The organism is Pseudomonas sp. SIMBA_041 (assembly GCF_046535095.1).
Classification (GTDB): Bacteria; Pseudomonadota; Gammaproteobacteria; order Pseudomonadales; family Pseudomonadaceae; genus Aquipseudomonas; species Aquipseudomonas mucoides.
Genome location: NZ_JAWRXJ010000008.1, coordinates 286,696 through 343,497, shown reverse-complemented (window position 1 = coordinate 343,497; position 56,802 = coordinate 286,696). Strand labels below are relative to the sequence as shown.

Here is a 56,802-nt window from a genome sequence, read left to right as displayed (position 1 = left end):
TGCGGTCAATGCGATACCGGCCAACAGCATCGTCGCGACGTTGGTCTGGCCGTTGCGCCGGCCCAGTCGATACACCAGCGCAGTCACCCCGAGCCCACCGAGAAACGCACACACCGATAACAGATAAGGCCCGAAGGACTCAGGCAAACCGCCAAACGCCGAGCCGCCAACAATGGCGATGGCGGCACCCAATGCCGCGCCGCTGGACACCCCCACCAACCCCGGATCGGCCAGCGGGTTGCGAAACAGGCCCTGCATTGCCACACCGGAGAGCGCCAGCACGCCCCCCACCGCCAACCCCAGCAAGGTTCGCGGCAGGCGAATTTGCCCGACGATCAATTCGGCTTGCTCCAGCCCATCCGGAGCAATCGGCAATCCGGCCAGGCGCAATGCAGCGTGCAAGGTGTCGAGCAACGGCAGACTGACCGGCCCCAGCGCCAGCGACAGCCAGATCGCCAGCACACACAGAAGGCTCAGGCCAATGAACAACGTACGAGGCTTAACCAAGACGGTCATTGGCTGGCCGTGCCAGGAAAGAAACCGTCAGACAGCTTTTTGAGGCTGTCCGGCAACCGTGGCCCCAGCCCGCCCACCAGCAACGTCGGATCCAGTTCCATGACCCGTCCGTCCTTCGCCGCACGCGTCGAGGACAGCATCGGGTTTTCCTTGAACAACGCGGCACGCGCCGCATCACCCGTCAGCGCCCGGTCGGAAAACACCAGCACCTCGGGGTCGAGGCTGATCAGCGACTCGACAGAAAACGGTTTGTAGCCGGTATGCGTGGCCAGGTTGTGGCCGCCGGCCTGGCGCAGCAACCAATCGGCGGCGGTGTCCTTGCCCGCGATGAGCGGTTTGCCGCCCGCATGCCCGAGTAGCAACAGCACACCCGGTGATGGTTGCGTTAGCTGCGCCTTGGTCACGCGGATTTTTTGCTGATCGAGTTGCTCCTGATAACGCTGGTACGCCTGAACAGCCTGCTCTTCAGCCCCCAGTAACTTGCCCAAATGCTGCAAATTGCCCTGCAATGTCGGCAAATCCGGCTGCGCCGAGAACAACTCGACCTGCACCCCCGCGTTACGAATCTGCGAGAGCACGGGCGGCGGACCCATTTCTTCGGTGCCGATGAGGATCTGCGGGCGTAAGCTCAAGATACCTTCCGCCGACAATTGCCGCTGGTAGCCAATGCTGGGCAGCGCCTTGAGGCTTTCAGGGTGCTGACTGGTGGTGTCGACGCCGACCAGTTTCGATTCGCCGCCCAGCACGCTTACCCACTCGGACAACGCGCCGCCGGCACTGACCCAACGTTGCGGTAACTCGGCCGCTGCAGCGTGGTGACTGACAAGGAGTCCGACACAGAGCACAGCAACGCGGGTACTCAGGCGCATAAACAGCTTCCTTCATAGTTTTCCCAGGCATCGAGATGACAGGCCAAGTATCCTTGGCCACTGGCACCTGCACCCGACGGGCAAGACGGCCATTTGATAATTGTTTGCATTTGAACGTCAAGCTCGGACTTATCCGGTCACGAGACGCTGGACTAGAGGATAGACATGAAGTTTCTTTGTACAGGCGCCGAATTGGCTGACGCCAGCAGTCGCGGTTTCGACATCGACGGGCAGAAGCTCTTCGCCGTACGCCGGGGCGGCCAGGTCTACGTCTACATCAATCGTTGCCCGCACCGTGGCGTCGGCCTGGAATGGACGCCAGACAGCTTTCTCGACCCCAGCAACAGCCTGATCCAGTGCGCCACCCACGGCGCACTGTTTCTGATCGAAGACGGCGAATGCGTTTCGGGCCCCTGCGCCGGTCAATCACTGACCGCCGTGCCCTGCCGCGAAGATGCGCAAGGCCTCTGGGTCAGACTTTAACTGTCGAGCAGCACGTCCAGACGTCGGTCGACGACCATCTCTTCATGGCTCAAACGCACGCCATAAGCCAGCACCTCGACCCCGCACGTCACCGCCTCACGCAAGGCTGCCGCGTAGGCCGAATCGATTTCTGCTGCAGGACGCACCGCGTCGATGCCGGTCAGGTTGACGCAATACAACTGCACCGCACGAATCCCGTCCCGGGCCAGGTGCGCCAATTCGCGCAAATGCTTGGCCCCGCGCAGGGTCACTGCGTCCGGAAACGCCGCTACCGACGACCCGTCGAAACCCAGGGTGACGCTTTTGACCTCTATATAAGCCGGGCCGCCGGGGTATTCGAGACGAAAATCGATGCGGCTGCTTTCCTGTCCGTAGGCGACTTCACGCTTCAGTTCAGTAAACCCGTTCAGCTCACTGATGACACCGGCACGCAGCGCCTCTTCGATCAACCCGTTGGCGCGGGCGGTGTTCACGCAAAACAAGCGCCCTTGCGGGGTTTCACCGACTTCCCAGGTGCCGGGTAACTTGCGCTTGGGATCGTTTGAGCGGCTGAACCAGACTTGCCCGCCTTCGACCTGGCAATTGAGCATCGAGCCGGTATTGGGGCAATGAATGGTCAGCAACTCGCCGCTAACGGTTTCGATATCGGCGAGAAAACGCTTGTAACGACGGATCAGGCGACCTTCTTCGAGGGGAGGATGAAAACGCATCAGCCTTGCCAGCTCTTCAGCCCGCGAGCAATGCGCTCGACCGCTTCCTGCAAGCGCGGCAGGCTTTGGGTGTAGGCAAAACGCACGTGGTGCCCGGCCTGATAACGCCCGAAATCCAGCCCCGGGGTAATGGCCACGTGTTCGATTTCCAGGAAGTGCCGGCAGAACGCGAAGGCATCTCCGCCGAACTTGCTGATATCGGCGTACAAATAGAACGCGCCTTCCGGCTCCACGGCAATCCCGAAACCCAACTCGCGCAGGGCCGGCAGGAGGAAATCGCGACGACGACCAAATTCAGCGCGGCGCTCTTCCAGAATGCTGATGGTCGCCGGCTCAAAACAGGCCAGAGCGGCGTGCTGAGCCATGCTCGGCGCGCTGATGTAGAGATTTTGCGCAAGTTTTTCCAGCTCGCCGACGGCCGCTTCCGGCGCCACCAACCAGCCGAGGCGCCAACCGGTCATGCCGAAATACTTGGAGAAGCTATTGAGCACGAACGCACTGTCATCGACTTCCAGCACGCTGGCGGCGTCGGTGCCGTACGTCAGGCCGTGATAGATCTCGTCCACCACCAAGTGGCCGTGACGAACCTCGATCGCCGCAGACAGCCCCGCCAGTTCGTCGCGGGTCAGGATGGTCCCGGTCGGATTGGCCGGGGACGCCACCAACGCACCGACGCTGTCGTGGTCCCAATGCCGGGCGACCAGATCAGGGGTCAGTTGATAACGCACGTCCGGACCGACTGGAACCAGCTGCGCCGCGCCTTCCACCAGTCGCAGAAAATGCCGGTTGCACGGGTAGCCCGGATCCGCCAACAGCCAGTGCTTGCCCGGGTCCACCAGCAAGGCGCTGGCCAGCAACAAGGCGCCCGAACCGCCGGGGGTGATGAGGATTCGCTGGGGGTCAATGTTCAACCCGTAACGTTGCTGATAAAAATTGGAAATCGCCTCGCGCAACTCGGGAATGCCCCGCGCCGCGGTGTAACGGGTCTTCCCCGCCGTCAATGCGGCCTGGCCGGCCTGGATGATCGGCTCGGCGGTGGTGAAGTCCGGCTCGCCGATTTCCAGGTGGATCACGTCGTGGCCGGCGGCCTGCAATTCATTGGCCCGCGCCAGCAGCGCCATGACATGGAAAGGTTCGATCGCACGACTGCGAGCACTGTAGGACTGGGCCATTAGCCTTCCTTCGACGGGAAAAGAACCAATTCTACCCAAGCGCAGGAACGAGCGAGAACCTAAAGCGGTCAGACGCCTTAGAACCCTGACCATAAACGACTCAAACGAGTACCCCAGGTTTGACTAAAATCAATATTTGATCAGGCCTCCAACACCACCAGGCAAGGCTTTGCAATGATTTGCAAGCCCCGCGGGCCACTACCTCGACATCCGGGAGTAGCGCGCCCCGATTTGATCTGGTAAGTTCGCCCGCTTGCAGCCGCAGGGCCGGCAGGTGTCGGTGATGGAGCAATCCTGCGCAATGGATTACAAGAGTAGAGGCGGTCTATTTCATGTCCACCCAAGCAAAGCAGCAAACCACGACGATCAGCGGCTTCGAACCCTACAAAGAAGTCAAGGGCGAGGAGTACATGGGCAAGCCCATGCGCGCTCACTTCACCAAGATCCTGAACAAGTGGAAACAGGACTTGATGCAGGAAGTCGACCGTACGGTTGATCACATGAAAGACGAAGCGGCCAACTTCCCGGACCCGGCAGACCGTGCCAGCCAGGAAGAAGAGTTCAGCCTCGAACTGCGTGCCCGCGACCGCGAGCGCAAGCTGATCAAGAAGATCGACAAGACGCTTCAGCTGATCGAAGACGAAGAATATGGCTGGTGCGAGTCCTGCGGCGTCGAGATCGGCGTCAAACGACTGGAAGCCCGCCCTACCGCCGACATGTGCGTTGACTGCAAGACCCTGGCGGAAATCAAGGAAAAGCAAGTCGGCAAGTAATATCGACTTGAACGAAAAACGGAGCGTGCGAACGCTCCGTTTTTGTTTCTGATATTTGCCATGGAGAGAAACCTGTAGGAGCGAGCCTGCTCGCGAAAGCGGTGTGCCAGCCAACAATAATGTTGGCGCTGACGGCCCCTTCGCGAGCAGGCTCACTCCCAGGGACTCGCGCACGACCAGAGATGTAACATTCGTCCATGAACGCCACGACTTCCACTCCCTACATCGGGCGCTTCGCCCCCACGCCCAGTGGCCATTTGCATTTCGGTTCGCTGGTCGCTGCCCTGGCCTCGTACCTCGACGCTCGCTCGGTGGGGGGGCGCTGGCTGATGCGCATGGAAGACCTCGACCCGCCACGGGAAGAACCCGGCGCACAGGCAGCGATTCTCAAGGCACTGGAGAGCTACGGTTTCGAGTGGGACGGTGAAATGGTTCGTCAGAGCGACCGCCACGAGGCTTATGCCGAAGTGCTCAATCGCCTGTTCAGTCACGGCCTCGCTTACGCCTGCACCTGTTCGCGCAAACAACTGGAGCCGTATCACGGCATTTATCCGGGACTGTGCCGCAACGCCGGCTACGGCACCGAAGACGCGGCCATTCGCCTGCGCGTACCCGAGCTGGAATACCACTTCATCGACCGCGTCCAAGGCGAATACCGCCAGCATTTGGGCCGAGAGGTCGGCGATTTCGTCATTCGCCGCCGCGACGGGCTCTACGCCTATCAACTGGCCGTGGTGCTGGACGATGCCTGGCAAGGCATCACCGACATCGTGCGTGGTGCCGACCTGTTGGACTCGACACCGAGACAACTCTATCTGCAAGAGTTGCTCGGCCTGCGCCAACCGCGCTACCTGCACATCCCGCTGATCACCCAGCCCGATGGCAACAAGCTTGGCAAGTCCTACCGCTCGCCACCGTTGACCGAAGATCAGGCAACGCCTTTATTGCTACGGGCATTGCGCGCACTCGGGCAAAAACCCGGCACCGAACTGGCTTACGCCAGCCCACGGGAAGTGTTGAATTGGGGCATCGCGCACTGGGATGCGTCGCTTATCCCGCGCACACTGAACCTGCCCGAGGCGCAACTGCAGTGATCGCACTTGCAGTGGCGCGCCCATCCGTTACCATCGCCGCACGTTTTCGGGCACGCGCATAAAAAAGAGAGGCCGGGATGTACATCTATCGCTTGGTCCTGCTCCTGGTAGTGGGGATTTATCTGTTTTCCCCGGCCATCATGGATTGGTGGATCGACGCCACTGGCGCCTGGTATCGCCCTTATCTGCTCTGGCTGATTCTGATCGTCGTGACCTTCATCCTGCAGAGCCAAAAAGATGCCGATGAGCTTTAGCCTGACCCAGATGATCCTGATCAGCGCTGCCTACCTGGCGGTGCTGTTCGGCGTGGCCTGGGTTAGTGAACGGGGCATGATTCCCCGGGCGATCATTCGCCACCCGTTGACCTACACCCTGTCATTGGGCGTCTACGCCAGTGCCTGGGCGTTTTACGGCACGGTGGGCCTGGCCTATCAGTACGGCTACGGCTTCTTGTCCAGCTACCTCGGGGTCTCCGGCGCATTTTTGCTGGCGCCGGTGCTGCTGTACCCGATCCTGAAAATTACCCGGACCTATCAACTGTCGTCGCTGGCCGACCTGTTCGCGTTCCGGTTCCGCAGCACATGGGCCGGCGCACTGACCACGATTTTCATGCTGATCGGTGTATTGCCCCTGCTGGCCCTGCAGATTCAAGCGGTCGCCGACTCCATCGGCATCCTCACCCGCGAACCGGTGCAGCATCGGGTCGCCCTGAGCTTCTGTGCACTGATTACCCTGTTCACCATCTTCTTTGGCTCGCGCCACATCGCGACCCGCGAGAAACATGAAGGCCTGGTGTTCGCCATTGCCTTCGAGTCGGTGATCAAGCTGATCGCCATCGGCGGCGTCGGCCTGTATGCGTTGTACGGCGTGTTCGACGGCCCTCAGCAGCTGGAACTGTGGCTGCTGCAAAACCAGACCGCCCTCGCCGCTCTGCACACGCCACTGCAAGAAGGGCCGTGGCGCACGCTGCTGCTGGTGTTCTTCGCTTCGGCGATTGTGATGCCGCACATGTATCACATGACTTTCACCGAAAACCTCAACCCGCGCTCGCTGGTCAGTGCAAGCTGGGGCCTGCCCCTGTTCCTGCTGCTGATGAGCCTGGCAGTGCCGCTGATTCTCTGGGCCGGACTGAAACTCGGTGCCACCACCAATCCCGAATACTTCACGCTCGGCATCGGCATCGCCGCCAACAGCAAGGCCTTGGCACTTTTGGCGTACGTCGGCGGCCTGTCGGCAGCAAGCGGCCTGATCATCGTCACCACCCTGGCGCTGTCCGGGATGGCCCTGAACCACCTGGTGTTGCCGCTCTATCAGCCACCGGCCGAAGGCAACATCTACCGCTGGCTGAAGTGGACCCGCCGCGCCCTGATCGTCGCGATCATCATGGCCGGCTACGGTTTCTACCTGCTGCTGGGTGCAGAACAGGATCTGGCCAACCTCGGCATCGTCGCGTTTGTCGCCACGCTGCAGTTTCTGCCGGGTGTCCTGTCGGTGCTGTACTGGCCGACCGCCAACCGCCGCGGCTTCATTGCCGGTTTGCTCGCCGGGATTCTGGTGTGGCTGGTGACCATGCTGTTGCCGCTGGTAGGCAATCTTCAGGGTTTCTACATCCCGCTGCTGAACATGATCTACGTGCTGGACGACACCAGTTGGCACATGGCGGCGATTGCCTCGCTGGCCGCCAACGTACTGATGTTCACCCTGATCTCGCTGTTTACCAACGCCAGCCCGGAAGAAGCCAGCGCCGCCGAAGCCTGCGCCGTGGATAACGTGCGTCGCCCGCAGCGCCGAGAATTGCACGCCGCGTCCCCGCAGGAATTCGCCACGCAGCTGGCAAAACCCTTGGGCGCCAAAGCGGCGCAGAAAGAAGTCGAACAGGCGCTGCGTGATCTCTACCTGCCGTTCGACGAGCGCCGGCCTTACGCCTTGCGCCGCCTGCGTGACCGCATCGAAGCCAACCTGTCCGGCCTGATGGGCCCGAGCGTGGCGCAGGACATGGTCGAAACCTTCCTGCCCTATAAGGCCGGCGGCGAGAACTATGTCACTGAAGACATTCACTTCATCGAAAGTCGCCTTGAGGATTACCACTCGCGCCTGACCGGCCTGGCCGCCGAACTCGATGCCCTGCGCCGCTACCACCGCCAGACCTTGCAGGAGCTGCCGATGGGCGTCTGCTCACTGGCCAAGGATCAGGAAATCCTCATGTGGAACAAAGCCATGGAGGAGCTGACCGGAATTGCCGCGCAACGTGTGGTGGGTTCGCGCCTGAGCACCATTGCCGATCCATGGAAAGAACTGCTGCAAGGCTTCATCAATCTGCCGGACGAGCATTTGCACAAACAGCACCTGGCCCTCGACGGCCAGACACGCTGGTTGAACCTGCACAAAGCCGCAATCGATGAACCGCTCGCACCGGGTAACAGCGGCCTGGTGTTGCTGGTTGAAGACCTGACCGAAACCCAGATGCTCGAAGACAAACTGGTGCACTCCGAGCGTCTGGCCAGCATCGGACGACTCGCGGCGGGTGTGGCCCATGAAATCGGCAACCCGATCACCGGCATCGCCTGCCTGGCGCAGAACCTGCGCGAAGAACGCGAAGACGATGGCGAGTTGAAGGAAATCAGCGGGCAGATTCTCGAGCAGACCAAACGCGTGTCGCGCATCGTCCAGTCGCTGATGAGCTTCGCCCACGCCGGCAGCCACCAGCACAGCGATGAGCCCGTCTGTCTGGCCGAAGTGGCGCAGGATGCCATCGGTTTGCTGGCCCTGAACCGACGCAATTTCGAAGTGCAGTTCTATAATCTGTGCGACCCCGATCACTGGGTCGAAGGCGATCCGCAGCGACTCGCCCAAGTACTGATCAACCTGCTCTCAAACGCCCGCGACGCCTCGCCTCCAGGCAGCGCAGTGCGCGTGAAAAGCGAAGCCGGCGAACACACGGTCGACCTGATCGTGGAAGACGAAGGCAGCGGTATTCCGAAGAACATCATGGACCGATTGTTCGAACCTTTCTTCACCACCAAGGATCCTGGCGAAGGCACCGGTCTGGGCCTTGCACTGGTCTATTCCATCGTTGAAGAGCATTATGGACAAATCACCATCGACAGCCCGGCTGATGTACAAAGCCAACGCGGCACCCGTATCCGGGTGACCTTGCCGCGTCATGTCGAAGCGACGTCCGCTGTGAACTGAGACCGTCGAGAGTATCGAATCAATGCCGCACATTTTGATCGTCGAAGACGAAACAATTATCCGCTCCGCCTTGCGCCGCCTGCTGGAACGTAACCAGTACCAGGTCAGCGAAGCCGGTTCAGTGCAGGAAGCACAAGAACGCTTCACCATTCCCACGTTCGACCTGATCGTCAGTGACCTGCGTCTGCCAGGCGCTCCGGGCACCGAGTTGATCAAACTCGGCCAGGGCACGCCGGTGCTGATCATGACCAGCTACGCCAGCCTGCGTTCGGCGGTCGACTCGATGAAGATGGGCGCGGTGGACTACATCGCCAAGCCTTTCGATCACGATGAAATGCTCCAGGCTGTCGCCCGCATCCTGCGTGATCGGCAATCGTTGCCGGCCGGTGGCGAAATGCCTGCTGGCAAAGCCACCAACGGCGCGGCGAAAGCGGGCGTCGACAACAGCAACGGCGAAATCGGCATCATTGGTTCGTGCCCGCCGATGCAGGACCTTTACAGCAAAATCCGTAAAGTCGCGCCGACCGATTCCAACGTGTTGATCCAGGGCGAATCCGGCACCGGTAAAGAACTGGTGGCGCGTGCCCTGCACAACCTGTCCAAGCGCGCCAAGGCGCCGATGATTTCGGTGAACTGCGCGGCCATTCCGGAAAGCCTGATCGAGTCCGAGCTGTTCGGTCACGAAAAAGGTGCGTTCACCGGCGCCAGCGCCGGGCGAGCCGGTCTGGTGGAAGCAGCGGACGGTGGCACGCTGTTCCTCGACGAGATCGGCGAACTGCCTCTGGAAGCCCAGGCCCGTTTGCTGCGCGTGTTGCAGGAAGGCGAAATTCGCCGTGTGGGTTCGGTTCAATCGCAAAAGGTCGATGTACGTTTGATCGCCGCGACGCACCGGGACCTCAAGAGCCTGGCGAAAATCGGCCAGTTCCGTGAAGACTTGTATTACCGCCTTCACGTCATCGCCCTGAAACTGCCTGCCTTGCGCGAGCGTGGTGCGGACGTCAACGAAATCGCCAATGCCTTCCTGGCGCGACAGAGCGCGCGGGTCAACCGCACCGATCTGAAATTCGCCCCGGATGCCGAACAGGCGATTCGTCATTACTCTTGGCCCGGTAACGTTCGCGAGCTGGAAAACGCTGTCGAGCGCGCGGTGATCCTGTGCGAGAGCCCGGAAATTTCTGCCGAGCTGTTGGGTATCGACATCGAATTGAGTGGCCTGGAAGAGGACGAGTTCATCGGCCTGGCACCGCAACAGGGCAACAATGGCAGTAACACCAGCCATGAGCCGACCGAAGACTTGTCGCTGGAAGACTATTTCCAGCATTTCGTCCTCGAGCATCAGGACCATATGACCGAAACCGAGCTGGCGCGCAAACTCGGGGTCAGCCGCAAATGCCTGTGGGAGCGTCGTCAGCGCCTGGGCATCCCGCGGCGCAAGACCGGGGTCGCCAGCGAAAGCTGAATGTCACCTGTCCGAGGTGTGGGTAACACGTGACTTCGTGAAAAAACTGTTACCCCAGATTTTTCACGTAACAGAAGCCGGGGCTTACGGTAACGAAGCCCCGGCTTTTTTTGGCCTCCAAAAACCCCACGGACCGACCTAACCCCTTGTTTTACTGGGGTTCGCAAAAGTTGGCACGCACCCTGCTATATGTTTGGTACAAGAACAATAACAAGCAATGCATAACATAATAAAAATAAGACGAATCGACTCACGCACAATAAAAACAAGACGGCGAGAGGCGCAGCTAACTGATTCTTTTGGAGAGGCGTTGTATTTGGGGCTTGCCCCACGACCAGGCCGAGAATAATAAAAAACTGTCCTAAGACAGTGCCTGAACTGGTTGGATCGCAAGATCACTGCAGCACAGCGACCAAAGCAATCCGTTTGCTCTTGGCTCCCGATTGGGAGGGTCATGAAGGAAAAGCTTCATGACGAGGGCACTTAACAAAAACAAAAAGCCCGAAACCAATAATAAAAATAGAGCATGCAACTACTTCTTGGGGAGCTTCGGCTCCCCTTGTAGTTTCTACGATTCGAAAAACCTGCCCCAATCTGCTTTGTTTTTCGCTGGAAGCCTGCGGCTTACAGCTCATATCTGCTGTGTCCTACACCATCCCTCGACTAAATGCTAGAATCCCCGCCCATCATGCGGTCATTCTTCTGTTATGGCCGAACATTCCTTCAAACAGTGCATCCCATGCTGAAGAAGCTGTTCCAGTCATTCCGTTCTCCCAAGCGTCATACGCAACACATTCGCAGTACGCCTGAAGTGCTCAACAGCGGCCAACACTCGCTGCAAAAGGCCCAATTCAGCCGTTACGCGGTGAATATCGTCGAACGCCTGCAGAACGCCGGTTACCAGGCTTACCTGGTCGGCGGCTGCGTGCGTGACATGCTGCTCGGCATCACGCCGAAAGATTTCGACGTCGCCACCAGTGCCACACCTGAACAGGTGCGCGCCGAATTCCGCAATGCGCGGATCATCGGTCGCCGATTCAAACTGGTGCACATTCACTTCGGTCGCGAAATCATCGAAGTGGCGACCTTCCGCGCCAATCACCCGCAAAACGACGAGGAAGAAGACAGCAACCAGTCTTCCCGTAATGAAAGCGGGCGCATCCTGCGCGATAACGTCTACGGCACCCTGGAAGAAGACGCGCAACGCCGCGACTTCACCATCAACGCGCTGTATTACGATCCGGTCAGCGAGCGCATTCTCGATTACGCCAACGGCGTACACGACATCCGCAATCATCTGATCCGCCTGATTGGCGACCCGAAACAGCGCTACCAGGAAGACCCGGTACGGATGCTGCGGGCCGTGCGTTTTGCCGCCAAGCTGAATTTCGGTATCGAAAAACACAGCGCCTTGCCGATTCGCGAGCTGGCTCCGATGCTGCGCGAGATCCCGTCGGCCCGCCTGTTCGAAGAAGTGCTCAAGCTGTTCCTCTCCGGCCACGCCGCGGACACCTTCGAGATGCTGGTCGACCTGCAGCTGTTCGATCCGCTGTTCCCCGCCAGTGCCGAGGCGCTGGAATACAACCCGACGTACACCCACACCCTGATCAGCGATGCGCTGGTCAACACGGACCTGCGCATCAAGCAGAACAAACCGGTGACCCCGGCGTTCCTGTTTGCCGCCCTGTTGTGGCCTGCCCTGCCGGCTCGCGTCTTGCGCCTGCAAGAACGTGGCATGCCGCCGATTCCGGCCATGCAGGAAGCCGCTCACGAGCTGATTGCCGAACAGTGCCAACGCATCGCCATCCCGAAACGCTTCACCATGCCGATCCGCGAAATCTGGGACATGCAGGAGCGCCTGCCACGTCGTAGCGGCAAGCGCGCCGATCTGTTGCTGGAGAATCCGCGGTTCCGTGCCGGTTACGACTTCCTGCTGCTGCGCGAAAGCGCCGGTGAGCAGACCGATGGCCTGGGCGAATGGTGGACAGATTATCAGGACGCCAACGACAGCGAACGTCGCGACATGATCCGCGACCTCAGCGGCAAGGAAGACGGCACCGGTGCACCGCGCAAACGTCGCCGCAGCGGTGGCGCCAAGCGTAAACGCGCCGCCGGCGCACCGAGCGTCTCGGGCGAGTAATCCATGGAACGCATCTACATCGGCATGGGCAGCAATCTGGCTGACCCCGCCGAACAATTGCGCAGCGCCGTCGAAGCGCTGGCGCGGTTACCGCAAACCGAGCTGGTCGGGGTGTCCGCTTTCTATCAAAGCGACTCGCTGCTACCCGGCCAACCGCGCTACACCAACGCGGTCGCCGCCCTCGACAGCACACTCGCGCCGCTGGACCTGCTCGATGCGCTGCAAGCCATCGAGAATGGCCAGGGTCGCGAGCGCCTGGAACGTTGGGGGCCTCGTACGCTGGATCTGGACATCGTGCTGTTTGGCGATCGACTGATCGATGAGCCTCGGCTCAAAGTCCCTCACTATCATATGCAGGAACGGGCCTTCGTCCTGTATCCACTGGCCGAACTGGCGCCTGCGGATTTGCGCTTGGCCGATGGCCGCCACCTCAGCGAATTACTTGCAGCCTGCCCGCTCGTCGGCCTGGAACGCCTCCCCAAAAATTGACCCTATCCCCCTGTAGGCGTGAGCCTGCTCGCGATGGCGTCCTGACATTCACCCAAGATGTTGACTGTCAGGACGCCATCGCGAGCAGGCTCACGCCTACATTGGTTTTTGTGTTGAAGCCAAAATCCGTTGCTGAATCGCATCAGTTACCCCGGTAACACCCCTGTCGTAACAATGCGGTAACACATGCAATTGACTTCCCGAGTTCTCCTCACGACTATAGGCGTCCCGCTGCCGCCAACACGGCGTTGAAGGGCGCAATCCAGGCCGTAAAAGCACGACAACAGACCGTGCGCCTGTATTTAACGAAGAATCACGCGCGTTACTCGCAGTAGTTTCCACAGCGCCTGAATGAGGATCTTTTCATGCCAGCCATCACCCTGACCACTCTGCAAGGTCTGAAGCAAAAAGGTGAAAAAATCACCATGCTGACCTGCTATGACGCGACCTTCGCCCACGCCTGTAATGAGGCTGGCGTCGAAGTGCTGCTGGTGGGCGACTCCCTCGGCATGGTTTTGCAGGGCCACGACAGCACCCTGCCCGTGACGACTGCAGAGATGGCTTATCACGTCGCAGCCGTCAAACGCGGCAACACCGATGCGCTCATCCTCGCCGACCTGCCCTTCATGGCCTACGCCACCACCGAACAAGCCATGACCAACAGCGCGCTGTTGATGCAGGCCGGTGCGCACATGGTCAAGGTAGAAGGCGCATTGTGGCTGGCGGACTCGATTCGCCTGCTGGCCGAGCGCGGCATCCCGGTGTGCGCGCACCTGGGGCTGACGCCGCAATCGGTGAACATCCTGGGCGGATACAAAGTCCAGGGCCGTAACGAAAACCAGGCGCGACAGATGCGTGCCGATGCGATTTCGCTGGAGCAGGCCGGCGCCGCCATGCTGCTGTTGGAGTGCGTACCCAGCGAACTGGCTGAAGAAATCACCCAGGCCGTGAAGATTCCGGTCATTGGTATCGGCGCTGGCAATAGCACCGACGGCCAGGTGCTGGTCCTGCACGACATGCTGGGCTTGTCGATTACCGGTCGCGTGCCAAAATTCGTGAAGAACTTCATGACCGGCCAGCCCACCCTTCAAGCAGCCCTGAGTGCTTACGTAACTGAAGTCAAAGCGGCGACTTTTCCAGGCATCGAACACGGATTTTCTGCATGAACACCGTAAAAACCGTACGCGAACTGCGGGCCGCCGTGGCCCGTGCCCGCAGCGAAGGCAAGCGCATCGGCTTCGTGCCGACCATGGGCAACCTGCACAGCGGTCATGTTGCACTGATTACCAAAGCCTCCCAGCGGGTGGATTTTGTGGTCGCGAGCATTTTCGTCAACCCGCTGCAATTCGGCGCCGGCGAAGACCTCGACAAGTACCCGCGCACCCTCGCCGCCGACCAGGAGAAACTGCTCCAGGCCGGTTGTCACCTGCTGTTTGCGCCGACCGTTGAAGAAATGTACCCGGACGGCATGGCCGGCCAGACGCGTGTCAGCGTTCCGCTGCTGTCAGAAGGCCTGTGCGGCGCCAGCCGTCCGGGGCATTTCGAAGGTGTGGCGACGGTGGTCAGCAAGCTGTTCAACATGGTCCAGCCGGACCTGGCGATTTTCGGCCAAAAAGATTATCAGCAACTGGCTGTGATCAAGTCCCTGGTGCATGACTTGAACATGCCGATCCAGATCATTGGCGAACCGACCGTCCGCGCGGCCGATGGCCTGGCGCTGTCGTCGCGCAATGGCTTTCTCAGCGAAGAACAGCGTGCCGTGGCACCGGTGGTCTACCGCACCCTGAGTTCAATTGCCGACGCGATCAAACAGGGTGACCGGGATTTCCCGGCGCTGATCGACGCGCAAATCAAGCAGCTCGAAGCCGCGGGATTGCGCACCGACTACCTGGAGATTCGCCATGCGCTGACCTTGCGCCCGGCGACGCCGGAAGATCGTGACCTGGTGATTCTGGTGGCGGCGTTCCTGGGCACCACGCGGTTGATCGACAACCTGCACCTGAACCTCGACGCGCTCGCCTAAACACCAGCAAACCCTGTGGGAGCGAGCTTGCTCGCGATAGCGGTGGATCAGCCAACATCAATGTTGAATGTTGATCCGCTATCGCGAGCAAGCTCGCTCCCACAGGGGTTAAGCAGTGGTTAAACACACTGTATTGCTGCCTCCAAAGCCTTCGGGCAAACTGCCCGCCGTTCGATTCCGACCTGGGGAAACACTCATGCACGCCATCATGCTCAAGGCCAAGCTGCATCGCGCCGAAGTTACCCACGCTGTACTTGATTACGAAGGTTCCTGCGCCATCGACGGCGAATGGCTGGACTTGTCCGGCATCCGCGAATACGAGCAAATCCAGATCTATAACGTCGACAACGGCGAACGCTTCACCACCTACGCCATCCGTGGCGAAGAAGGCTCGCGCATGATCTCGGTCAACGGCGCCGCAGCTCACAAGGCCAAGGTCGGTGACCGCGTAATCATCTGCGCTTACGCTCATTACAGCGAAGCCGAGCTGCTCAACTTCAAGCCGCGCATGCTCTACATGGCACCAGGCAATGAACTGAGCCACACCAGCAATGCCATTCCGGTCCAGGTCGCCTGATCGAGCCGTAGCCCTGTCTTTTTTCCGTTTGTCGGCCGCTTCAAACTTTGATGTTAAAAAAGTACCGGAAACAGGTCAGACAAAGTCAAGACAGATCAAGGCGCGGGGTTTACTGTATTCGCCCTGCGCCATGAAATCGTGTCGACGCAGTTGACCGGACGCCGACCCGCAGCGCTCCGGGATTTTTAGTGTTCAAAAAGCCGTTCAAGTAAAAAGGAAACCCGCAGCGATGGCGTACTACCGCACTCCTCACGACGTGACCGCTCTGCCCGCCTGGCAGGCGTTGAATGATCACCGCCAAGCCATGCAGGATTTCAGCATGCGCGAAGCCTTTAATGCCGACCCGCAGCGCTTTACCCAATTCACCCTGAGCAGCTGCGGGCTGTTTCTCGATTACTCGAAAAACCTGATCAACGCCGAGACCCGCAACCTGCTGGTGGGCCTGGCCAATGAAGTCGACCTCAAGGGCGCGATCAAGTCGCTGTTCGAAGGCGAAATCGTCAACGCCTCCGAAGGTCGTCCGGCCCTGCACACCGCACTGCGCCGCCCGGTGGGCGACAAGCTGTCGGTCAACGGTGTCAACGTGATGCCGGAAGTGCACAAAGTGCTGAACCAGATCACCGACCTCGTGGGCCGCATCCACGACGGTTTGTGGCGCGGTTACACCGAGAAGCCGATCACCGACGTGGTGAACATCGGCATCGGTGGTTCGTTCCTCGGCCCTGAGCTGGTGTCCGAGGCGCTGCTGTCCTACGCCCAGAAAGGCGTGCGGTGCCACTACCTGGCGAACATCGACGGCAGTGAGTTCCACGAACTGACCCAGAAGCTGCGCGCCGAAACCACGCTGTTCATCGTGTCATCGAAGTCTTTCAACACCCTCGAAACCCTGAAGAATGCCCAGGCCGCACGCGCCTGGTATCTGGCTCAGGGCGGTTCGGAAGCCGAGCTGTATCGTCACTTCATCGCCGTATCGAGCAACAATGCGGCCGCCGTGGCGTTTGGCATTCGCGAAGAAAACATTTTCCCGATGTGGGACTGGGTCGGCGGCCGTTACTCGCTGTGGTCGGCCATCGGTTTGCCGATTGCCCTGGCCATCGGCATGTCGAACTTCAAGGAACTGCTGTCCGGTGCCTACACCATGGACCAGCATTTCCAGACCGCGCCATTCGAACAGAACATGCCAGTGCTGCTGGCCCTGCTCGGCGTGTGGTACGGCAACTTCTGGGGCGCGCAAAGCCACGCGATCCTGCCGTACGACCACTATCTGCGTAACATCACCAAGCACTTGCAACAGCTGGACATGGAATCCAACGGCAAGAGCGTGCGTCAGGACGGCACCCCGGTGTCCACCGACACCGGTCCGGTGATCTGGGGCGGCGTCGGTTGCAACGGTCAACACGCCTATCATCAGTTGCTGCACCAAGGCACCCAACTGATTCCGGCCGACTTCATTGTGCCGATCGTCAGCTTCAACCCGGTGTCCGACCACCACCAGTGGCTGTACGCCAACTGCCTGTCACAGAGTCAGGCGCTGATGCTCGGCAAGACCCTTGCCGAAGCGGAAGCCGAACTGCGTGACAAAGGCATGAGCGAAGAAGACGTGAAGAAACTGGCGTCGCACAAAGTGATCCCGGGCAACCGTCCGAGCAACACCCTGGTGGTTGAACGAATCAGTCCGCGTCGCCTCGGCGCACTGGTGGCGATGTACGAACACAAAGTCTTCGTGCAAAGCGTGATCTGGGGCATCAACGCCTTCGATCAGTGGGGTGTGGAGCTGGGTAAAGAACTGGGTAAAGGCGTCTACAACCGCCTGGTCGGCAGCGAAGAAACGCCTGCTGACGATGCCTCGACCCAAGGCCTGATCAACTATTTCCGCGGCCGTCACCGCGGTTGATCTGACGCCTTGCCCACAGGGTTGAAACATAAACCCTGTGGGCAACACCATCCCCCTGCAGGAGTGAGCCTGCTTGCGATAACGGTTTGTCATTCAACATTAATGTTGGCTGATCCACCGCCATCGGGAGCAGGCTCACTCCTGCAGTTGTTTTGTGTATGACTTGAACCCGTTGACCGCTCGGCGCATCTTTATTACTTGTCGCAAAACAAGCATAAGGAACCGTCATGTTCGATATCAGCACGTTCCCCAAAGCCGATGCCGTCCGCCGGGCTGCGCATTTGAGTCAAGACGACTATCACCGCCTGTACCGCGAATCCATCGAACACCCCACCACTTTCTGGGCCGAACAAGCCTCGCGCTTTCTCGACTGGAGCACGCCGTGGGACACCGTCCAGCGCTATAACCTGAAAACCGGTGAAGCCAGCTGGTTTGCTGGCGGCAAGCTGAACGTCAGCTACAACTGCATCGACCGTCATCTGGCACAGCGCGGCGAGCAAATCGCCATTATCTGGGAAGGCGACGATCCCGCCGAATCCGCACAGATCACCTACAAAAAACTCCACCACAACGTCTGCCGCCTGGCCAACGTGCTCAAAAGCCGAGGCGTAAAGAAAGGCGACCGCGTCTGCATCTACATGCCGATGATTCCTGAAGCCGCTTACGCCATGCTCGCCTGCACACGAATCGGCGCGGTGCATTCGGTGGTCTTCGGTGGTTTTTCCCCGGACTCAGTGCGCGACCGGATTCTCGATGCCGATTGCCGCACCGTGATCACCGCCGATGAAGGCTGCGCGGCGGCAAATTCGTACCGCTGAAAGAGAAAGTCGACAAGGCGCTGGAGAGTTGCCCGAACGTCAGCACCGTCATCGTGGTCGAGCGCACACAAGGCAAAGTGAATTGGGTTGAAGGGCGCGACCTCTGGTATCACCAGGCCCTGCGCGATGTCAGCGACGATTGCCCGCCAGAGCCGATGGACGCCGAAGACCCGCTGTTCATCCTCTACACCTCCGGGAGCACCGGCAAGCCCAAAGGCGTGTTGCACACCACCGGCGGTTATCTGCTGCAAGCGGCGATGACCTTCAAATACGTGCTCGACTACCGTGATAACGAAGTGTTCTGGTGCACCGCCGATGTCGGCTGGGTCACCGGCCATAGCTACATCGTTTATGGCCCGCTGGCCAACGGCGCGACCACGCTGATCTTTGAAGGTGTGCCAAGCTACCCGACCAGCTCGCGGTTCTGGCAAGTCATCGACAAGCACCACGTGAACATTTTCTACACCGCGCCCACTGCGTTGCGTTCGCTGATGCGCGAAGGGCCGGAACCGTTGAAGGAAACGTCCCGCGCCAGCCTCAGATTACTCGGCAGCGTCGGTGAGCCGATCAACCCGGAGGCGTGGGATTGGTACTTCAATGCGGTCGGTGAACAACGTTGCCCGATAGTCGATACCTGGTGGCAGACTGAAACCGGCGGCATCATGCTCAGCCCGCTGGTCAGTGCGCAACGGATCAAACCGGGTTGCGCCACGCAGCCCATGTTCGGCGTGCAACCAGTGTTGCTCGATGAAACGGGCAAGGAAATCAAAGGCGCTGGCAGCGGCGTGCTGGCGATCAAATCCAGCTGGCCGGCGCAGATCCGCAGTGTCTACGGCGACCCGCAACGAATGGTCGACACCTACTTCAAACCCTACCCCGGTTATTACTTTACCGGCGACGGCGCGCGACGCGATGAGGACGGCGATTACTGGATCACCGGGCGTATCGACGACGTGATCAACGTCTCCGGCCACCGTATCGGCACCGCCGAAGTGGAAAGTGCCCTGGTGCTGCATGACAGCATCGCCGAAGCCGCCGTGGTCGGTTACCCCCACGACCTCAAGGGCCAGGGCATCTACGCCTTCGTCACCCCGATGAACGGCACCGAACCCAGCGACGAACTGAAGAAAGAACTGCTGGCCCACGTCAGCAAGGAAATCGGCAGCTTCGCCAAACCGGACTTGATCCAATGGGCCCCGGCCTTGCCGAAAACCCGCTCGGGCAAGATCATGCGGCGTATCCTGCGCAAGATCGCCTGCAACGAACTGGACACCCTGGGCGATACGTCGACCCTGGCTGATCCGAGTGTTGTTCAGGACCTGGTCGATAAACGCCTGAACCAATAAGCCCGACGCGGCCAGCCATGGCCGCGTTTCATTTTCGCCACTGAGTCGCCATGGAATTTATCCGCACCCGCATCGAAACCCAGGTCATGAGCCTGTCCGGTCTGTCCCTCGGCAAGCTCGACCTGGAAAACCCCAAGGGCGATCCGGGCCTGTTCGGCCCCGATTCGGTGAGCTGGCAAGTGCATGGCGACTTCAGCAGCATGCTCATTGGCGGCATCAGTGCGCTGATGCTGCAAGCCTTGCACCCCCTGGCCCTGGCCGGGGTCTGGGACCATTCGAATTTCCGCGAGGACATGCTCGGCCGACTGCGCCGCACCGGGCAGTTCATCTCCGGCACCACGTTTGGCTCACGAAAAGATGCCGACTGGCTGATCGAGAAAGTCCGCACCATTCACCTACAAGTGACCGGCACAGCACCGGATGGTCGGCCTTATGCGGCCAGCGATCCGGACCTGCTGACCTGGGTGCACGTGGCCGAGGTCAGCAACTTCCTCGCCGCGCATTTGCGTTATCGCAATCCGCACCTGTCATTGACCGACCAGGACCGTTACTACGAAGAAATCGCGTTGATCGCCGAACGACTGGGCGCCCGTGATGTGCCCCGCTCGCGACAACAAATTGCTGATTATCTTGAGCGCATTCGCCCACAGTTGCTGTGCGATGAACGCAGCCGTGAAGTGTTGCGACTGTTGTTGAACGCGCCATCACCCAGCCGTCTGGCCAGGCCTTTCGGCGGGTTGATGATGCAGGCCGGGATCGATCTGCTGCCGGACTGGGCCAGTGACATGCTGGGCATCAGCCAGAATCCGTTGCAACGCAAACTGATCCGCGCCAGCGTCAATCGCAGTGCGCCGATGTTGCGCTGGGCGGTGCGTAATGGCTCGGTGCAGCGGGCGAAGCGGCGGATGGGGTTGCTCACCTGAAAAGCTAAAAGCTTCGCGAGCAAGCCCGACCCCACATTTGATCGGTGTCGAACACAAAATTCCTGTGGGAGCGAGCCTGCTTGCGAAGGCAGCACCTCGGTATGGCGCCAAGCTGCTAAACTCCCGCGCCAAATTCCCTCCTGCAAGGCGCCCAGCATGTCTTCCTTGAATCAGGCGCTGCGCGCCGCCCTAGAACATCGCCAGGACCTGCTTGCCGAACTGCATCAGCAAGGCACCGATTGCTATCGCCTGTTCCACGGCAGCCAGGAAGGCGCCGGCGGCCTGACCATCGACCGCTATGGTCCGCAACTGCTGGTGCAAAGCTTTCACCAGGCGCTGGAACGCGATGCGCTGCTGCAATTGCACGAGGCAATCAATCAGCATTTGGGCCTCGACACCCTGTTGGTCTACAACGACCGCTCCCGTGGCAATTCACGCATCGACCGCGAAGACACGGTCTACCGGGCCGATGAAGCCGCGCTGGCGGACCTGGTCGGCCACGAATGGGGCCTGAACTACCGTGTTCGCGGGCGTCACGCCGGCCAGGATCCCCTGCTGTTCCTCGACCTGCGCAACACCCGCGGATGGGTCAAGGCGCACAGCCAAAACAAAAGCGTGCTCAACTTGTTTGCCTACACCTGTGGCGTCGGCCTGAGTGCTGCGGCCGGTGGCGCCCGTGAGGTGTGCAACCTGGATTTCGCCGAGGGTAACCTGGCGGTCGGCCGCGAGAACGGGCTGCTCAATCCACAATTGCCCGCCATGCAATTCATCCAGTCCGATTACTTTCCGGCAATCCGCCAGTTGGCGGGCCTGCCGATCAGTCAACGACGCGGGCAGAAACTGCCGAGTTACCAGCGACTGGAACAGCGTCAGTACGATCTGGTGCTGCTCGATCCACCCGCCTGGGCCAAGAGCGCTTTCGGCACCGTCGACCTGCTGCGCGACTACCAGAGCCTGCTCAAACCCGCGCTGCTGACCACCGCCGACAACGGCGTGCTGATCTGCTGCAACAACCTGGCGAAGGTCAGCATGAACGACTGGCGCGAACAGGTGTTGCGCTGTGCAGAGAAGGCCGGACGGCCAGTACGCGAGTGGACCGTGATGACGCCGGGCGGGGATTTTCCGTCGATGGATCAACAACCTCCGCTGAAAACGCTGATCCTGCAGCTCTGAGATTCCCCCTGACTTTCAGACAAATCCTGTAAAGCGTGATGACTTCGGAACCGTAATCGCGTGCCATACTCCAAGGCACTCCGATTCAGACAGATGAAGCCGCACATGCCCAAAGGATTGATTCGCGCTATCGGCGCCTTGTTGACTGCTCTGGCTCTCTACAGCTTGCTGGGGTTTCTGATTTTGCCGGGCATCGCGTTGCGGGTTGCCAACCAGCAATTGGCCAACTACGCCACGGTGCCCGCCCACCTTCAACGGATCGAACTCAACCCGTTCAGCCTTGAAGTCACCCTTTGGGGGCTGATCATCGGCGAACCGGGCAAGGAGCAGATCGGCTTCGAACGCCTCTACGCCAATGTGCAAGTCGACAGTCTCTGGACCAAGGCCGTGCATCTGTCCGACATCGAACTGGACAAACCCAAGACCGAAATCCTCTTCGGCAAGGACGGCCAGCTCAACCTGCTCGGGTTGTTCAAACTGCCCGCGAGCGAACCGACACCTGCCGACCCGAACGCCAAACCATTTCCGCTGCGCGTGGACCGGATCAATCTCGCTGGCGGCGCGTTGCACTTCGAGGACTCGCGTCCCAGCGAACCCATCGAATTTCTCTACGACAAACTCGACTTCGAGCTGAAAAACCTCAGCACTCTGCCCGACGACAGCGCCGACATGACCTTGGTAGCCATCGGCCCCAACGGCGGCCAGGTCGACTGGACCGGCAACTTCAGCCTGATCCCGCTCGCCTCCGAAGGTAAGCTGAAAATCACCGACGGCAAGATGAAAGCCTTCTGGCCCTACGTGCGCGACGCCGTGCCCCTGGACCTCGAAAGCGGCATCATGAACCTCAGTACCGACTACAAACTCAACCTGTCCAAAGAAACCGAACTGTTGCTGAACAACGTTGCGGTCAGCATCGCGCCGTTCGCGATCAAGGCCCCGGACGGCCGACCTTTGGCGAAACTGGAACGACTGGACATCAGCGAAACCACGGTCGACCTGGCCAAGCAGCAAGTGGTGGTCGGCAAGATTCGCAGCCAGAAACTGGAAACCTGGGCCGCCCTCGAAGCCGACGGGCAACTCGACTGGCAAAAGCTGTTCGCCAGCCAGCCGTCCAAATCCGCCGCCAAAGCCAAAGCCGAACCGGCCAGTACGCCAGCGGCAGCCGACTCGCCCAAACCGGAACCGGCGCCACCGAGCAAACCGTGGCAGGTGCTGCTCAAAGACGTGCAGCTGCGCGATTACCAGGTGCATCTGGCCGACCGCAAGGCGCAGCCCCCCGTAGCGCTGGAAGTCGGCCCGTTGAATCTGGACTTGCAGAACTTCGACAGCCTTAATGGCTCACCTTTCAATCTCAAGCTCGACACCGGCGTGGGTAAACAGGGCAAGCTCCTGGCAGACGGCGTGGTCAATCTCGCCCCGATCAGCGCCAAACTGAAGGTACAGACCAAAGACATTGACCTGCGTATCGCACAGTCCTACATCACCCCGTTCATTCGCCTGGAACTGCGCAGCGGCATGCTGGGCAGTGATCTGGCGGTCGATCTGAAAAGCACCGAGCCGTTGGCGTTCAGCGTCACCGGTCGTGCACAGGTCGATCAGTTGCACACCCTCGACACCCTTAAAACCCGCGACTTCCTCAAGTGGCAACAACTGGTGCTCGAAGGCCTGAATTATCAGCACGGCGACAGCCTGTCGATCGACAAGGTCAACCTGTTCCAGCCGTATGCGCGCTTCATGATCAACGATGATCGCACCACCAACATCGATGACCTGCTGATCCCGCAACCGCCCGATAGCGGCGCCAAAACCGCAGCGGCCAAACCGGCCAGCAAAGACAAACCCCTGGGCATTCACATCGGCGGCATTGCCATCAATGACGGTTCGGCGAACTTCGCCGACTTCAGCCTGACACCGAACTTCGCCACCGCCATCCAACAGCTCAACGGACAGATCGGCACCATCGACAGCCGTCAGGCGAAACCGGCCAGCGTGGACGTCAAGGGCAAGGTTGACCGTTATGCGCCGGTGACCATCAAGGGCGCAGTCAATCCGTTCGACCCAATGGCCAGTCTCGACATCGCGACCAGTTTCAAACGGGTGGAACTGACCACGCTGACGCCCTACTCCGGCAAATTCGCCGGGTATCGCATCCGCAAGGGCCGGCTCAATCTTGATGTGCATTACTTGATAACCAAAGGCCAGCTCAAAGCCGAAAACAAAGTGGTGATCGAGCAATTGCAACTCGGTGAAAAGGTCGACAGCCCGGATGCCGTAAGCCTGCCGCTGAAACTGGCGATTGCCTTGCTCAAGGATGTCGATGGCAAGATTTCCATCGAGTTGCCGGTCACTGGCGACCTCAATAATCCGCAGTTCAGCATCATGCCGATTGTCTGGCAGACTCTGCGCAACCTGATCGTCAAAGCGGCCGCTGCGCCGTTCAAACTGATTGGCGGACTGGTCAGTGGCGGCGGTTCCGAGGACTTGGGCACCGTGTCGTTCGCGCCGGGTTCAAGCGATTTGAGCAAGGACGCTGAAGGCGCCCTGGTCAAACTGTCCCAAGCCTTGAAGGAACGTCCAGCCCTGCGCCTGGAAATCGAAGGCACGGCCGCCGCCAGCAGCGACGGCCCGCTGATTGCCGAGCAACGCCTGGAACGTGAATACCAGTACAACTACTACAAAATGCTCCAGCGTCGTGGCGACAAGGTGCCGGCCCAGGCTTCGTTGCTCGAGGTCCCGGAGAACGAGAAAGGCCCGCTGCTGGAAGGCATCTACCGCACACGCCTGAAGACCCAGCCGCCAGCCGAATGGAAGGACCTGGGCAAGGAAGAACGCACCGCGAAAATGCGCGCCGACGTGATCAAGTTCTGGAGCACCAGCGATGTGCTGTTGCGTCAGTTGGGGCAGGAGCGCGCCAGCAGCATCAAGGACTATCTGGTGGATAAGGGTCAGTTGGCCGATGACCGTGTGTACTTCATCGACGCCAACCTTGGCGAAGCCGAAAGTGATGGCCGGGTGGTAACGCCGCTGCATCTGGACGCGGAGTGATCGTGAGGCGATTGCTGGCGGGCCTGGCCCTGGTGATGGTTGCCAGCCAGGCCTCGGCGGCCGATACGCTGCGCTGCGGCAGTCAATTGATCAGCGTTGGGGACAGGTCCAGCGAAGTGCTGCAGAAGTGCGGGGAACCGGTCAGCCGCGATGTGCTGGGCTACAAACGCAGTGCCAACCGACGCGAAGAGTTTCAGGTGGAAGAATGGACGTACGGGCCCAATGGCGGGATGTACCAGTTCCTGCGGTTTGAAGGGAATCGCCTGAGGCAGATCACCAGCAAGCGCGGCAACTGAACTTCACCACTCCTACATTTTGATTTTGGGTGCCGCAAATAGAACAGGCCCCCGACACGAATGTCGGAGGCCTGTAATGGCCACATCCTTATGGCCGTTCGCATGAACTCCTAAGAAGCGGCAGGCGTATTACTCAGCCCGTCTGCCACACCTTCTCCCGGTCCAGGCGAGAAGTCTTGCCTTACTCGGCTTTCAGGCCGTCAGCGGAGACCGCTTTGACGCCTTTGATTTTCTTGGTGATCGCCACGGCGGTGGCTTTCTGGGAATCAGTCACTGCAACAGTGGACGACAGCGACACAACACCTTTGTTGGTTTCAACTTTGATGTCGGTACCAGGAATGCCTTTTTCGGTCAGCAGGTCGCTTTTGACTTTGGTAGTGATCCAGGTATCGGAAGTAGCTTCCTCGGCCTTGGTCATTTCACCAGCAGCCAAGGTCATTGGCGCTTGAGTGGTGGTGGTCTGTGCGAATGCCACGTTGGCCATGGTCAGGGTCAGCGCGGTAGCAGTAGCGGCAGCGATAGCGAACTTCTTCATACGAGTAACTCCTGTTTTTCTAGAAAGTCTGCTGGTTGTCTTCTCAGCAGGGTTACTGAGTATGTTGCGAACGCTGTGCCAACTTTGAGACAACCAATAAATCCTTATAAATCAATAGCTTGCAAATTAGACCCATTTTCGAAATCATGCAAAATGCATGACCTGGGAAATCTCTGCATGCAACATGCGGCTTTTCACAAAGTTCCTAACACGCTGAATTTTTTGGCTTTTTTTCTGTGTCTGAAAGACATTCGCAAGCAAAAAAAAGCCCCGTGTCCTTTGGACGCGGGGCTGTTCTGGAGGTCAGCCTTCAGGTAGCGGAACCCGTGCAACCTTTAGGCACGTAGTCCTGTTGAGCGGTGCTGGTACACGACCAGCCATTGGTTGCATCGCGGGTCAAGGTAATGGTCTTGCTCAGCACTGGCGCCGGTGCATTCAGAATCGTGCACACAATCGTGCCCGCGCCTGTGGACGCCGTGCCAGTCACCGCGACCGTACAATTGCTGGTCGTGGCACTACCTGCCGGCGCCACGTTGGCAACCGTTGGCGCAGTGCCCTGGTTGATCACATCTTCATACGGCACCTTCATCGCGGAAATCTCGGCCAGACCCGCCGTCACTTTCGCCCGGGCCTGATATTTGGAATACATCGGCAACGCAAACGTCGCCAGAATCCCGATGATCGCCACCACGATCAGCAGTTCGATCAGGGTAAAACCTTTCTGAGTCTTCATAGACAAGCTCCATGCATGAGTCGGAATCTCATGATCTGAAAGAGCTCCAGCACAGCCCGTGCCAAGCGCTACAGCCCCTGCTGGCGGGGAGCAGTGTCGATCAAAGGACCTTTGCGACACCCAGCAACCGCACTATCTGACACTTTTTGTCACCTCAACACGGCTGGTTGGGCTCGGGTCCTTGACTAGGCTATAAGTCATGAACTGTCTGTGTCCGGTATCCCAATGAATGACATCGCCCTTAGCGGTCTGGCCAAGCAATTGGTCCTGGCCGAGCTGCTCACTGACAAAAGCGCGCAACAGGCGTATCAGCAAGCCCAACGCAATAAAATCTCCCTGGTCAGTTACCTGGTGCAAAACAAACTGGTGAAGAGCCGCCAGATCGCCGAGATCGCCTCGGAGCATTTCGGCATGGCGCTGCTCGACCTCAATGGCCTGGACAGGGAAACCCAGCCCAAGGGACTGGTCAGCGAAAAACTGATCCGCCAGCACCACGCCCTACCCCTCTGGCGGCGCGGCAACAAGTTGTTCGTGGGGGTTTCCGACCCGACCAATCATCAGGCGATCAATGACATCCAGTTCAGCACCGGGCTAAACACCGAAGCCATCCTGGTGGAGGACGACAAACTCAGTGAGGCCATCGAAAAATTCTTCGACAGCCACGCCAGTGGCCTGGAAGACATGGCAGACGTTGACCTCGATGGGTTGGACATCGAGTCGGCCGACGACAACAAAAATGACGCCATCGCCGGGCAGGATGCCGATGACGCCCCCGTGGTGCGGTTCGTCCACAAAATGCTGCTCGACGCGATCAAGAGCGGCTCTTCCGACCTGCACTTCGAGCCCTACGAAAAAACCTACCGGGTGCGGATGCGCACCGACGGCATGTTGCGCGAAGTGGCCAAGCCGCCCATCCAGTTGGCCAGCCGCATTGCGGCGCGGCTGAAAGTCATGGCCAGCCTGGACATCTCTGAGCGGCGCAAACCTCAGGACGGGCGGATCAAGATGCGCCTGTCCAAAAGCAAGTCCATCGACTTTCGGGTCAATACCCTGCCGACCTTGTGGGGCGAGAAAGTGGTGATCCGGATCCTCGACCCGGCCAGCGCGCAAATGGGCATTGATGCCCTCGGCTACGAACCCGACCAGAAAGACCTGTACATGGCCGCCCTGAAGCAGCCACAGGGGATGATTCTGGTCACCGGTCCCACCGGCTCGGGCAAGACCGTGTCGCTCTACACCGGCCTGAATATTCTCAACACCGTCGACATCAACATTTCCACCGCCGAAGACCCGGTGGAGATCAACATGGAAGGCATCAATCAGGTCAACGTCAATCCCAAGCAAGGGCTGGATTTCGCCCAGGCACTGCGTTCGTTCCTGCGCCAGGACCCGGACGTGATCATGGTCGGCGAAATCCGTGACCTCGAAACCGCCGAGATCGCCATCAAGGCCGCGCAGACCGGGCACATGGTGCTGTCCACTTTGCACACCAACAGCGCGGCCGAAACCCTGACCCGTTTGCTCAACATGGGCATTCAGGGCTTCAACATCGCCACCTCGGTCACCCTGATCATCGCCCAGCGACTGGCGCGCAAATTGTGCAGTCACTGCAAGACACCCCTCGAGATTCCCCGCGAAACGCTGCTCAAGGAAGGCTTTCCCGAGGAACGCATCGGCTCATTCACGATCTATGATCCGGTCGGTTGCGATCAGTGCAACGGCGGCTACAAAGGGCGAGTCGGGATTTATGAAGTGGTGAAGAACACCAAGGACCTGCAACGGCTGATCATGGCCGAAGGCAATTCACTGGAAATCGACAGTCAGATGCGCAAGGACGGTTTCAACGACTTGCGCACCTCGGGCCTGATCAAGGCCATGCACGGCGTCACCAGCCTTGAAGAAATCAACCGGGTCACCAAGGACTGAACATGGCGGTCAAAGCAGCAAAAATCAGCGTCTATGCCTGGGAAGGCACAGACCGCAAAGGCACGAAAATGACCGGCGAGCTGAGCGGCCAGAACCCGGCGTTGATCAAGGCTCAACTGCGCAAGCAAGGCATCAACCCCGGCAAGGTGCGCAAGAAATCCGCGTCGTTTTTCAACCTGGGCAAACGCATCAAGGCCCAGGACATAGCCCTGTTCACCCGGCAGATGGCGACCATGATGAAAGCCGGCGTGCCGCTCCTGCAATCGTTCGACATCATCGGCGAAGGCTTCGATAACCCGGCGATGCGCAAGCTGGTGGACGAGGTCAAACAGGAAGTGGCGGCGGGTAACAGCTTCGCCGCGTCCCTGCGTAAGAAGCCGCAGTATTTCGATGAGCTTTACTGCAACCTGGTGGACGCCGGCGAGCAGGCCGGCGCCCTCGATACCCTGTTGGAGCGGGTTGCGACTTACAAGGAAAAGAGCGAAAGCCTCAAGGCCAAGATCAAGAAAGCCATGACCTACCCGCTGGCGGTGGTCTTCGTCGCGATCATTGTCACCGGGATTCTGCTGGTCAAGGTCGTGCCGCAGTTCGAGTCAGTGTTCAAGGGCTTTGGGGCCGAATTGCCGGCGTTCACAGTGATGGTCATCGGTCTGTCGGAATTCATGCAGCAGTGGTGGTGGGCAATGCTCGGCGGGGTGTTCGCGGGCATTTTCGGTGTGCGTCACGCCTTCAGGAAATCCCCGGGGTTTCGCGACTGGCTGGACACCTGGCTGTTGAAACTGCCGTTGATTGGCACGCTGATGTACAAGTCTGCCGTGGCCCGCTACGCCCGCACGCTGTCGACCACCTTTGCCGCTGGCGTGCCACTGGTCGAAGCGCTGGATTCAGTGGCCGGCGCCACCGGCAACATCGTGTTCAAGCGCGCGGTGTTGCGCATCAAGCAGGACGTGTCGACCGGCATGCAGCTGAATTTTTCCATGCGCACGTCCGGCATCTTTCCCAACATGGCGATTCAGATGACAGCCATTGGCGAAGAGTCCGGTGCGCTGGACGACATGCTCGACAAGGTCGCGAGCTTCTACGAAGACGAAGTGGACAACATGGTCGATAACCTCACCAGCCTGATGGAGCCATTCATCATGGTCGTGCTCGGTGTTATCGTCGGAGGCCTTGTGGTTGCGATGTACCTGCCCATCTTCCAACTCGGCTCAGCGATCTGACATGCCATTGACTGAAATCCTCACGGTTTACCCGGCGTTTTTCGTGGTCATCGCCTTGGCGGTGGGCCTGGTGGTGGGCAGTTTTCTCAATGTGGTGGTCTGGCGCCTGCCAAAAATGCTCCAGCGCGAATGGCGACTGCAAGCCCATGACGTGCTGGGCGTGCCTCCCGAAGTGCCGGGCCCGACCTACAACTTGATGCTGCCCCACTCCCACTGCCCGCACTGCGACCATCGGATTCGCGCGTGGGAAAACATTCCGGTGCTCAGTTACCTGTTTTTACGCGGTCGCTGCTCAAGCTGCGCCGCACCGATCAGCAAGCGCTATCCGCTGACCGAACTGGCGTGCGGTCTGCTTTCGGCGTTTATCGCCTGGCATTTCGGTTTCGGCTGGCCGGCTTGCACGGTGCTGATCCTGACCTGGGGCTTGCTGGCGATGAGTCTGATCGACGCCGAGCACCAACTGCTGCCGGATGTGCTGGTATTGCCGCTGCTTTGGCTGGGGTTGATCGTCAACAGCTTCGGCGTTTTCGTCTCACTGCATGAAGCGCTCTGGGGGGCAGTGGCCGGGTATATGGCATTGTGGTCGGTGTATTGGCTGTTCAAACTGCTCACCGGCAAGGACGGGATCGGCCATGGCGATTTCAAGTTACTGGCCATGCTCGGTGCCTGGGGCGGCTGGCAGATTTTGCCACTGACGATCCTCCTGGCATCGCTGGTAGGCGCCCTTCTCGGGGTGATTTTGTTGCGCCTGCGCGACGCGAAAACCTCGTCGCCAATCCCCTTTGGCCCCTATCTGGCGATTGCCGGCTGGATTGCCTTGCTCTGGGGTGGTCAAATAACCGACTTCTATTGGCAGTTTGTCGGTTTGAAATGAATACCCCTGTGGAAAAACCCTGGATTCTTGGCCTGACCGGCGGCATCGGCAGCGGCAAAAGCGCGGCGGCCCAACACTTCATCGACCTCGGTATCCACGTCGTCGACGCTGATCATGCGGCGCGTTGGGTGGTGGAACCGGGTCGCCCGGCGCTGGCCGCCATCGCCGAACACTTCGGCCCCGGCGTGCTGCAAGCCGATGGGCAACTGGACCGCGCCGCTCTTCGAAAACTGATTTTTGAAGTGCCGGAAGAACGCCTGTGGCTCGAAGGCCTGCTGCATCCGTTGATCGGTGAAGAAATCGCACACAATCTGGCCAAGGCACAATCGCCCTACGCGATTCTGGTTTCGCCACTGTTGATCGAGTCCGGGCAGTACGCCATGACCCAACGGGTGCTGGTGATCGATGCGCCGGAACAGTTACAGATCGAACGCACCTTGCAGCGCGACCAGACCAGCGAGCAACAGGTCCAGGCGATCCTCAAGGCCCAGTCCAGCCGCGAAGACCGCTTGAGCCATGCCGACGATGTGGTGGTCAACGACCGCGACCTCGCCTGGCTGCACAGCGAGGTCGAACGCCTGCATCACTTTTACCTTACTTTGCGTGGAGGCCAGTCATGAGCCAACCAACAACCGTCGAATGCCCAACCTGTGGCGCGCCTGTCGAATGGAGCCCCGAGAACAAATTTCGGCCGTTCTGCTCGGACCGTTGCAAATTGATCGACCTCGGGGCATGGGCATCGGAAGAACACAAGATTCCGGTCAGCCCGGACGCTGAAGACGAGCTGTTCAGCGAAGATTTCGACCCGCGCCACTGATTTCTCAGGGCCGCATAAAACCGTAGTCCTGGTCGTCATCGAGGTTTTCCGCGAGAAAGCGCAACTCGTCAGCCAGGTCCTCGATACTGCGCACCGCCTTGCTTTGTTGCACCACTGCGCTGAGCAAGGCGCGCAGGCTCAACCCCGGATCAAAACCCACCTCCTGCGCCCCATCCAGACTCTGACGCAGCTCCTGTCTTGCCCATTCGTACACACTCATGTCGATGCTCCTCAAGATTTTGTCGAGCATGAGTTCACCGGCGTTTAGCCGATTTGATGTGGATCAAGAATTCGGATCGTCGTCTTTCCAAGGGGCCGACAGGTAGCGTGTGCGATTGAACGTCTCCAGCCATTCCGGGCAAAACACCACCAACGCGCTGACGATCATGCCGTTGATGAACGCTTCCGGAAAAATCAGCAGCCACAGATAGCCGACAAAATCTTCGAGCCAATACGGCATGACAAAAATTTCGTCGTACCACAGCACCCCCAGCGCCAGCAGCAGACACAACAATGCCGACAGCGCGGCGGCAAAAAAACCCGAACAGAAGATATACACAAAGGGATTTCGCGGTTGCGCCCGCTCTACCAGGATGGCGATGCACTCAGTGACCAGCACGGGTAGCAAAATCAGCAACGCCCCGTTCACCCCTACGGCGACCAGGTCCTGACGCCCGAGCAGCACCAGCCCGAACTGCGCAATCAAGCCACCGACGATTGCCAGCGGCCAGTCCAGCAACAACGTGACGGCCGTCATACCGATGAAGTGATAAGACACGCCGGTATCAAAATCCCGCCGCACCAGCCACAGCATAAACAGCGCGAACACCGTACCGAACAGCAAATGCTGGCGCCGACTGTCGGTGAATAACTCCACCCACGGCGCACGCCAGATCGCCCAGAGCAGCACGGGCACATAGATCAGCCAGCCGACCGTCAGCGTTTCGGGTGACAGCAGCTCGGCACCGATCATGGCCGGACCTTCTCCAGCGCCTCATGCAGCTGCGCGGCCGTGCTGTATTCGTGTTGCGCCACCAATTGGCCTGCCTTGAGTTGCAGCCACAGCACTTTATCCTCTGCACCTGGGTAACGCGGCACTACGCGCCCCTCACGGTCCAGCATTACCCTGTAGGAATAATCGCGCATGGCCGGAATGGCAAACATCTTCGCGATCAGCTGTGGCATGCGTTGGATGTCCGCTAGAAATACAACGTGCCGCGCCTCCAGATAGCCTTTGGGCTGGCCTTGCAACGCCGCCTCAACCAGTTTGGCGGCTTCCATGCTCCGCGCCACCAGCAGCGTCTGAGTCTGATTATCGAGCGTGAAGGCCTGATCGAACTGATCGAGCAGGGTCCAGGGCGCCAGTCGCTCACCCACCTCCAGCGCCTGGGCCCACACGGGTAGAAAACTGAGCAGCAACACCGGCCAATATTTCACGTTCACACCTCGTACTATCGCTTACGCATGATGGCCATCAGTCTACACCGCCGATTCTGACTGCCCAGTGATCTCCAATGCCGGTAAACGGTTTCTGCTTGTCGCATTTGAACGCTAAGCTTGGGCATATGGATGACTCAGATTATTTACGCCTGCTGACCATTGCGGCCGAGCAAGCCAACGCGTTCCTTTCCAATGCCCGCAAATGGGAGCGTGAGCGTTGGGTGTGCCAGCGCCTGCTGCAAGGCCTGAACATTTCCTACCGCGCCGACGAGTTCGCCCCGGCCGGGGAGCCGCCGGACGTGTTGTTTCGCGAGGCGAATTTCGAAGTGTTCTTCGTACTCGATGAGGGCCGCCGACTGAACGACGAATGGCGCGACGAGCTGCAACGTCGGCGCAGCGCGTTCTCACTGAGCCAGTTGGTGCGCCGCGAAGCCAAGCCTAAGCGCATTCCTGCCAATGAGTTTTTGCTGCGACTGGCGCCGACCTTGCGCAAAAAAGCGCACAACTACAAAGAACGCGGCATGGACCTGGGGGAGCTCGACATCATCGCCTTCGCCAGCCTCAAGCGTGAAGTGCTGGACCTCAACAGCCATTTTCCGCCGCCCACCGAATATTTGCGCCAGGGCTGGCGTTCGTTGTCGCTGGTCGGCCCGACATTCGCCCGGGTGCTGTTCGCGCACCCGGATGCGCCGGATTTCCTGCGCAGCAACCTGGGGCGCAGCATCGTCTTCGATGTCGGAATCAGCCTGTGAGCCCATTGCAGGAATTGATCGCACATGTCCCGCAAACTGGCCGAGTCCGCTGGATCGGCGTGCGCCCGGAACCTCACGTACCGATGATCGAACTGGATGCAGTGGAAGCGCGACTCGAGGCCGGCTTGACTGGCGATCGAGCCCGTCCTGGCATCCGTAACGCGCGGCAGGTGACATTGATTCAATGGGAACACTTGGCCGTCATCAGTTCGCTGATGGGCCGCCCGGACGATCAACCGGTTTTACCTGATGATTTGCGGCGCAACCTCGTTATTAGCGGTATCAACCTGTTCAGTCTCAAGGGTCGGCGCTTCCGGATCGGTCAGGCGATTTTCGAAACCACCGGTTGGTGCCAGCCTTGCGCGCGTCTGCAAAACAACCTCGGCCCCGGGACCTTTCAGGCCGTGCGTGGCCATGGCGGAATCACCGCTCGGGTGATACAAAGTGGAATCATTCGACTGGACGACACGGTGAGCGTCGAGCCCATCCCGGACAGCGGCTATGCTCCGTTCAACGTGCGTTAAATCTGCCTGTAGCTTCTACACATTCAGCAACGTCTACTGACGAGGCCTTTATGACCAGCCGCCTGAACCCCGACGACCAAAAGCATGTCGAAGAGTACCTGCACTTGTCCCAGCACCAAGTCGAGCGCCGGCCTTTCCGGCCGTGGATGCTCCTGGTGGTGGTGTTGGCAGTGACCATAGGCCTTGGCCTGTTGAGCCGATTTATCAGTTACCTGACGCTATGAGCTGCCTTGCGCTCGCTCGGATAACCGTACCGATTTCTTTTAGCCTTGCGAGTTATCCCCATGTCCCATCGTATTGTTATTGTCGGCGGCGGCGCCGGCGGTCTGGAGTTGGCTACCCGTCTGGGTAAGACTCTGGGCAAGCGTGGCACGGCCAGTGTGATGCTGGTCGACGCGAACCTGACCCACATCTGGAAACCGCTGCTGCACGAAGTGGCGGCCGGGTCGCTGAACTCTTCCGAAGACGAACTCAACTATGTTGCCCAAGCCAAATGGAACCACTTCGAGTTCCAGCTGGGGCGCATGAGCGGGCTCGATCGCACGCAGAAAAAAATCCAGCTGGCCGCCACTTACGACGAAGCCGGCCTGGAACTGGTGCCCGCCCGTGAAGTGGGTTACGACTCGCTGGTGATCTCGGTCGGCAGCACCACCAATGATTTCGGCACCCAGGGCGCGGCGCAGCATTGCCTGTTCCTCGACACCCGCAAACAGGCCGAACGCTTCCACCAGCAATTGCTCAACCATTATCTGCGTGCCCATGCCGGGCAAACCGACAAGGTCGAACAGATCAGCGTGGCCATCGTCGGCGCCGGGGCCACCGGTGTCGAACTCGCTGCCGAGCTGCACAACGCAGCGCATGAACTGGCGGCGTATGGTCTGGACCGGATCAAACCGGAAAACATGCACATCACCCTGATCGAAGCCGGTCCACGGGTATTGCCGGCCCTGCCGGAACGCATCGGCGGGCCTGTGCATAAAACCCTGGAGAAACTCGGGGTCAACGTCATGACCAATGCGGCGGTCAGTGAAGTGACGGCCGACAGCCTGATCACCGCCGATGGCAAAGTGATCAACGCGAGCCTGAAAGTCTGGGCCGCCGGGATTCGTGCGCCGGGCTTCCTCAAGGACATCGATGGCCTGGAAACCAACCGCATCAACCAGCTGCAAGTGCTGCCGACCCTGCAAACCACCCGCGACGAGAACATCTTCGCATTCGGCGATTGCGCGGCCTGCCCGCAACCAGGTACCGATCGCAATGTGCCGCCGCGCGCTCAGGCGGCGCATCAGCAGGCGTCGTTGCTGGCCAAATCGCTGAAGCTGCGGATCGAGGGCAAGGCGTTGCCGGAGTACAAGTACACCGATTACGGCTCGTTGATCTCGCTGTCGCGTTTTTCGGCTGTGGGTAACTTGATGGGCAACCTGACGGGCAGCGTGATGTTGGAGGGCTGGCTGGCGCGGATGTTTTACGTGTCGCTGTACCGCATGCACCAGATGGCGCTGTATGGGGCGTTCCGTACGGCGATGCTGATGCTGGGCAGTAAAATCGGGCGCGGGACTGAACCGCGACTCAAACTGCACTAAAATTTCCGGCATGCGTCAGGGCCTCATCGCGGGCACGCCACACTCCCACAGTTGATCTGCATCCTCCTGTGGGAGCGTGGCGTGCCCGCGATGCAGTCGCCTCGGGCTCACCTGCAAACACTTCTGTGTCTCACTGTATCTCCCCCTGCGTTTTCGCCCCTTCGCTTACAAACTCCCCCCTTGCGCGACACAGTAGCGATACACACATCCCGCTAAATGGCCACACCCGAGCAAGGCAACCCGCCAGCTTCGGTTGTCGCCGCACTTACGTGGCAACCCTCTATCAAGTGGTTGTGTCGTGCAACCCAGGAGAATTGAAATGTCCCGTACTACCAAAAACACTATCGGTCTGCTTGGCGCTGTTCTGGCGGGCGGCATGATGTTGACCGGCTCCGTCTTCGCTTCGCAGCCATTGACTCAAGGCTATCTGTTGGCCTCGGCTGAACAGGTGGTGAAAACCCCTGAAGGCAAGTGTGGCGAAGGCAAGTGTGGCGATGCGTCGATGGCCAAGACTGACACTGATGGCGACGGCAAGGTCTCCCGCGCCGAATTCCAGGCTGTCGCGCCGAAATCCAACTTCGACAAGATCGACACTAACCACGATGGCTTCATCGACGAGCAAGAAGCGTTTGATAACGTGAAAGCCAACTACGAAGCCAACGGCAAGAAAATGCCAAAAGGCCTGTTCGAGCACCTGAAAGACCAAGACGGCGCCTAAGCCTCTGAGCACCACGCCCCGCTTTCTCTACCGAGAAGCGGGGCTTTTTTCGTCGGGCGGATTTACACCTGGAAGCGTTGCACCATAGTGCTCAACGAATTGGCCAGGCGTGAGAGCTCATGGCTGGAGGCACTGGTCTGATTCGCCCCGGCAGCGGAACGCACGGACAGATCGCGAATATTCACCAGATTGCGATCCACTTCTCGCGCCACTTGGGCCTGTTCTTCAGCCGCGCTGGCGATCACCAGATTGCGCTCATGGATCTGGTGAACCGAGTCGGTGATGGTCTGCAGCGCTTCACCCGCACGCTCGGCCAGGGCCAGCGTCGTCGCTGCGCGAGTTGAGCTCGCTTGCATCGAATCCAGCGCCTGGGTCGAGCCGCTGCGCATCCCCTGAACCATTTGTTCGATTTCCTGGGTCGATTGCTGCGTGCGATAAGCCAGTGCGCGAACTTCATCGGCCACCACTGCAAATCCTCGGCCGCTTTCCCCAGCGCGCGCCGCTTCGATGGCGGCGTTGAGCGCCAGCAGATTGGTCTGCTCGGCAATCGCGCGAATCACATCCAGCACCTTGCCAATGTCCTGCGACTGGTTGGCCAGGGACTGAACCAGGCCACCCGTCACTTGCACATCACTGGCTAGCGCACCGATGGCCGTGACCGTTTCGCTGACGCGCTCCTGACCGGCGTGGGCGGATTCGCTGGATTGGCGCGTAGCGTCGGACGTCGACACCGCATTGCGGGCAACCTCCTCAACCGCTGTGGTCATCTCGTTGACGGCCGTGGCGGCTTGTTCGATCTCGTTGTTCTGCTGTTGCAGGTTTTGCGTGCTGTCGAGGGTGACCGCGTTCAACTCATCCGCCGCCGTCGCCAGTTGCGCCGCCGAGCCGCTGATGCCTTGCAAGGTGTCGCGCAGGTTCTGCTGCATGGTTGCCAGCGCCTTGAGCAAGCGGCTGACTTCGTCGTTGCCATGGGTTTCGATCGGCCGCGTCAGATCGCCACGAGCTACGTTTTCCGCGGCCTGCAACGCTTCGCCCAAGGGCTTGACGATGCTGCGGGTCAGCAACATGGCCAGGCCGACGGTGGCCAGTGCCGCCAATGCGATGAACAGGCTGACGATCATTCGCGAGGTGTCGTAATGCGCGGCGGATTTCTCGCTTTCGGCGGCGACTTGCCTGGCGAACAGGTCCGCCAGATCACTGAGCTGTTTACCGGAGCCATCGACCACGGTTTTCATGTCAATCAGCAGCAATTTGGTCAGTTCGTCACGACGACCTTGTTCCGCCAGGGAAAACGATTGGGCAATACCGGAACGGTAGGCCGCGAAGGTGGTTTTGAACTGGTCATATAACGCCTTGCCTTCGGCCGTGTTTACCAACTTGTCGTACGCGGCGATCCTGTCGCTGAGCTCCTTGTCGCGAGTATCCATCTGGCTGCGGTATTGAGGAATGTTCCTGGGGTCCTGATCCAGGGCCATGCGCAGGGAAATGGTACGGATGCGCAACATGATTTCGCGGATCTCGTCGCCACCGCGAATGCTCGGCAGCCATTGCTTCTCCACCGCCACCTCACTGTCGCGAATGCTCGACATCTGCCCCAGCGCAAACACACCGAGCAAGGCAACCAACACGGCGATCAGGGCAAACCCCAAGGCCGCCCGAGGAGCAATATTCAACTGACGAAGCAACATAACGAACGCCCTTTTCTTGTAATGGCCTGGATAAGGGGCGTGTGTCGGCAGAACCCCGTCGCTTCGCTATCGGCAAGTTGTACGATGACTTGAAGGGAATCGCCTTTTCGGCAGACAAAAAACGGCAGACAAAAAAAATCCCCGTATCTTTCGATACGAGGATTTTTAATATGGTCGGGGTAAGGGGATTCGAACTCCTGACATCCTGCTCCCAAAGCAGGCGCGCTACCGGACTGCGCTATACCCCGGTAAAAAAAAGGCGACCTTCACAAGTCGCCTTCTTCGATCAGCGCTTTTGGCCTCTGATCTTAAGATCTGATCCCAGCGTTAACTGGTTTCAAAAATGGTGGGTCGTGTGGGATTCGAACCTACGACCAATTGGTTAAAAGCCAACTGCTCTACCAACTGAGCTAACGACCCAAAAATGGTCGGGGTAAGGGGATTCGAACTCCTGACATCCTGCTCCCAAAGCAGGCGCGCTACCGGACTGCGCTATACCCCGGTTTGAAATTGGCTCCGTGACCAGGACTCGAACCTGGGACCCAATGATTAACAGTCATTTGCTCTACCGACTGAGCTATCACGGAACTAGATATTTCAATTTACAACGGTGAAGCTTTTTGCGTTCTCTTCGACCCGTTCGCATCGCTGCGTTCGTGTGTCTGAGGCGCGCTATTCTACAATCTTCAGCACCTCTGTCAACCCCCTAAATTGCTTTCAAGTTAATGATTTGCAACTTATTTTGGATTCCTGCTTGGGGAGCGGAAACCCTGGCGGGTGACTGACTGCGGGGCGCACTTTACAAGCCTTTTCCTTAGAGTTCAACAGCCTGGCGAAAAAAAGGCCTCGCAATGCGAGGCCTCGTCGGTTTTGTTGCCTGGATGGGTCAGACGAATACGATTTCGTCGTTTTCCACCACACCCTTGGCGGTATCGCCGGGCATGAAACGACCCGACAGAATCAACTGAGCCAGCGGGTTCTCGATCCAGCGCTGAATCGCTCGTTTGAGCGGACGTGCGCCGTACACTGGGTCGTAACCCACCGCGATCAGCTTATCCATGGCCTCAGGGCTCAGTTCCAGCTTCAGTTCACGCTCGGTCAGGCGACTGCGCAGGCGACCCAACTGAATCTCGGTAATGCCCGCGATCTGATCCCGCGCCAATGGCTCGAAGATCACCACTTCGTCGACCCGGTTGATGAACTCCGGCCGGAAGTGGGTGGAAATCGCATCCATCACCGCCGCGCGCTGTGCCTCACGATCACCGACCAGTTCCTGGATCTGTACCGAGCCCAGGTTGGACGTCATGACGATCACGGTGTTCTTGAAATCCACCGTGCGGCCATGGCTGTCAGTCAAGCGGCCATCTTCCAGCACTTGCAGCAAGATGTTGAACACATCCGGGTGGGCCTTCTCGACCTCATCCAGGAGGATCACCGAGTAAGGCTTGCGACGCACCGCCTCGGTCAGGTAACCGCCCTCTTCATAGCCTACATAGCCTGGTGGCGCACCAATCAGCCGGGCCACGGAATGTTTCTCCATGAACTCGGACATGTCGATCCGCACCATCGCCTCTTCAGTATCAAAGAGGAACTCGGCCAGTGCCTTGCACAGCTCGGTTTTACCGACACCGGTCGGGCCGAGGAACATGAACGAACCGCTCGGGCGATTCGGGTCGGACAACCCGGCCCGGGAACGCCGCACCGCATTGGAGACCGCGATGACTGCTTCGTCCTGGCCGATCACACGCTGGTGCAACAGGCTTTCCATCTTCATCAGCTTGTCGCGCTCGCCTTCGAGCATTTTTGACACCGGAATGCCGGTCCACTTCGACACGACTTCAGCGATTTCTTCCTCAGTCACCTTGCTGCGCAACAACTGGTTCTCGCTTTTACCGTGCTGGTCGACCATTTGCAGGCTGCGCTCCAGGTCCGGGATCACCCCGTATTGCAGCTCGGCCATGCGGTTCAGGTCGCCTTTACGGCGTGCGGCTTCCAGTTCCTGACGGGACTGTTCGATTTTTTGCTGGATCTGTGCAGAACCCTGGACTTCGGCTTTTTCCGCATTCCAGATTTCTTCGAGGTCCGAGTACTCACGCTCGAGGCGGACGATTTCTTCCTGGAGTTTTTCCAGGCGTTTGATCGCCGCTTCATCGCTTTCTTTCTTCAGTGCCTGGGATTCCACCTTCAACTGAATCAGGCGACGCTCCAGACGGTCGAGCACTTCCGGCTTGGAGTCGATCTCCATGCGGATGCGGCTGGCCGCTTCGTCGATCAGGTCGATGGCCTTGTCCGGCAACTGACGGTCAGTGATATAGCGATGGCTGAGCTTGGCCGCTGCAATGATGGCGCCGTCGGTGATCGCCACCTTGTGGTGAACCTCATAGCGTTCTTTGAGGCCACGCAGTATCGCGATGGTGTCCTCTTCACTCGGCTCATCCACCAACACTTTCTGGAAGCGCCGCTCGAGGGCTGCGTCCTTCTCTATATATTGGCGGTACTCATTGAGCGTGGTCGCGCCGACGCAATGCAGCTCGCCGCGCGCCAGCGCAGGCTTGAGCATATTGCCCGCATCCATCGAGCCTTCGCCTTTACCGGCGCCGACCATGGTGTGCAGTTCGTCGATGAACAGAATGATCTGCCCTTCCTGCTTCGACAGCTCGTTGAGCAGCGATTTCAGGCGCTCTTCAAACTCACCGCGATACTTGGCACCGGCGATCAGCGCCCCCATGTCGAGGGACAGCAGACGTTTGCCTTTCAGGCCGTCCGGCACTTCGCCGTTGATGATGCGCTGGGCCAGACCCTCGGCAATGGCGGTTTTACCCACACCAGGCTCACCGATCAGCACCGGGTTGTTTTTGGTACGGCGTTGCAGGACCTGAATGGTCCGGCGAATTTCGTCGTCACGGCCGATGACCGGATCGAGCTTGCCTTCTTCGGCGCGCTTGGTCAGGTCGACGGTGTATTTATCCAGCGCCTGGCGCGATTCCTCGTGGTTGGCATCGTTGACCGCTTCGCCACCACGCAGGTTATTGATCGCGTTTTCCAGGGCTTTCTTGCTCACGCCCTGCCCCAGCAACAACTTGCCGAGCTTGCTGTTCTCGTCCATGGCGGCGAGCAGCACGAGTTCGCTGGAGATGAACTGGTCGCCCTTCTGCTGGGCCAGGCGATCAGCCTGATTAAGCAGGCGCGCCAGATCCTGCGACATGTTCACGTCGCCGGTCGGGTTCTGGATTTTCGGCAGCTGGTCGAGCTCTTTGGTCAGCTCTTTACGCAGGCTGTTGACGTCGAAACCGACCTGCATCAGCAGGGGTTTGATCGAGCCGCCCTGCTGTTCGAGCATGGCCTGCATCAAGTGCGCCGGCTCGATGCCGGGATGGTCGAGGCCGACGGCCAAGGATTGGGCGTCGGAGAGTGCTAACTGCAATTTGCTGGTTAATCGATCTATGCGCATGGGTCACCTTCCTTTTGAGCAGGCCGGACCTATAAAACATCCTGAATGAAGAAACCTGCCAGATACCGTTATAGATGCGGTCGATTCTGGGAGTTTCAAGCGTCGATCAGTTGATGCAGATCAGAGAAGTCTAGCGTTTGTGCCCTGTCTCACGAATACGTTCCTCTTTTGACGAGTGGCTGTTGTCGTCAGGCAAGGCGCCGCGACGAGTCATAGCCCGCTATGGCGAGGGGCGGCAACGCAGCATGACGGCAACAGACACCGTCAAAAAGGAACAGTATTCGTGAGACAGGGCACTTCAAGCCAGATAAGGGAGGCAAAGCGGCCCGTTTGAGGACTGCGGCGGTAAGAAAAGAAGCGCGGATCGGTCACGGTGCAAAAACCGCCACCGTAAACAGCGGTGACACCACGGGCCGCCAGACGCAAACGCGCCAGTTCGTAGATATCGGCCATGAACTTGCCAGCATTGGCACTCGGCACAAAGGCTTTGGCGGCTTCCGGCAATTGCTCGACGAAGGTTTCGCGCACTTCCGGGCCGACTTCAAAGGCTTTGGGGCCAATGGCCGGGCCGAGCCAGACCAATACGTCAACGGGCGGCACGTCCAGGCTGTCGAGCGTTGCTTCCAGCACCCCCGCCGCCAATCCACGCCAACCGGCATGGGCCGCCGCAACGCGAGTGCCGGCACGGTTGCAAAACAGCACCGGCAGACAGTCAGCGGTCATTGAAGCGCAGGCAATACCGGGCGTGGCTGTCCAACTGGCGTCAGCAGTGACGACCTGGCCTGGGTCCGCGTGGGCCACGGCAATGCCGTGAACCTGTTGCAGCCAGGCCGGTTGAATAGAGAAATGATCGGTGAGACGACGGCGATTTTCGGCCACAGCTTCGGGGCTGTCGTCGACGTGATCGCCGAGGTTGAGGCTGTCGAACGGCGCCAGACTGACGCCGCCCGCACGGGTGGTCACGCAGGCTTTCACCCCGGCAGGCGCAGGCCAGTCGGGAATCAGCCAGTCACTCATCCGATGAACGCCTCACGGTCTTGCTTGAGCAGGGTCAGCAACCAGACGAAATCGTCCGGCAGCGGCGATTCCCAGCTCATGCGTTTACCGGTGGTCGGGTGATCCAGTTCCAGGAACCGCGCATGCAGGGCCTGGCGCGGGAACGCCTTCAACGATTCGACCATGGTCATACTGGCTGCCGGCGGGATACGGAAGCGACCGCCGTAGGCAGGGTCTCCGACCAACGGGTAGTTGATGTGGGCCATGTGCACACGAATCTGGTGGGTACGACCGGTTTCCAGCTTCACCCGCACGTGAGTGTGGGAGCGGAAACGCTCGAGCACGCGATAGTGGCTGACGGCTTGTTTGCCGCCTTCCATGACCGCCATGCGCTGGCGTTGCTGGCCGTGACGACCGATTGGCGCATTGATCTTGCCGCCTGCCGTCACCACGCCGATCACGATACATTCGTAGATCCGGCTTACGCTGCGGCTCTGCAATTGCGTGACAAGCTGTGTCTGCGCCTGAATGGTCTTGGCCACCACCATCAGACCGGTGGTGTCCTTGTCCAGGCGATGCACGATACCGGCGCGGGGCACATTGATAATGTCCGGCACGTGGTGCAGCAAGGCGTTGAGCAAGGTGCCATCAGCGTGGCCGGCAGCCGGATGCACCACCAGACCCGCAGGTTTGTTGATCACCAGGATGTCGTCGTCTTCATAGACGATGTCCAGTTCGATGTCTTGAGCGATCCATTCGCCCTGAGCTTCCTGCTCGGCGGTCAGTTCAAGAATGGCGCCACCGTGAACGATGTCTCGCGGGCGGATAACCGCCCCATCCACAGTCAGGCGGCCGTCTTTGATCCAGGCGGAAAGGCGCGAGCGCGAGTGCTCAGCGAATAATTGTGCGGCGACTTGATCGAGGCGTTGGCCGCCCAATTCGGACGGCACCTCTGCGCGAAGTTCAATTTTATCGGACATGCTCAGACTAGGCGTCGGCACAGCCTTTGGTTTCGGCTGCGCGCTTGTGGTTAAATACGGCGTCTTTTGCCCCGAGGCTATTCAACGGGGCGCTCATCATAACAGGACGGCCCCGCCCAAGACAGCGGCCGTCATAGGGACGCAAGCCGCCATGCAAGTGAAACACCTGCTGCTGATCGCCATCCTCGCATTGACCGCTGCTTGCTCATCGAAGGAAGTCGTAGACGAAAACCTTAGCGAAGTCGAGCTGTACCAGCAGGCTCAGAACGATCTGGACAATAGTAGCTATACCAGCGCCATTGCCAAGTTGAAGGCTCTGGAATCGCGCTATCCGTTCGGTCGCTACGCTGATCAGGCTCAACTCGAGCTCATTTACGCCAACTACAAGAACACCGAGCCTGAAGCCGCCAAGTCTGCTGCCGAGCGTTTCATTCGCCTGCACCCGCAGCATCCGAACGTGGATTACGCCTACTATCTGAAAGGTTTGACGTCGTTCGACCAGGACGTCGGCCTGCTGGCGCGCTTCCTGCCGCTGGACATGACCAAGCGTGACCCCGGTGCCGCTCGCGACTCCTACAATGAGTTCGCCCAGCTGACCAGCCGCTTCCCGAACAGCCGCTACTCGCCGGATGCCAAGCAGCGCATGATTTACCTGCGCAACCTGCTGGCCTCCTACGAGATTCACGTTGCCGACTACTACCTGACCCGTCAGGCCTATGTCGCCGCCGCAAACCGTGGCCGTTACGTGGTGGAAAACTTCCAGGAAACCCCGTCCGTCGGTGACGGCCTGGCGGTCATGACTGAAGCCTACCAGCGCCTGCACCTGGACGAACTGGCAGCCACCAGCCTCGAAACCCTGAAGCTCAACTACCCGAACCACCCAAGCCTGGTGGACGGTCAGTTCCAGCCTTCGGTTGCCGAAGCCGACAACCGTTCGTGGTTGAGCAAGGCCACCCTGGGCCTGATCGAATCCCGTCCGCCGCTGCCGCCGGGCGAAACCCGCGCCAACCAGGACGTGCAGAAGCAGTACCAGGATGCCAAGGACGCGATTCCGAGCGAGCTGAAGCCTAAAGATGGCAATGGCGATGCCGTCGAAGAAGAGCAACACGAGTCCGAAGGCAACAGCAGCGACCGCTCGTGGTTCAGCTACATGACCTTTGGCGTGTTTGACTGACACCTCAGGTTGTACAAAAAGGAGCCTCGCGAGGCTCCTTTTTTATGGGCGTGATGATTACGCTGTGCGCTCGGCATGACCTTGGCTAAACTGCTGAATCACTCGTCATAAAGCAGCTCACCATGCTTCGTTTACTGTTCTGGATCGCCCTGATTGCCGCTGCAGTATGGTTCTGGCGCAAGTTCAAGGGCGCGGCTAATGCCCCAAGGTCCTCCGCCGAGCTGGAGGCGGCTCCCATGGTCCGTTGCGCCCATTGCGGCGTGCACTTGCCCCGCGACCGCGCGCTGAGCCTTCAACAACAGTGGTATTGCAGCCAGGCTCACCTTGAGCAAGGCCCGGGCCCAAGTGGTCGCTGAGACCTCCAGTCCCGGCGGCAAACAGGCTCAGCGACTGCTGCGCCTCTATCACCTCTACCGTTTAAGTATCGGCATCACCCTCGTGCTGTTGATGACCAGCAACCTGGACAACCAGTTGCTGGCGTTCGCCAATGACGACCTGTTGCGCAATGGCAGCTGGTTGTACCTGGTACTGAACATTCTGCTGGTGGTGTTCCTGGAAAACACCCGCCGGCCGGCGCAGCTGTTCAGCCTGGCGCTGGTCGATGTCTTGCTGCTCTGCGGTTTGTTCTACGCCGCGGGCGGAGTGGCCAGCGCCATCGGCAATCTGTTGATTGTGTCGGTGGCCATCAGCAATACCCTGCTGCGTGGGCGTGTCGGCCTGTTAATCGCCGCGGTCGGCGCGCTGGGCATCGTCAGTTTGAGCTTCCTCCTGAGCTTCAGCCATCCGGCCAGCCCCAACGATTATCTGCAAGTCGGCATGCTCGGCGCACTCTGTTTTGCCGCGGCTTTGCTGGTGCAAGGGCTGAGCAGACGCCTGGAAGTCAGCGAACACCTCGCCGAACAGCGAGCCGGCGAAGTGATGGGGCTCGAAACGCTCAATGCGCTGATCCTGCAACGCATGCGCACGGGCATTCTGGTGCTCGACGAACAGCGACGAGTGCAACTGGCCAATCACAGCGCATTGATCCTGCTGGGGCACAAAGCACTCGACGGACGGCTGATCGACGATTTTTCCCCGACGCTGGTCGAACGTCTCCAGCTGTGGCTCAACAATCCGATCTTGCGCCCGCAAAGCCTGAAAATCCCCGCCAGCGGCCTGGAGCTGCAACCCAGCTTCATTGCCCTGGACCAAAGCCCGAACCCACAAACCCTGGTTTTTCTCGAAGACATCGCTCAGGTTGCACAACAGGCGCAGCAATTGAAACTCGCCGCCCTCGGTCGACTGACGGCGGGTATTGCCCACGAAATCCGCAATCCATTGGGTGCCATTAGTCATGCCGCGCAATTGCTGCGCGAATCCGAGGAACTCAACGGTGCGGATCGGCGTCTGACCCAGATTATTCAAGACCACTCTCAGCGAATGAATCGGGTTATCGAAAACGTCCTGCAACTGTCTCGCCGCCAGCAAACCGTCCCGCAACGGCTGGACCTGAAGCCGTGGCTGGAAAGGTTCGTTGCTGAAACCCGTGAGAACGCGAACGACGCCCAGCAGATCCACCTGCGTATGGGTTCCGGCGACTTCAACACCTTGATGGACCCAAACCAGCTCACCCAGGTCCTGGACAATTTGTTGCGAAATGCCTGGCGCCACAGCGCCCTGAATCACGACACGGCTCAGGTCTGGCTCGAGTTGTTTGTCGATACCGACAGCCAATTGCCGGTTCTCGAGGTTGTGGACGACGGCCCCGGCGTGGCGCCCGACCAGCAGGGGCATTTGTTCGAGCCGTTTTTTACCACCAGTAGCCAAGGCACAGGCCTTGGGCTTTATCTGTCCCGTGAGCTGTGCGAAAGCAACCAGGCCCGCCTAGACTTCAAACCACGCCAAGGCGGCGGCTGCTTTCGCATCACTTTTGCTCACGGACGGAAACAAAGTTGAACATGAGCCCACGGCCCAAAGTCCTGATCGTCGACGACGAACCGGATATCCGCGAACTCCTGGAAATCACCCTGGGACGGATGAAACTCGATACCTTCAGTGCCCGCAACCTGGTCGACGCCCAAGCCTTGCTGGCCCGGGAAACCTTCGATCTGTGCCTGACCGACATGCGCCTGCCCGACGGCACCGGCCTTGAGCTCGTGCAACACATCCAGAAGCGTTACGCACAGGTGCCGGTGGCGATGATCACGGCCTACGGCAGCCTTGAAACAGCCATTAACGCACTCAAGGCCGGCGCCTTCGACTTCCTGACCAAACCGGTCGACCTCACTCGCCTGCGGGAACTGGTCACCAGCGCCCTGCGCCTGCCTGCTCCAGCCGACGCCAGTACGGCGATTGATCGCCGGCTGCTGGGCAACTCGCTGCCCATGCGTAACCTGCGCAAACACATCGACAAACTCGCCCGCAGCCAGGCGCCGGTGTACATCAGCGGCGAGTCCGGCAGCGGCAAGGAGTTGGTTGCAAGACTGATCCACGAACAAGGCCCGCGAGCTCATCACCCCTTCGTCCCGGTCAACTGTGGGGCGATTCCGTCAGAGCTGATGGAAAGCGAGTTCTTCGGGCATCGCAAAGGCAGTTTCAGCGGCGCCGTCGAAGACAAGCGCGGACTGTTCCAGGCCGCCCAGGGCGGCACGCTGTTCCTCGATGAAGTCGCGGATTTGCCGTTGGCGATGCAGGTCAAACTGCTGCGTGCGATTCAGGAAAAAGCCGTGCGCAGTATTGGCGAGCAACAGGAAACCGTGGTCGATGTGCGCATCCTTTGCGCCACCCACAAAGACCTTGAGGCCGAAATCGTCGCCGAGCGTTTTCGTCAGGATTTGTACTACCGGCTCAACGTGATCGAACTGCGGGTTCCGCCCTTGCGCGAACGCCGTGACGACATCGAGGCATTGGCCAGCCATGTGCTCAAGCGCTTGGCGGCCGACAGCGGCCGACCTCCCGCGACACTCCATCCGCTCGCCCTGGATGCGCTCAAAAGCTATCGCTTTCCCGGCAATGTGCGGGAACTGGAGAACGTTCTCGAACGGGCTCACACCTTGTGCGAGAACAAGCAGATCGAAACCAGCGATTTACGATTGGCCGACGGTAATTGCGCGGCAGAAGGCGGGGTGCCGGACCTGACGCAGATCGACAATCTGGAAGACTATCTGGAAAACATCGAGCGCAAAGTCATCCTCCAGGCGCTGGAGGAAACCCGCTGGAACCGTACGGCGGCGGCTCAGCGGTTGAATTTGTCGTTCAGGTCGATGCGTTACAGGCTCAAAAAACTGGGCCTGGATTAAGGGCCCCTTGGCGAGCAGGCTCCGGGCGGCGTTCCGACGAAGGCAATATGACAGTCACCGTAGATCCTGTGACTAGATACGTCCGACCGGTGCATAAGGCGTGGGATCAATAATCGGCTCACGCCCCAGCATCACATCCGCAAACAACTGACACGACGCCGGCGCCAGCACCAGCCCGTTTCGGTAGTGCCCGCAATTGAGCCAAAGCCCTTCAAACCCCGGCACCTGACCGATATAAGGAATGCCTTCCGGCGAGCCCGGCCGCAATCCGGCCCAGTGCCCGACGACTTCGGCCTCCGCCAGCGCGGGAATCAACTCCACCGCCGATGCCTTCAGGCTTTCCAAAGCCGAATCGGTCGGCGTCTTGTCGTAGCCTTCATGCTCCAGCGTACTGCCGATCAGAATGTGCCCGTCGCGGCGGGGAATCGCGTAACGCCCTTTGGCCAATACCATGCTCGGCAGAAAATCGGCCGCGCACTTGTACAGAATCATCTGCCCTTTTACCGGTTCGACCGGCAGCGCCAAGCCCAGCCCCTTGAGTAAATCTCCACTCCAGGCGCCAGCGGTCAGCACCACTTGATCGCCCTGAATGGCCCCCGTCGAAGTCTGCACGCCAACGACTTGATCGCCTTCACGAATAAACCCGCTGACTTCGCACTGCTCATGGATGGTCACATTTGGCAGTGCCAGCAACGCAGCCTTCAGCGACTTCACCAGCCGCGGATTGCGCACATTGGCCACATCGGCCATGTAGATCGCCCGCGAGAACCCCGTGCCCAATACTGGCACCGCATTGTGTGCCGCCGAGATATCCACAGCCCGCAGCGGGCGGTTTTGCCGTTTGGCCCACACCAGTGCCTCGGCTTCGTCATCCAGGTCCAGCCAGTACAGGCCGGTGGTGTGAACTTCAGGATCGACTCCGGTCGCAGCAAACAAACGCTCACCGAGCTGTGGATAAAAATCCTGAGACCAATGCGCCAACGCAGTGACCGCCGGGTTGTAGCGCCACGGGTAGAGTGGCGAAACAATCCCGCCGCCCGCCCATGACGACTCCTGCCCGACGTTCGAACGATCCAGCAGCACCACGCTGCGCACTTCGGACGCGAGATTGAACGCCGTCAGCAGCCCGATCACCCCGCCGCCGACAATCACCACTTGCTGTTGCCTGGTCATGTTCAGATCCAACCGTTAAATAGACAGAGGGCGCAAAAGGCGCCCGAAAGGAAACTCAGCGACCCCAGCAATCCTTGGCGGTCAAACCGGCTGTGGCGTTGACCATGTTCCGGACACCGGTATTGGTGAGGGTGAAATCCCCGCACTTGTCGGTTGCCATGCTCGAACCGGCCTTGCGCACGGCCGTCAGCAGGAAGGTCTGGTCAGTGATAGTCGGGGTGATGGTGTAATAGTCATTGCCGACGCTCAGGCCTGTGGCGCCGGTGTAGACATTGCTCTTGGTGTAGAACCGTTCAAGGATCTGCGCCTGCTCCGACAACACCCCGGCGATTTCGCTGCGCCGGCCCTTCTTCAGGTACTCGGTGAAGCTCGGGGCGGCAATGGTCATGACGATCCCGATGATCGCAATCACGATCATGATTTCGATCAGGGTAAAACCTCGGTTGGATCTACGCATGCCTCAACTCTCACTTACTGTATTTGTCGCCACATGATGCGACGGCTGCCGCCGCCGGATTTTTCCACCAGCGTGCTGATACCGCCACTGGAATCGTTTACGATTTTGCGGGTTGCACCGTTGACGATGGCGTTCAGGGTCGGAATGCCACCGGTGAAAATCACTCCGCTCGACACCGTATCTGTACTGTCGACCACCCCGTCGCCATTGGTATCAAGCACCGCATAGTTGAGCATCTTACCGCTGAATGCCTCCAGCTCGACCAGTTTGCCGGTACCGAAGCTGGCGCACGGGTCCGTAGTGTCCACACTCGCCGTAGTAAAAACGATCCGCCCCAGTATCAGACTGGCCTGATTGATCACCCGCTCGCCGATCAGCGCGTTGTTGTACACCAGTGGCAAATACCAGCCCTTCTCTGTCGGGTAGGTCACGTCGTTCTGGCTGGTGGTGATGAACTGGCCAGTGCTGCCAGAGAACACCCCCGTTACCGCCTGAGCCTGCAAACTGGCCACGGTGATTTGACCTGATCCGCCGTCCGCATCCCACACCGCATAAAATGCCTGTAGATCCTTGTTGGTCTTGTCGGCCGTCTCGTTGAATTTTCCGGTGCCGACAAACACTTCCTTACCGCCCAATGCATTATCCGCCAGCAACGGCTGCGCAGTGATGGGCTGAGTGGCGCCGCCTGCCGTGGTAAACAGCGGTTTGCCGGAAAAGGCTACGCCCCAGGTATCGGGCGCCGTGGCGCTCAGATCGAACTTCCACAACCGCCCTTTCAAGTCGCCGCCATAAGCGGCCTGCACCACATTCTGCGAGTTGACCCTGAGCTTCACCGACGACAGACCATTGGTGGTTTCAGTGCTGTCGACCACGATTTTCTTGATCAACGATCCATCACGCACATCCACCACGTACAACGCAGCGACGCCGGAGTTGCTGCCATAACCGTTAGAGATAAAAGCGGCCCATCGACCATCGGCCAAGCGTGCCACTTCCGGTCGAGCGTAGGCATAACCCAGGTCATTGAACACGTTTGCCGAACTCGGCGTGGTCGGCGCAGCGATTTCCCACAGCGCCTTGAATGCGTTACCCAACGAGGCATCGAACAGTTGCAGCGCATAGAAGACTTTGCCGCCCGCCCCGGTGCCGCCAATGGCCAGGGTTTTCCAGGCGCCGCTGAGTTGGGCATCGAACACACCGACCTGCCCATCGACCAGATACTTGTGGCTCACACCGTTGATGTAGGCTGGATCGGCGATGTACCGCAGCGAAGGCAAAACACTGGACGGCATGTAGGCATAGCGCCTGACACCATTGGCCGAGTTGATGACATTCACAAAACCGTCATTGGCGTTCACCACCAGGCTGGCACTCATATTGGCGGCTTTGGTGTTCAGGAAGGTGCTGTAAGTACTGTCGCCCAGCAGATCGGATGCGGTTTTATCCACAGGGGAGGCCAACACCAGCGGCGAGTTGATGATGTCGCCGAGCAATACGCTGCGCACCTTGAGCCCGGTTTTGTTGGTGCCCTTGCTCCACTCCACCAGATCGCTGCCAGTGATGCCGGTGGGCAAGCTCTGACTCAACGATGTCTGCTGCGCCGGGGAGAAACTGCTGTAAGCCAGCGTGACGGCGGAGTTGTTCAGGGTGTTCCAGGATTGAAAGGTCGGCGCGGTGGCACCGGGGACGATGGTGGTGTCGGTGGTCCATTGCACAGCGGCAGTGTTCACCGCACCAGCGGACGTGAAACCAAAGGACTTGAGGGTGCCGCGCCAGTCTTTCGGGTCATAGCTGGTCTGAAAATAGCTGGAACCGCTGGCCAGAGTGGTGCCGCTGGTGACCCCGCTCCCCCCGGAACCAGCCTTGGAAGTGATCTCACTCAACGCTGACGACAATGCGTTGTTGAGCCCCACACTATCGGTCGCCTGATAATACTTGCCCTGCCCATAGCTCGCCGAGTCCGACAGCATTTGATTCGCAGCGGTGAACCCCACGGTGTAGGTGTTCATGTTCTGTTTCGGGAAATCCACCGCGTTCCAGCTTTTGCCGGCCGCGTCGGTGCCGGTGGAGCGCATGTCGATGTCGAACGCGAACTTGGCGATATCGTCGAGATAAAGCGTGTCACCTTCGCCGTCACCATTGAGGTTGTTGCCATCATTGTTCACGCCATCCCAGTTCGGCAGGCGAGCACCTCCCAGCGGATCGTTGGTCGGGAAGCTGCGGTCAAACGTCGGCAGGCCATCGGTGATGACCACGCCGTAGTTCTTCTGGCAACGGTACTGGATCGGGCTGGTGTACGTGGCCGGCGTCGAGTTGTAGTACGGCGCCAACCCCCGGAAGTAGCGGGTGATTTCGTAATAGGTTTCCGCCAGTGGCGTATTGGCCACGGCGCTCAAGCCGTTGATGGAGGAGATCAGGTTGTTGTAATTGTTGTCGGCCTGCGATTGGGTCACGCTGCCGCTCACCACCGACAGATCACTGATCGAGCGGGCGATGAAGCCGCCATTGCCGGAGTTGCTGCTATTTACCGGATTGAACGTCGCAAGCCCCATGCGCAGGCCGCGGTTGCTGCTCACCAGTGCCGTGGACACGTTTCGCGCCACGTTCATGCGGTAGTCGTTGGGGATCGAGCCGGTGGTGAAGTCCCGGTTGCTGCCGTTGGCCAACCCCACCAGGTAGGACAGGTAATCGTCGGAGTAGCGGGTGTTTTCATTGCCCACCGGATCCGGCAACTTCAGGCACAACGGCGCCAGGCTGTTGTTGTAAAACGCGTAGGCCCCACTGGAACAACCGGACTGCGGCAGGCTGGACAGGAAGATCGAATCACCGACGATGTCGCTGCCGCTCAAACACAGCCCGAGGAAAAAATTACATTGCTTGGCGGGCGGGCGACCCGTGACGGTCGGATCGAACCCGGCGGCGTAAAGGATGCTGTTCATGCTCCCCGAATCGTCGATCAGCAACATCACGTTCGGTGCAACAGCGGCAGCGCTTAACAGCGGTGAATCCGAAGGCGTGAAGGCATACGCCGGGGCCGACAGATAAAGGCCGAACACAATGCCGCAAAACAGCCGCCCAATGCGGGCGCGCCATTCAGTACTTCGCATAGATACTCTCCACGACGCTGCGCGAGTTGCCCGCGATGCCGACGGCGGTCACCCGGTAAAGCGTCGCCGAGGTATTGCTCGGCACATTGACGGCGTTCAGCGTGGTGCCGATGTTCTGCACCCCGTAAAATCCACTGCCGGAAGCGATCCACGTCACACCAGAGCTGGAATTGAGACCGGCGGCCGTGATGCTTGTGGCCTCGGCCGGCGGTGCACACTGGCTGCAGACCGGCAATGAATAGCTGTCGAGTTGCACCGCGCTTTCACCCACGCGCAACGCCGCTTCGGCCCCCTGAAACGACTGGTTGCGCAGGCTCACGCTGCCGGCCATTTTTTCCTGCAGGGTGGCGTTCTGCATCGAAGAAAGGCCGATCAGTGTCAGCAACAGCAGAAACACCAGGCTGACCAGCAGCGCCATGCCACGTTGGGCTTGAGACGTCATGGTGGCCGTCCTCATGGCAGACGGTTGCGCAAGGCGGCAACCACGCTGAAGGTCTGATTGCGTACCCGATTATTCGGGTCGGTGAGGGTCAGGCTCAGACGTACGCTGCGAATGCGCGCCGGGTCCGACGGGTTGCTGCTGTAACTGGAAGCCGCCACATCGGTGGCGGAACTGGCGAGGCCGAAGCTCACGTTGAACGCACTCACGTTGTTCACCAGCACGTACTGGGCGGGCGTGCCGGCGCCGGCGCCCATCAATATCTGATTGTTGCTGAAGCTGTAGATCAATCGCCGGATCGGAAACGCCAGAAACCCTGTCGCGGGTGTACGTGCGCCGGTGTATGCCGTCGCCAAGTTTCGACAGTCAGACACCACCGTCCAGGTCGGCGCCCCGCCGTTGCCGCCGACATCCGCCGTCACCAGGGTCAGCTTGAGGTTGGCGTTGTCCCAACTGATGGGCGTGATCTGACTGGCGTTGAAGTCACCCGACGAACTCGAATCGGTGATGGTGCCCAGACAGCCGAACATGCCGACCATACGGATTTCCTGAATCATTTTGCTCAACACAAAACGCGCGTCTTCCTGCATCCCGGCGGAGACGTTCTGGCTAACGTAGGTATTTTTCGCCGCGATGAAAATCTGCGCCACGCCCAGGACCACGATCAGGCTCAACGCCAGCGCAATCAGCAACTCGATCAAACCGAACCCTCGGCTGGAGCGGTTCATGGCGTGGACACCGGGTCGACCGTGGCGCGACTGGTCAGGACAAAGCTGCGGCGCGCGCTGGCGATATTGGCGGCGCGCGAGTCATCCCAGGTGATAGTGATGGTGTAGACCCGCTGGTTCAGCGTCACGCTGCCAGTGGCCGTCGCGCCACCGAAATTGACGATGTTGGTGGTGAAGTCGTAGAGGTCCTGGTCCCGGGCGACACTCAGGTTGCCCGAGGTCGGAGGCGTGACGGTGTAATCGGCGGCGGAATTGGCGCGGATGCGGTCCATCATGTCGTAGGCGATAAAACTCGCCTGGCTGGTCATCCGTGAACTGTCGGTGTACTTCAGTGCATTGAGCTGAATCGCCGCCGCCCCCAATAGCCCCACGGTCAGTATCAACAACGCCACCAAGACCTCGATCAGCGTCATGCCCTCCTGTGCACGCTTGCTCCCTTCCCTCATCCGCAACTTCCACCCAATAGAATTCGTCCGTTCAAACACACGTTCAGCGTCCTGTTTTGCGCCCCCGATACATAGTTGATGACCACGGCGGTAGACGGTGCCGACAAACCGCCCAGGTTGTTGAAGTCCAGCGCGGTTACTCCTGAGGTTAGCGACAGAGTGGCGCCGCTGCTCATCGCTGGAACAACCCGCAATACATTGGCCGGTGTGCCAGTACCGTCATAGACCGTCAATTCACCGGTCCACACACTGCCGCCCGCCGTCGGACGGACCCGGGTGGTAATGCCACGGTCGATGGCCTCCAGCCGGGCGAAGTTAAGTCCACGCTGCAAGTCGCCGATTTCGGTGTCGGCCCGGGTGGTTTGCACCGAACGGGTAAACGCAGGCACGGCCAGGGTAATGAGGATCAGAAACACCGCGAGCGTGATCAACAACTCGATCAGCGTGAAACCTTTTGTACGATGATCCATCGGTGCCCTCCGTTGCCGTCGGCTATACCTGCTTCTACACGCTAGAACATTCGACCGGCCCAGGCGGGTTGTTTTGCCATTACTCGCGCAAGGATTGCGCGGGTCACACCACTCCAGGGAGGGAAATGCCATGCATCAGCGAGGTTTCAGCCTGATCGAACTGCTTATGGGACTGGCGATTGCCGCAATTGTTCTGCTGTTGGTCAGTCCGGCGTTCGCAGCACTCACTGAATCGAACCATCGCGAGGCGACGGCGAACGCTCTGGTCAGTGGTATTCGCAATGCCAGAACCTTGGCCATTACACGCAATCAGGCCGTTGTGATTCACGGCATCAACGGGGATTGGGGTCAGGGCTGGCGGATCATTCTGGACATCAGTGGCAAAGGACCAGAGGACAGCAGCAATCCGCTGCTGGTTGAGCGCGTGGATAGCGCTCGGGGAGCGATTGTCGGCAATTGGCCGGTCAGGCGATATGTTCGATTCAGCGGGATCGGCGAACCCCAGATGCCCGGACGGGCGTTTCAAGCGGGGACTGTGCATTTTTGCGCAGCCCGCGAACCGGTCAGCCAGCTCCAGGTGGTGCTGGCCGCTACAGGTCGCGTCAGCCTGCGCAGCGACAAGGCTGAGCAGGCTTTATGTCAGCGTTAAAGCAGGGAACGCACGCGCAGCTCTTTAGGCATGGAGAACGTGATGTTCTCCTCGCGACCGGCCAGTTCATCAGCACCGGTGGCGCCCCATGCCTGCAATTGCTGGATCACGCCCCGCACCAACACTTCCGGAGCGGAGGCACCAGCGGTAATGCCGATACGTTCGACACCCTCAAACCAGCTCTTTTGCAGGTCTTCGGCGCCGTCGATCAGGTAAGCCGGGGTGGCCATGCGCTCGGCCAGTTCACGCAAGCGATTGGAGTTGGAGCTGTTCGGGCTGCCAACCACCAACACCACGTCGCATTCGTCGGCCAGTTGCTTGACCGCGTCCTGACGGTTTTGCGTGGCATAGCAGATGTCGTCCTTGCGCGGACCACCAATCGCCGGGAAACGTGCACGCAGTGCGTCGATCACGCGGCTGGTGTCGTCCATGGACAGGGTGGTCTGGGTCACGAAAGCGAGTTTTTCCGGGTTGCTCACCTGTAACTCGGCGACGTCTTTCTCGTCTTCGACCAGGTAAATCGCACCGCCATTGCTGCCATCGTACTGGCCCATGGTGCCTTCGACTTCCGGATGACCGGCGTGGCCGATGAGGATGCATTCACGACCATCGCGGCTGTAGCGTGCGACTTCGATGTGCACCTTGGTCACCAGTGGGCAGGTTGCGTCGAACACCTTGAGGCCACGGCCGGCGGCTTCGGTACGCACCGCCTGGGAAACGCCGTGGGCACTGAAGATCACGATGACGTCGTCCGGCACCTGATCCAGTTCCTCAACGAAGATCGCCCCGCGAGCACGCAGGTCTTCGACGACGAATTTGTTGTGGACCACTTCGTGGCGCACGTAGATCGGCGGCCCGAATACTTCCAGGGCGCGATTGACGATTTCGATCGCACGGTCCACACCGGCGCAGAAGCCACGGGGGTTGGCGAGTTTGATTTGCATGCTGTGCCTCGTGTCTTGCGCGCAAGAAATTAAAACATTGCAGGAGCTGAGCTTGCTCGCGAAAGCGCTGTGTCAGTCAACATTGATGCTGAATGTGGTGACGCCTTCGAGCAAGCTCTGCTCCTACAGGTGACCGTGTTCGGTCAGTTACAACGATTTGACGCTGATGATCTCGACGTCAAAGGTCAATGTCTTGCCGGCCAGCGGGTGGTTGAAGTCGATGGTCACTTGCTCGTCATCGAATTCTTTCACCACGCCAGGCAGCTCAGTATTCGCCGCATCGTTGAAGATCACCAGCAAACCCGGTGACAGCTCCATGTCCTTGAACTGCGAACGCGGGATGATCTGTACGTTTTGCGGGTTCGGCTGGCCGAAAGCGTTTTCCGGCTGAATGGTCAGCGTACGCTTGTCGCCTGCCTTGAAGCCGAACAGTGCCGCTTCGAAACCTGGCAACAGGTTGCCGTCGCCGACCTGGAAGGTCGCCGGGGCTTTGTCGAAGGTGCTGTCGACGGTGTCGCCGTTCTCCAGGCGCAGTGCAAAGTGCAAGGTGACTTCCGTGTTCTGGCGGATGCGTTGCTCAGCCAATACCTGTTCAGTCATGAACGGTTTCTCCGGTCTTCTTACTTTTGAACATATCCAGTGCCAGCATCACCGCACCGACAGTAATTGCGCTGTCGGCAAAGTTGAACGCCGGGAAATACCAGCGGT

General features: G+C 59.5%; 54 protein-coding genes, 4 tRNA genes and 2 pseudogenes (2 of these 60 cut by a window edge). 32 read left to right on the top strand and 28 right to left on the bottom strand.

The window, feature by feature from the left end:
* Both SB725_RS21340 and SB725_RS21335 read right to left on the bottom strand, forming a co-directional pair.
* Nucleotides 1-462: the start of a FecCD family ABC transporter permease gene (locus SB725_RS21340; RefSeq protein ID WP_177327618.1), read on the bottom strand. Its footprint begins 522 nt before the window's first position; 462 of the gene's 984 nt are visible here — the first part of the coding sequence; the start codon lies at nt 460-462; the stop codon falls past the left edge of the window.
* A 50-nt stretch (nt 463-512) separates the two neighbouring features.
* Nucleotides 513-1,385 (bottom strand): hemin ABC transporter substrate-binding protein, encoded by an 873-nt coding sequence (locus SB725_RS21335; protein WP_410922560.1) that lies wholly within the window; start codon nt 1,383-1,385, stop codon nt 513-515.
* A 165-nt stretch (nt 1,386-1,550) separates the two neighbouring features.
* Between SB725_RS21335 and SB725_RS21330 the strand changes: the two genes are divergently transcribed.
* On the top strand, nt 1,551-1,868 hold the full coding sequence (locus SB725_RS21330; RefSeq protein ID WP_027924147.1) for a Rieske (2Fe-2S) protein: 318 nt from the start codon (nt 1,551-1,553) through the stop codon (nt 1,866-1,868).
* On the opposite strand, the gene sfsA is transcribed toward SB725_RS21330, so the two are convergent.
* Both sfsA and SB725_RS21320 read right to left on the bottom strand, forming a co-directional pair.
* A complete protein-coding gene (sfsA, locus tag SB725_RS21325; protein WP_027924148.1) occupies nt 1,865-2,578 on the bottom strand; it encodes a DNA/RNA nuclease SfsA in 714 nt (237 codons plus the stop codon). The two genes, SB725_RS21330 and sfsA, sit on opposite strands and share 4 nt — an antisense overlap.
* A complete protein-coding gene (locus tag SB725_RS21320; protein WP_410922559.1) occupies nt 2,578-3,750 on the bottom strand; it encodes a pyridoxal phosphate-dependent aminotransferase in 1,173 nt (390 codons plus the stop codon). Before SB725_RS21320 ends, sfsA begins: the two co-directional genes overlap by 1 nt.
* Nucleotides 3,751-4,082: 332 nt before the next feature.
* Between SB725_RS21320 and dksA the strand changes: the two genes are divergently transcribed.
* From dksA to SB725_RS21240, 16 genes and pseudogenes are all read left to right on the top strand, one after another.
* The gene (gene dksA, locus SB725_RS21315; RefSeq protein ID WP_027924150.1) at nt 4,083-4,523 is read left to right on the top strand and encodes an RNA polymerase-binding protein DksA; all 441 of its coding nucleotides are present in this window, start codon (nt 4,083-4,085) and stop codon (nt 4,521-4,523) included.
* Between the two features lie 197 nt (nt 4,524-4,720).
* Nucleotides 4,721-5,617 (top strand): tRNA glutamyl-Q(34) synthetase GluQRS, encoded by an 897-nt coding sequence (gene gluQRS, locus SB725_RS21310; protein WP_027924151.1) that lies wholly within the window; start codon nt 4,721-4,723, stop codon nt 5,615-5,617.
* 77 nt (nt 5,618-5,694) lie between these two features.
* Nucleotides 5,695-5,871, top strand: a complete 177-nt coding sequence (locus SB725_RS21305) for a hypothetical protein (protein WP_003176118.1) — start codon at nt 5,695-5,697, stop codon at nt 5,869-5,871.
* Complete coding sequence (locus tag SB725_RS21300) at nt 5,855-8,809, top strand: sensor histidine kinase (protein WP_027924152.1); 2,955 nt, start codon at nt 5,855-5,857, stop codon at nt 8,807-8,809. Before SB725_RS21305 ends, SB725_RS21300 begins: the two co-directional genes overlap by 17 nt.
* Nucleotides 8,810-8,831: 22 nt before the next feature.
* Nucleotides 8,832-10,268 carry a sigma-54-dependent transcriptional regulator gene (locus SB725_RS21295; protein ID WP_027924153.1) on the top strand — a complete coding sequence of 479 codons (1,437 nt, stop codon included), beginning with the start codon at nt 8,832-8,834 and terminating at the stop codon, nt 10,266-10,268.
* A 739-nt stretch (nt 10,269-11,007) separates the two neighbouring features.
* On the top strand, nt 11,008-12,408 hold the full coding sequence (locus tag SB725_RS21290; protein ID WP_027924154.1) for a polynucleotide adenylyltransferase PcnB: 1,401 nt from the start codon (nt 11,008-11,010) through the stop codon (nt 12,406-12,408).
* Nucleotides 12,409-12,411: 3 nt separating this feature from the next.
* Nucleotides 12,412-12,897: a 2-amino-4-hydroxy-6-hydroxymethyldihydropteridine diphosphokinase gene (gene folK, locus SB725_RS21285; protein WP_410922558.1), complete on the top strand. Its 486-nt coding sequence runs from the start codon at nt 12,412-12,414 to the stop codon at nt 12,895-12,897.
* Nucleotides 12,898-13,262: 365 nt separating this feature from the next.
* Nucleotides 13,263-14,063, top strand: coding sequence for a 3-methyl-2-oxobutanoate hydroxymethyltransferase (gene panB, locus SB725_RS21280; protein WP_027924156.1), 801 nt, complete (start codon nt 13,263-13,265; stop codon nt 14,061-14,063).
* On the top strand, nt 14,060-14,920 hold the full coding sequence (gene panC / locus SB725_RS21275) for a pantoate--beta-alanine ligase (protein WP_027924157.1): 861 nt from the start codon (nt 14,060-14,062) through the stop codon (nt 14,918-14,920). Before panB ends, panC begins: the two co-directional genes overlap by 4 nt.
* Nucleotides 14,921-15,116: 196 nt before the next feature.
* Nucleotides 15,117-15,497, top strand: coding sequence for an aspartate 1-decarboxylase (panD, locus tag SB725_RS21270; protein ID WP_003228271.1), 381 nt, complete (start codon nt 15,117-15,119; stop codon nt 15,495-15,497).
* Between the two features lie 229 nt (nt 15,498-15,726).
* Nucleotides 15,727-17,391, top strand: a complete 1,665-nt coding sequence (gene pgi / locus SB725_RS21265; RefSeq protein WP_027924158.1) for a glucose-6-phosphate isomerase — start codon at nt 15,727-15,729, stop codon at nt 17,389-17,391.
* Between the two features lie 227 nt (nt 17,392-17,618).
* Nucleotides 17,619-19,555: pseudogene (gene acs, locus SB725_RS21260) on the top strand (acetate--CoA ligase).
* A 50-nt stretch (nt 19,556-19,605) separates the two neighbouring features.
* Complete coding sequence (locus SB725_RS21255; RefSeq protein WP_027924160.1) at nt 19,606-20,478, top strand: oxygenase MpaB family protein; 873 nt, start codon at nt 19,606-19,608, stop codon at nt 20,476-20,478.
* A gap of 156 nt (nt 20,479-20,634) precedes the next feature.
* Nucleotides 20,635-21,651 carry a class I SAM-dependent rRNA methyltransferase gene (locus SB725_RS21250; protein ID WP_059182146.1) on the top strand — a complete coding sequence of 339 codons (1,017 nt, stop codon included), beginning with the start codon at nt 20,635-20,637 and terminating at the stop codon, nt 21,649-21,651.
* A 93-nt stretch (nt 21,652-21,744) separates the two neighbouring features.
* Nucleotides 21,745-24,696 (top strand): DUF748 domain-containing protein, encoded by a 2,952-nt coding sequence (locus tag SB725_RS21245; protein WP_032833554.1) that lies wholly within the window; start codon nt 21,745-21,747, stop codon nt 24,694-24,696.
* Between the two features lie 35 nt (nt 24,697-24,731).
* The gene (locus SB725_RS21240) at nt 24,732-24,992 is read left to right on the top strand and encodes a DUF2845 domain-containing protein (protein WP_050590206.1); all 261 of its coding nucleotides are present in this window, start codon (nt 24,732-24,734) and stop codon (nt 24,990-24,992) included.
* 181 nt (nt 24,993-25,173) lie between these two features.
* Here the strand turns inward: SB725_RS21240 and SB725_RS21235 are convergent, their stop codons facing one another.
* Nucleotides 25,174-25,527 carry a BON domain-containing protein gene (locus SB725_RS21235; protein ID WP_027924164.1) on the bottom strand — a complete coding sequence of 118 codons (354 nt, stop codon included), beginning with the start codon at nt 25,525-25,527 and terminating at the stop codon, nt 25,174-25,176.
* A gap of 310 nt (nt 25,528-25,837) precedes the next feature.
* Nucleotides 25,838-26,260, bottom strand: coding sequence for a pilin (locus tag SB725_RS21230; RefSeq protein WP_027924165.1), 423 nt, complete (start codon nt 26,258-26,260; stop codon nt 25,838-25,840).
* A 225-nt stretch (nt 26,261-26,485) separates the two neighbouring features.
* Between SB725_RS21230 and pilB the strand changes: the two genes are divergently transcribed.
* Genes pilB through yacG form a run of 5 tightly spaced genes read left to right on the top strand, consistent with a single transcriptional unit; the run spans nt 26,486 to nt 31,097 of the window.
* Nucleotides 26,486-28,186 carry a type IV-A pilus assembly ATPase PilB gene (gene pilB, locus SB725_RS21225; protein WP_027924166.1) on the top strand — a complete coding sequence of 567 codons (1,701 nt, stop codon included), beginning with the start codon at nt 26,486-26,488 and terminating at the stop codon, nt 28,184-28,186.
* A gap of 2 nt (nt 28,187-28,188) precedes the next feature.
* Complete coding sequence (locus SB725_RS21220; RefSeq protein WP_027924167.1) at nt 28,189-29,406, top strand: type II secretion system F family protein; 1,218 nt, start codon at nt 28,189-28,191, stop codon at nt 29,404-29,406.
* A 1-nt stretch (nt 29,407) separates the two neighbouring features.
* A complete protein-coding gene (locus SB725_RS21215; protein WP_059182143.1) occupies nt 29,408-30,280 on the top strand; it encodes a prepilin peptidase in 873 nt (290 codons plus the stop codon).
* A complete protein-coding gene (gene coaE, locus SB725_RS21210) occupies nt 30,277-30,900 on the top strand; it encodes a dephospho-CoA kinase (protein ID WP_027924169.1) in 624 nt (207 codons plus the stop codon). The genes SB725_RS21215 and coaE overlap by 4 nt, the downstream gene beginning before the upstream one ends.
* Nucleotides 30,897-31,097 carry a DNA gyrase inhibitor YacG gene (yacG, locus tag SB725_RS21205; RefSeq protein WP_027924170.1) on the top strand — a complete coding sequence of 67 codons (201 nt, stop codon included), beginning with the start codon at nt 30,897-30,899 and terminating at the stop codon, nt 31,095-31,097. Before coaE ends, yacG begins: the two co-directional genes overlap by 4 nt.
* 4 nt (nt 31,098-31,101) lie before the next feature.
* Here yacG and SB725_RS21200 read toward each other — a convergent pair whose 3' ends face one another.
* The 3 genes from SB725_RS21200 to SB725_RS21190 form a co-directional block, all read right to left on the bottom strand.
* On the bottom strand, nt 31,102-31,317 hold the full coding sequence (locus tag SB725_RS21200; RefSeq protein WP_027924171.1) for a hypothetical protein: 216 nt from the start codon (nt 31,315-31,317) through the stop codon (nt 31,102-31,104).
* 63 nt (nt 31,318-31,380) lie between these two features.
* The gene (locus SB725_RS21195) at nt 31,381-32,070 is read right to left on the bottom strand and encodes an energy-coupling factor ABC transporter permease (RefSeq protein WP_027924172.1); all 690 of its coding nucleotides are present in this window, start codon (nt 32,068-32,070) and stop codon (nt 31,381-31,383) included.
* Nucleotides 32,067-32,534 carry a hypothetical protein gene (locus SB725_RS21190; protein WP_027924173.1) on the bottom strand — a complete coding sequence of 156 codons (468 nt, stop codon included), beginning with the start codon at nt 32,532-32,534 and terminating at the stop codon, nt 32,067-32,069. The genes SB725_RS21195 and SB725_RS21190 overlap by 4 nt, the downstream gene beginning before the upstream one ends.
* 128 nt (nt 32,535-32,662) lie before the next feature.
* On the opposite strand from SB725_RS21190, the gene SB725_RS21185 reads away from it, so the two are divergent.
* The 5 genes from SB725_RS21185 (at nt 32,663) to SB725_RS21165 (ending at nt 36,114) form a co-directional block, all read left to right on the top strand.
* A complete protein-coding gene (locus tag SB725_RS21185) occupies nt 32,663-33,289 on the top strand; it encodes a DUF1780 domain-containing protein (RefSeq protein ID WP_027924174.1) in 627 nt (208 codons plus the stop codon).
* The gene (locus tag SB725_RS21180; RefSeq protein ID WP_059182142.1) at nt 33,286-33,813 is read left to right on the top strand and encodes an MOSC domain-containing protein; all 528 of its coding nucleotides are present in this window, start codon (nt 33,286-33,288) and stop codon (nt 33,811-33,813) included. Before SB725_RS21185 ends, SB725_RS21180 begins: the two co-directional genes overlap by 4 nt.
* A 50-nt stretch (nt 33,814-33,863) precedes the next feature.
* Nucleotides 33,864-34,037: a DUF3094 domain-containing protein gene (locus tag SB725_RS21175; protein WP_032833555.1), complete on the top strand. Its 174-nt coding sequence runs from the start codon at nt 33,864-33,866 to the stop codon at nt 34,035-34,037.
* A gap of 60 nt (nt 34,038-34,097) precedes the next feature.
* Nucleotides 34,098-35,396 (top strand): NAD(P)/FAD-dependent oxidoreductase, encoded by a 1,299-nt coding sequence (locus tag SB725_RS21170; RefSeq protein ID WP_027924176.1) that lies wholly within the window; start codon nt 34,098-34,100, stop codon nt 35,394-35,396.
* A 319-nt stretch (nt 35,397-35,715) separates the two neighbouring features.
* Nucleotides 35,716-36,114, top strand: coding sequence for a hypothetical protein (locus tag SB725_RS21165; protein ID WP_027924177.1), 399 nt, complete (start codon nt 35,716-35,718; stop codon nt 36,112-36,114).
* Between the two features lie 62 nt (nt 36,115-36,176).
* Here the strand turns inward: SB725_RS21165 and SB725_RS21160 are convergent, their stop codons facing one another.
* From SB725_RS21160 to rluD, 9 genes and pseudogenes are all read right to left on the bottom strand, one after another.
* Nucleotides 36,177-37,040: a methyl-accepting chemotaxis protein gene (locus SB725_RS21160; RefSeq protein ID WP_371258950.1), complete on the bottom strand. Its 864-nt coding sequence runs from the start codon at nt 37,038-37,040 to the stop codon at nt 36,177-36,179.
* Nucleotides 37,032-37,802 (bottom strand): annotated as a pseudogene (locus tag SB725_RS21155) (MCP four helix bundle domain-containing protein); the annotation flags it as partial. The pseudogene SB725_RS21155 and the gene SB725_RS21160, both read right to left, overlap by 9 nt.
* Nucleotides 37,803-37,973: 171 nt before the next feature.
* Nucleotides 37,974-38,050 (bottom strand) — tRNA-Pro (locus SB725_RS21150).
* A 96-nt stretch (nt 38,051-38,146) separates the two neighbouring features.
* Nucleotides 38,147-38,222, bottom strand: a tRNA-Lys gene (locus SB725_RS21145).
* Nucleotides 38,223-38,227: 5 nt separating this feature from the next.
* Nucleotides 38,228-38,304: transfer RNA gene (locus tag SB725_RS21140), tRNA-Pro, on the bottom strand.
* Nucleotides 38,305-38,313: 9 nt separating this feature from the next.
* Nucleotides 38,314-38,389: transfer RNA gene (locus tag SB725_RS21135), tRNA-Asn, on the bottom strand.
* A gap of 299 nt (nt 38,390-38,688) precedes the next feature.
* Nucleotides 38,689-41,253, bottom strand: a complete 2,565-nt coding sequence (clpB, locus tag SB725_RS21130; RefSeq protein WP_194940747.1) for an ATP-dependent chaperone ClpB — start codon at nt 41,251-41,253, stop codon at nt 38,689-38,691.
* Nucleotides 41,254-41,517: 264 nt separating this feature from the next.
* Nucleotides 41,518-42,270: a peptidoglycan editing factor PgeF gene (pgeF, locus tag SB725_RS21125; protein WP_059182139.1), complete on the bottom strand. Its 753-nt coding sequence runs from the start codon at nt 42,268-42,270 to the stop codon at nt 41,518-41,520.
* A complete protein-coding gene (rluD, locus tag SB725_RS21120; protein ID WP_410922557.1) occupies nt 42,267-43,229 on the bottom strand; it encodes a 23S rRNA pseudouridine(1911/1915/1917) synthase RluD in 963 nt (320 codons plus the stop codon). The genes pgeF and rluD overlap by 4 nt, the downstream gene beginning before the upstream one ends.
* A gap of 151 nt (nt 43,230-43,380) precedes the next feature.
* Here rluD and SB725_RS21115 point away from each other — a divergent pair, with 151 nt between their 5' ends.
* The 4 genes from SB725_RS21115 (at nt 43,381) to SB725_RS21100 (ending at nt 47,681) form a co-directional block, all read left to right on the top strand.
* On the top strand, nt 43,381-44,403 hold the full coding sequence (locus tag SB725_RS21115; RefSeq protein ID WP_027924181.1) for an outer membrane protein assembly factor BamD: 1,023 nt from the start codon (nt 43,381-43,383) through the stop codon (nt 44,401-44,403).
* Between the two features lie 122 nt (nt 44,404-44,525).
* Nucleotides 44,526-44,759 (top strand): PP0621 family protein, encoded by a 234-nt coding sequence (locus SB725_RS21110; protein WP_027924182.1) that lies wholly within the window; start codon nt 44,526-44,528, stop codon nt 44,757-44,759.
* Entirely contained in the window at nt 44,749-46,338 is a 1,590-nt protein-coding gene (locus tag SB725_RS21105) for a sensor histidine kinase (RefSeq protein ID WP_194940749.1), read from the top strand. The genes SB725_RS21110 and SB725_RS21105 overlap by 11 nt, the downstream gene beginning before the upstream one ends.
* Before the next feature lie 2 nt (nt 46,339-46,340).
* On the top strand, nt 46,341-47,681 hold the full coding sequence (locus SB725_RS21100) for a sigma-54-dependent transcriptional regulator (RefSeq protein ID WP_032833556.1): 1,341 nt from the start codon (nt 46,341-46,343) through the stop codon (nt 47,679-47,681).
* Nucleotides 47,682-47,753: 72 nt separating this feature from the next.
* On the opposite strand, the gene thiO is transcribed toward SB725_RS21100, so the two are convergent.
* From thiO to SB725_RS21065, 7 genes are read right to left on the bottom strand one after another with little or no spacing between them, the layout of a single operon-like run.
* Nucleotides 47,754-48,854, bottom strand: coding sequence for a glycine oxidase ThiO (gene thiO / locus SB725_RS21095; protein WP_410922556.1), 1,101 nt, complete (start codon nt 48,852-48,854; stop codon nt 47,754-47,756).
* Between the two features lie 55 nt (nt 48,855-48,909).
* Nucleotides 48,910-49,311, bottom strand: a complete 402-nt coding sequence (locus SB725_RS21090) for a type IV pilin protein (RefSeq protein WP_027924186.1) — start codon at nt 49,309-49,311, stop codon at nt 48,910-48,912.
* Between the two features lie 14 nt (nt 49,312-49,325).
* Nucleotides 49,326-52,418 carry a pilus assembly protein gene (locus SB725_RS21085; protein ID WP_410922555.1) on the bottom strand — a complete coding sequence of 1,031 codons (3,093 nt, stop codon included), beginning with the start codon at nt 52,416-52,418 and terminating at the stop codon, nt 49,326-49,328.
* On the bottom strand, nt 52,405-52,875 hold the full coding sequence (locus SB725_RS21080; protein ID WP_027924188.1) for a PilX N-terminal domain-containing pilus assembly protein: 471 nt from the start codon (nt 52,873-52,875) through the stop codon (nt 52,405-52,407). The genes SB725_RS21085 and SB725_RS21080 overlap by 14 nt, the downstream gene beginning before the upstream one ends.
* Nucleotides 52,872-53,585 carry a PilW family protein gene (locus SB725_RS21075; RefSeq protein ID WP_027924189.1) on the bottom strand — a complete coding sequence of 238 codons (714 nt, stop codon included), beginning with the start codon at nt 53,583-53,585 and terminating at the stop codon, nt 52,872-52,874. The genes SB725_RS21080 and SB725_RS21075 overlap by 4 nt, the downstream gene beginning before the upstream one ends.
* Nucleotides 53,582-54,031, bottom strand: a complete 450-nt coding sequence (pilV, locus tag SB725_RS21070) for a type IV pilus modification protein PilV (protein WP_027924190.1) — start codon at nt 54,029-54,031, stop codon at nt 53,582-53,584. The genes SB725_RS21075 and pilV overlap by 4 nt, the downstream gene beginning before the upstream one ends.
* Nucleotides 54,028-54,501, bottom strand: a complete 474-nt coding sequence (locus tag SB725_RS21065; protein ID WP_027924191.1) for a GspH/FimT family pseudopilin — start codon at nt 54,499-54,501, stop codon at nt 54,028-54,030. Before SB725_RS21065 ends, pilV begins: the two co-directional genes overlap by 4 nt.
* A 130-nt stretch (nt 54,502-54,631) precedes the next feature.
* Here SB725_RS21065 and SB725_RS21060 point away from each other — a divergent pair, with 130 nt between their 5' ends.
* On the top strand, nt 54,632-55,150 hold the full coding sequence (locus SB725_RS21060; protein ID WP_027924192.1) for a GspH/FimT family pseudopilin: 519 nt from the start codon (nt 54,632-54,634) through the stop codon (nt 55,148-55,150).
* On the opposite strand, the gene ispH is transcribed toward SB725_RS21060, so the two are convergent.
* The 3 genes from ispH to lspA form a co-directional block, all read right to left on the bottom strand.
* Nucleotides 55,147-56,094, bottom strand: coding sequence for a 4-hydroxy-3-methylbut-2-enyl diphosphate reductase (ispH, locus tag SB725_RS21055; RefSeq protein ID WP_027924193.1), 948 nt, complete (start codon nt 56,092-56,094; stop codon nt 55,147-55,149). The two genes, SB725_RS21060 and ispH, sit on opposite strands and share 4 nt — an antisense overlap.
* Nucleotides 56,095-56,241: 147 nt before the next feature.
* Nucleotides 56,242-56,679 carry an FKBP-type peptidyl-prolyl cis-trans isomerase gene (gene fkpB / locus SB725_RS21050; RefSeq protein ID WP_010467538.1) on the bottom strand — a complete coding sequence of 146 codons (438 nt, stop codon included), beginning with the start codon at nt 56,677-56,679 and terminating at the stop codon, nt 56,242-56,244.
* Nucleotides 56,680-56,686: 7 nt separating this feature from the next.
* On the bottom strand, nt 56,687-56,802 hold the 3' end of the coding sequence (gene lspA / locus SB725_RS21045) for a signal peptidase II (protein WP_027924195.1). The gene runs 397 nt beyond the window's last position; the window shows 116 of its 513 coding nt (coding positions 398-513); the start codon falls outside the window, past its right edge; the stop codon is at nt 56,687-56,689.

Coding starts and splice junctions, on each gene's coding strand:
- SB725_RS21335 (WP_410922560.1), bottom strand. CDS start 1,385: ATGCGCCTGAGTACCCGCGTTGCTGTGCTCTGTGTCGGACTCCTTGTC.
- SB725_RS21330 (WP_027924147.1), top strand. CDS start 1,551: ATGAAGTTTCTTTGTACAGGCGCCGAATTGGCTGACGCCAGCAGTCGC.
- sfsA (WP_027924148.1), bottom strand. CDS start 2,578: ATGCGTTTTCATCCTCCCCTCGAAGAAGGTCGCCTGATCCGTCGTTAC.
- SB725_RS21320 (WP_410922559.1), bottom strand. CDS start 3,750: ATGGCCCAGTCCTACAGTGCTCGCAGTCGTGCGATCGAACCTTTCCAT.
- dksA (WP_027924150.1), top strand. CDS start 4,083: ATGTCCACCCAAGCAAAGCAGCAAACCACGACGATCAGCGGCTTCGAA.
- gluQRS (WP_027924151.1), top strand. CDS start 4,721: ATGAACGCCACGACTTCCACTCCCTACATCGGGCGCTTCGCCCCCACG.
- SB725_RS21305 (WP_003176118.1), top strand. CDS start 5,695: ATGTACATCTATCGCTTGGTCCTGCTCCTGGTAGTGGGGATTTATCTG.
- SB725_RS21300 (WP_027924152.1), top strand. CDS start 5,855: ATGCCGATGAGCTTTAGCCTGACCCAGATGATCCTGATCAGCGCTGCC.
- SB725_RS21295 (WP_027924153.1), top strand. CDS start 8,832: ATGCCGCACATTTTGATCGTCGAAGACGAAACAATTATCCGCTCCGCC.
- SB725_RS21290 (WP_027924154.1), top strand. CDS start 11,008: ATGCTGAAGAAGCTGTTCCAGTCATTCCGTTCTCCCAAGCGTCATACG.
- folK (WP_410922558.1), top strand. CDS start 12,412: ATGGAACGCATCTACATCGGCATGGGCAGCAATCTGGCTGACCCCGCC.
- panB (WP_027924156.1), top strand. CDS start 13,263: ATGCCAGCCATCACCCTGACCACTCTGCAAGGTCTGAAGCAAAAAGGT.
- panC (WP_027924157.1), top strand. CDS start 14,060: ATGAACACCGTAAAAACCGTACGCGAACTGCGGGCCGCCGTGGCCCGT.
- panD (WP_003228271.1), top strand. CDS start 15,117: ATGCACGCCATCATGCTCAAGGCCAAGCTGCATCGCGCCGAAGTTACC.
- pgi (WP_027924158.1), top strand. CDS start 15,727: ATGGCGTACTACCGCACTCCTCACGACGTGACCGCTCTGCCCGCCTGG.
- SB725_RS21255 (WP_027924160.1), top strand. CDS start 19,606: ATGGAATTTATCCGCACCCGCATCGAAACCCAGGTCATGAGCCTGTCC.
- SB725_RS21250 (WP_059182146.1), top strand. CDS start 20,635: ATGTCTTCCTTGAATCAGGCGCTGCGCGCCGCCCTAGAACATCGCCAG.
- SB725_RS21245 (WP_032833554.1), top strand. CDS start 21,745: ATGAAGCCGCACATGCCCAAAGGATTGATTCGCGCTATCGGCGCCTTG.
- SB725_RS21240 (WP_050590206.1), top strand. CDS start 24,732: ATGGTTGCCAGCCAGGCCTCGGCGGCCGATACGCTGCGCTGCGGCAGT.
- SB725_RS21235 (WP_027924164.1), bottom strand. CDS start 25,527: ATGAAGAAGTTCGCTATCGCTGCCGCTACTGCTACCGCGCTGACCCTG.
- SB725_RS21230 (WP_027924165.1), bottom strand. CDS start 26,260: ATGAAGACTCAGAAAGGTTTTACCCTGATCGAACTGCTGATCGTGGTG.
- pilB (WP_027924166.1), top strand. CDS start 26,486: ATGAATGACATCGCCCTTAGCGGTCTGGCCAAGCAATTGGTCCTGGCC.
- SB725_RS21220 (WP_027924167.1), top strand. CDS start 28,189: ATGGCGGTCAAAGCAGCAAAAATCAGCGTCTATGCCTGGGAAGGCACA.
- SB725_RS21215 (WP_059182143.1), top strand. CDS start 29,408: ATGCCATTGACTGAAATCCTCACGGTTTACCCGGCGTTTTTCGTGGTC.
- coaE (WP_027924169.1), top strand. CDS start 30,277: ATGAATACCCCTGTGGAAAAACCCTGGATTCTTGGCCTGACCGGCGGC.
- yacG (WP_027924170.1), top strand. CDS start 30,897: ATGAGCCAACCAACAACCGTCGAATGCCCAACCTGTGGCGCGCCTGTC.
- SB725_RS21200 (WP_027924171.1), bottom strand. CDS start 31,317: ATGAGTGTGTACGAATGGGCAAGACAGGAGCTGCGTCAGAGTCTGGAT.
- SB725_RS21195 (WP_027924172.1), bottom strand. CDS start 32,070: ATGATCGGTGCCGAGCTGCTGTCACCCGAAACGCTGACGGTCGGCTGG.
- SB725_RS21185 (WP_027924174.1), top strand. CDS start 32,663: ATGGATGACTCAGATTATTTACGCCTGCTGACCATTGCGGCCGAGCAA.
- SB725_RS21175 (WP_032833555.1), top strand. CDS start 33,864: ATGACCAGCCGCCTGAACCCCGACGACCAAAAGCATGTCGAAGAGTAC.
- SB725_RS21170 (WP_027924176.1), top strand. CDS start 34,098: ATGTCCCATCGTATTGTTATTGTCGGCGGCGGCGCCGGCGGTCTGGAG.
- SB725_RS21165 (WP_027924177.1), top strand. CDS start 35,716: ATGTCCCGTACTACCAAAAACACTATCGGTCTGCTTGGCGCTGTTCTG.
- SB725_RS21160 (WP_371258950.1), bottom strand. CDS start 37,040: ATGCAGCAGAACCTGCGCGACACCTTGCAAGGCATCAGCGGCTCGGCG.
- clpB (WP_194940747.1), bottom strand. CDS start 41,253: ATGCGCATAGATCGATTAACCAGCAAATTGCAGTTAGCACTCTCCGAC.
- pgeF (WP_059182139.1), bottom strand. CDS start 42,270: ATGAGTGACTGGCTGATTCCCGACTGGCCTGCGCCTGCCGGGGTGAAA.
- rluD (WP_410922557.1), bottom strand. CDS start 43,229: ATGTCCGATAAAATTGAACTTCGCGCAGAGGTGCCGTCCGAATTGGGC.
- SB725_RS21115 (WP_027924181.1), top strand. CDS start 43,381: ATGCAAGTGAAACACCTGCTGCTGATCGCCATCCTCGCATTGACCGCT.
- SB725_RS21110 (WP_027924182.1), top strand. CDS start 44,526: ATGCTTCGTTTACTGTTCTGGATCGCCCTGATTGCCGCTGCAGTATGG.
- SB725_RS21100 (WP_032833556.1), top strand. CDS start 46,341: ATGAGCCCACGGCCCAAAGTCCTGATCGTCGACGACGAACCGGATATC.
- thiO (WP_410922556.1), bottom strand. CDS start 48,854: ATGACCAGGCAACAGCAAGTGGTGATTGTCGGCGGCGGGGTGATCGGG.
- SB725_RS21090 (WP_027924186.1), bottom strand. CDS start 49,311: ATGCGTAGATCCAACCGAGGTTTTACCCTGATCGAAATCATGATCGTG.
- SB725_RS21085 (WP_410922555.1), bottom strand. CDS start 52,418: ATGCGAAGTACTGAATGGCGCGCCCGCATTGGGCGGCTGTTTTGCGGC.
- SB725_RS21080 (WP_027924188.1), bottom strand. CDS start 52,875: ATGAGGACGGCCACCATGACGTCTCAAGCCCAACGTGGCATGGCGCTG.
- SB725_RS21075 (WP_027924189.1), bottom strand. CDS start 53,585: ATGAACCGCTCCAGCCGAGGGTTCGGTTTGATCGAGTTGCTGATTGCG.
- pilV (WP_027924190.1), bottom strand. CDS start 54,031: ATGAGGGAAGGGAGCAAGCGTGCACAGGAGGGCATGACGCTGATCGAG.
- SB725_RS21065 (WP_027924191.1), bottom strand. CDS start 54,501: ATGGATCATCGTACAAAAGGTTTCACGCTGATCGAGTTGTTGATCACG.
- SB725_RS21060 (WP_027924192.1), top strand. CDS start 54,632: ATGCATCAGCGAGGTTTCAGCCTGATCGAACTGCTTATGGGACTGGCG.
- ispH (WP_027924193.1), bottom strand. CDS start 56,094: ATGCAAATCAAACTCGCCAACCCCCGTGGCTTCTGCGCCGGTGTGGAC.